This is a genomic window from Nonlabens sp., assembly GCF_965660805.1.
Lineage (GTDB): Bacteria > Bacteroidota > Bacteroidia > Flavobacteriales > Flavobacteriaceae > Nonlabens.
The window spans coordinates 56,463-114,133 of record NZ_CBFIBE010000002.1 but is presented as its reverse complement, the minus strand read 5'-3'; the positions used below and the strand labels follow the sequence as shown (position 1 = coordinate 114,133).

General features: G+C 36.6%; 47 protein-coding genes, 2 tRNA genes and 1 other RNA gene (2 of these 50 cut by a window edge). 21 read left to right on the top strand and 29 right to left on the bottom strand.

All coding sequences use genetic code 11. The annotated features are described in order from the left end of the window. The 5 genes from ACTF48_RS01370 to ACTF48_RS01350 form a co-directional block, all read right to left on the bottom strand. On the bottom strand, window positions 1-626 hold the 5' portion of the coding sequence (locus ACTF48_RS01370; protein WP_438961340.1) for a cbb3-type cytochrome c oxidase N-terminal domain-containing protein. Its footprint begins 328 nt before the window's first position; 626 of the gene's 954 nt are visible here — the first part of the coding sequence; the start codon lies at window positions 624-626; its stop codon lies off the left edge, out of view. Next, window positions 619-810, bottom strand: coding sequence for a CcoQ/FixQ family Cbb3-type cytochrome c oxidase assembly chaperone (locus ACTF48_RS01365; protein WP_438961339.1), 192 nt, complete (start codon window positions 808-810; stop codon window positions 619-621). Before ACTF48_RS01365 ends, ACTF48_RS01370 begins: the two co-directional genes overlap by 8 nt. A gap of 3 nt (window positions 811-813) precedes the next feature. Further along, window positions 814-3,018 carry a cytochrome-c oxidase, cbb3-type subunit I gene (ccoN, locus tag ACTF48_RS01360; protein WP_438961338.1) on the bottom strand — a complete coding sequence of 735 codons (2,205 nt, stop codon included), beginning with the start codon at window positions 3,016-3,018 and terminating at the stop codon, window positions 814-816. Window positions 3,019-3,020: 2 nt separating this feature from the next. After that, on the bottom strand, window positions 3,021-3,209 hold the full coding sequence (gene ccoS / locus ACTF48_RS01355) for a cbb3-type cytochrome oxidase assembly protein CcoS (protein WP_438961337.1): 189 nt from the start codon (window positions 3,207-3,209) through the stop codon (window positions 3,021-3,023). 66 nt (window positions 3,210-3,275) lie between these two features. Beyond that, window positions 3,276-5,672, bottom strand: a complete 2,397-nt coding sequence (locus ACTF48_RS01350; RefSeq protein WP_438961336.1) for a heavy metal translocating P-type ATPase — start codon at window positions 5,670-5,672, stop codon at window positions 3,276-3,278. Window positions 5,673-5,876: 204 nt separating this feature from the next. On the opposite strand from ACTF48_RS01350, the gene ACTF48_RS01345 reads away from it, so the two are divergent. Beyond that, complete coding sequence (locus ACTF48_RS01345) at window positions 5,877-6,569, top strand: Crp/Fnr family transcriptional regulator (protein ID WP_438961335.1); 693 nt, start codon at window positions 5,877-5,879, stop codon at window positions 6,567-6,569. On the opposite strand, the gene ACTF48_RS01340 is transcribed toward ACTF48_RS01345, so the two are convergent. Together ACTF48_RS01340 and ffs are read right to left on the bottom strand one after the other, a co-directional pair. Then, on the bottom strand, window positions 6,566-7,369 hold the full coding sequence (locus ACTF48_RS01340) for an SDR family oxidoreductase (RefSeq protein WP_438961334.1): 804 nt from the start codon (window positions 7,367-7,369) through the stop codon (window positions 6,566-6,568). The two genes, ACTF48_RS01345 and ACTF48_RS01340, sit on opposite strands and share 4 nt — an antisense overlap. Window positions 7,370-7,414: 45 nt before the next feature. Further along, window positions 7,415-7,514, bottom strand: an RNA gene (gene ffs / locus ACTF48_RS01335) — signal recognition particle sRNA small type. An 87-nt stretch (window positions 7,515-7,601) separates the two neighbouring features. Between ffs and ACTF48_RS01330 the strand changes: the two genes are divergently transcribed. The 3 genes from ACTF48_RS01330 to ACTF48_RS01320 are packed head-to-tail and all read left to right on the top strand — an operon-like array spanning window position 7,602 to window position 10,602. After that, window positions 7,602-8,651, top strand: a complete 1,050-nt coding sequence (locus ACTF48_RS01330; protein WP_438961333.1) for a glutaminyl-peptide cyclotransferase — start codon at window positions 7,602-7,604, stop codon at window positions 8,649-8,651. Beyond that, entirely contained in the window at window positions 8,651-9,061 is a 411-nt protein-coding gene (locus ACTF48_RS01325) for an acyl-CoA thioesterase (RefSeq protein ID WP_438961332.1), read from the top strand. The genes ACTF48_RS01330 and ACTF48_RS01325 overlap by 1 nt, the downstream gene beginning before the upstream one ends. Beyond that, on the top strand, window positions 9,058-10,602 hold the full coding sequence (locus ACTF48_RS01320; protein WP_438961331.1) for a hypothetical protein: 1,545 nt from the start codon (window positions 9,058-9,060) through the stop codon (window positions 10,600-10,602). Before ACTF48_RS01325 ends, ACTF48_RS01320 begins: the two co-directional genes overlap by 4 nt. Before the next feature lie 162 nt (window positions 10,603-10,764). Here the strand turns inward: ACTF48_RS01320 and ACTF48_RS01315 are convergent, their stop codons facing one another. The 4 genes from ACTF48_RS01315 to tgt form a co-directional block, all read right to left on the bottom strand. After that, entirely contained in the window at window positions 10,765-11,718 is a 954-nt protein-coding gene (locus ACTF48_RS01315; RefSeq protein WP_438961330.1) for an acetyl-CoA carboxylase carboxyltransferase subunit alpha, read from the bottom strand. Window positions 11,719-11,973: 255 nt separating this feature from the next. Beyond that, window positions 11,974-12,873 carry a DMT family transporter gene (locus tag ACTF48_RS01310; RefSeq protein WP_438961329.1) on the bottom strand — a complete coding sequence of 300 codons (900 nt, stop codon included), beginning with the start codon at window positions 12,871-12,873 and terminating at the stop codon, window positions 11,974-11,976. Next, on the bottom strand, window positions 12,860-13,933 hold the full coding sequence (locus ACTF48_RS01305) for an LptF/LptG family permease (RefSeq protein WP_438961328.1): 1,074 nt from the start codon (window positions 13,931-13,933) through the stop codon (window positions 12,860-12,862). Before ACTF48_RS01305 ends, ACTF48_RS01310 begins: the two co-directional genes overlap by 14 nt. Further along, a complete protein-coding gene (gene tgt, locus ACTF48_RS01300) occupies window positions 13,933-15,063 on the bottom strand; it encodes a tRNA guanosine(34) transglycosylase Tgt (protein ID WP_438961327.1) in 1,131 nt (376 codons plus the stop codon). Before tgt ends, ACTF48_RS01305 begins: the two co-directional genes overlap by 1 nt. A gap of 265 nt (window positions 15,064-15,328) precedes the next feature. Here tgt and ACTF48_RS01295 point away from each other — a divergent pair, with 265 nt between their 5' ends. Together ACTF48_RS01295 and ACTF48_RS01290 are read left to right on the top strand one after the other, a co-directional pair. Continuing rightward, entirely contained in the window at window positions 15,329-16,174 is an 846-nt protein-coding gene (locus ACTF48_RS01295) for a transketolase (RefSeq protein ID WP_438961326.1), read from the top strand. Window positions 16,175-16,205: 31 nt separating this feature from the next. After that, on the top strand, window positions 16,206-17,159 hold the full coding sequence (locus tag ACTF48_RS01290) for a transketolase family protein (protein ID WP_438961325.1): 954 nt from the start codon (window positions 16,206-16,208) through the stop codon (window positions 17,157-17,159). Between the two features lie 112 nt (window positions 17,160-17,271). On the opposite strand, the gene ACTF48_RS01285 is transcribed toward ACTF48_RS01290, so the two are convergent. Together ACTF48_RS01285 and ACTF48_RS01280 are read right to left on the bottom strand one after the other, a co-directional pair. After that, on the bottom strand, window positions 17,272-17,907 hold the full coding sequence (locus tag ACTF48_RS01285) for a hypothetical protein (RefSeq protein ID WP_438961324.1): 636 nt from the start codon (window positions 17,905-17,907) through the stop codon (window positions 17,272-17,274). A 160-nt stretch (window positions 17,908-18,067) separates the two neighbouring features. Next, a complete protein-coding gene (locus ACTF48_RS01280) occupies window positions 18,068-19,033 on the bottom strand; it encodes an FKBP-type peptidyl-prolyl cis-trans isomerase (RefSeq protein ID WP_438961323.1) in 966 nt (321 codons plus the stop codon). 77 nt (window positions 19,034-19,110) lie between these two features. On the opposite strand from ACTF48_RS01280, the gene ACTF48_RS01275 reads away from it, so the two are divergent. From ACTF48_RS01275 to ACTF48_RS01265, 3 genes are read left to right on the top strand one after another with little or no spacing between them, the layout of a single operon-like run. Then, window positions 19,111-19,491 carry an RNA-binding S4 domain-containing protein gene (locus ACTF48_RS01275; protein WP_438961322.1) on the top strand — a complete coding sequence of 127 codons (381 nt, stop codon included), beginning with the start codon at window positions 19,111-19,113 and terminating at the stop codon, window positions 19,489-19,491. Further along, entirely contained in the window at window positions 19,488-20,075 is a 588-nt protein-coding gene (locus tag ACTF48_RS01270) for a methyltransferase domain-containing protein (RefSeq protein ID WP_438961321.1), read from the top strand. The genes ACTF48_RS01275 and ACTF48_RS01270 overlap by 4 nt, the downstream gene beginning before the upstream one ends. Continuing rightward, complete coding sequence (locus ACTF48_RS01265) at window positions 20,075-20,569, top strand: phosphoribosyltransferase family protein (RefSeq protein WP_438961320.1); 495 nt, start codon at window positions 20,075-20,077, stop codon at window positions 20,567-20,569. Before ACTF48_RS01270 ends, ACTF48_RS01265 begins: the two co-directional genes overlap by 1 nt. Here ACTF48_RS01265 and ACTF48_RS01260 read toward each other — a convergent pair. Continuing rightward, window positions 20,561-21,079, bottom strand: a complete 519-nt coding sequence (locus ACTF48_RS01260; protein ID WP_438961319.1) for a shikimate kinase — start codon at window positions 21,077-21,079, stop codon at window positions 20,561-20,563. The genes ACTF48_RS01265 and ACTF48_RS01260 overlap by 9 nt on opposite strands. A gap of 116 nt (window positions 21,080-21,195) precedes the next feature. Here ACTF48_RS01260 and ACTF48_RS01255 point away from each other — a divergent pair. The 9 genes from ACTF48_RS01255 to ACTF48_RS01215 all read left to right on the top strand — a co-directional run bounded on the left by ACTF48_RS01255 (window position 21,196) and on the right by ACTF48_RS01215 (window position 28,439). Further along, window positions 21,196-21,268, top strand: a tRNA-Lys gene (locus tag ACTF48_RS01255). 51 nt (window positions 21,269-21,319) lie between these two features. Then, a tRNA-Leu gene (locus tag ACTF48_RS01250) sits at window positions 21,320-21,402 on the top strand. A gap of 168 nt (window positions 21,403-21,570) precedes the next feature. Next, window positions 21,571-22,482, top strand: coding sequence for a MerR family transcriptional regulator (locus tag ACTF48_RS01245; RefSeq protein ID WP_438961318.1), 912 nt, complete (start codon window positions 21,571-21,573; stop codon window positions 22,480-22,482). Further along, on the top strand, window positions 22,479-23,939 hold the full coding sequence (locus ACTF48_RS01240) for a phytoene desaturase family protein (protein ID WP_438961317.1): 1,461 nt from the start codon (window positions 22,479-22,481) through the stop codon (window positions 23,937-23,939). The genes ACTF48_RS01245 and ACTF48_RS01240 overlap by 4 nt, the downstream gene beginning before the upstream one ends. A gap of 2 nt (window positions 23,940-23,941) precedes the next feature. Next, entirely contained in the window at window positions 23,942-24,781 is an 840-nt protein-coding gene (locus ACTF48_RS01235) for a phytoene/squalene synthase family protein (protein ID WP_438961316.1), read from the top strand. Then, entirely contained in the window at window positions 24,782-25,228 is a 447-nt protein-coding gene (locus tag ACTF48_RS01230) for a beta-carotene hydroxylase (RefSeq protein ID WP_438961315.1), read from the top strand. After that, entirely contained in the window at window positions 25,229-26,689 is a 1,461-nt protein-coding gene (crtD, locus tag ACTF48_RS01225) for a 1-hydroxycarotenoid 3,4-desaturase CrtD (RefSeq protein WP_438961314.1), read from the top strand. After that, on the top strand, window positions 26,686-27,309 hold the full coding sequence (locus ACTF48_RS01220; protein ID WP_438961313.1) for a carotenoid biosynthesis protein: 624 nt from the start codon (window positions 26,686-26,688) through the stop codon (window positions 27,307-27,309). The genes crtD and ACTF48_RS01220 overlap by 4 nt, the downstream gene beginning before the upstream one ends. Then, entirely contained in the window at window positions 27,288-28,439 is a 1,152-nt protein-coding gene (locus ACTF48_RS01215) for a lycopene cyclase family protein (RefSeq protein ID WP_438961312.1), read from the top strand. The genes ACTF48_RS01220 and ACTF48_RS01215 overlap by 22 nt, the downstream gene beginning before the upstream one ends. On the opposite strand, the gene ACTF48_RS01210 is transcribed toward ACTF48_RS01215, so the two are convergent. Beyond that, entirely contained in the window at window positions 28,431-29,138 is a 708-nt protein-coding gene (locus ACTF48_RS01210; protein WP_438961311.1) for a DUF3291 domain-containing protein, read from the bottom strand. The two genes, ACTF48_RS01215 and ACTF48_RS01210, sit on opposite strands and share 9 nt — an antisense overlap. A gap of 218 nt (window positions 29,139-29,356) precedes the next feature. Between ACTF48_RS01210 and ACTF48_RS01205 the strand changes: the two genes are divergently transcribed. Genes ACTF48_RS01205 through miaA form a run of 3 tightly spaced genes read left to right on the top strand, consistent with a single transcriptional unit; the run spans window position 29,357 to window position 33,541 of the window. After that, window positions 29,357-31,771, top strand: a complete 2,415-nt coding sequence (locus ACTF48_RS01205) for an alpha-ketoacid dehydrogenase subunit alpha/beta (protein ID WP_438961310.1) — start codon at window positions 29,357-29,359, stop codon at window positions 31,769-31,771. Beyond that, on the top strand, window positions 31,771-32,631 hold the full coding sequence (locus ACTF48_RS01200; protein ID WP_438961309.1) for an ion transporter: 861 nt from the start codon (window positions 31,771-31,773) through the stop codon (window positions 32,629-32,631). Before ACTF48_RS01205 ends, ACTF48_RS01200 begins: the two co-directional genes overlap by 1 nt. Beyond that, a complete protein-coding gene (gene miaA / locus ACTF48_RS01195) occupies window positions 32,624-33,541 on the top strand; it encodes a tRNA (adenosine(37)-N6)-dimethylallyltransferase MiaA (RefSeq protein ID WP_438961308.1) in 918 nt (305 codons plus the stop codon). The genes ACTF48_RS01200 and miaA overlap by 8 nt, the downstream gene beginning before the upstream one ends. Before the next feature lie 3 nt (window positions 33,542-33,544). On the opposite strand, the gene ACTF48_RS01190 is transcribed toward miaA, so the two are convergent. From ACTF48_RS01190 to dapA, 14 genes are all read right to left on the bottom strand, one after another. After that, on the bottom strand, window positions 33,545-34,261 hold the full coding sequence (locus tag ACTF48_RS01190) for a response regulator transcription factor (protein ID WP_438961307.1): 717 nt from the start codon (window positions 34,259-34,261) through the stop codon (window positions 33,545-33,547). Between the two features lie 4 nt (window positions 34,262-34,265). After that, window positions 34,266-35,810, bottom strand: a complete 1,545-nt coding sequence (locus ACTF48_RS01185; RefSeq protein ID WP_438961306.1) for a sensor histidine kinase — start codon at window positions 35,808-35,810, stop codon at window positions 34,266-34,268. Window positions 35,811-35,923: 113 nt separating this feature from the next. Then, window positions 35,924-36,520, bottom strand: a complete 597-nt coding sequence (gene coaE, locus ACTF48_RS01180) for a dephospho-CoA kinase (RefSeq protein WP_438961305.1) — start codon at window positions 36,518-36,520, stop codon at window positions 35,924-35,926. After that, the gene (locus ACTF48_RS01175; protein WP_438961304.1) at window positions 36,517-37,443 is read right to left on the bottom strand and encodes a hypothetical protein; all 927 of its coding nucleotides are present in this window, start codon (window positions 37,441-37,443) and stop codon (window positions 36,517-36,519) included. The genes coaE and ACTF48_RS01175 overlap by 4 nt, the downstream gene beginning before the upstream one ends. 2 nt (window positions 37,444-37,445) lie before the next feature. Continuing rightward, window positions 37,446-38,438 carry a glycosyltransferase gene (locus tag ACTF48_RS01170; protein ID WP_438961349.1) on the bottom strand — a complete coding sequence of 331 codons (993 nt, stop codon included), beginning with the start codon at window positions 38,436-38,438 and terminating at the stop codon, window positions 37,446-37,448. A gap of 81 nt (window positions 38,439-38,519) precedes the next feature. Further along, on the bottom strand, window positions 38,520-44,552 hold the full coding sequence (locus ACTF48_RS01165; protein ID WP_438961303.1) for a fibronectin type III domain-containing protein: 6,033 nt from the start codon (window positions 44,550-44,552) through the stop codon (window positions 38,520-38,522). A gap of 281 nt (window positions 44,553-44,833) precedes the next feature. Beyond that, on the bottom strand, window positions 44,834-50,512 hold the full coding sequence (locus ACTF48_RS01160; protein WP_438961302.1) for a choice-of-anchor J domain-containing protein: 5,679 nt from the start codon (window positions 50,510-50,512) through the stop codon (window positions 44,834-44,836). Between the two features lie 383 nt (window positions 50,513-50,895). Further along, window positions 50,896-51,702, bottom strand: a complete 807-nt coding sequence (locus ACTF48_RS01155) for an enoyl-ACP reductase FabI (RefSeq protein WP_438961301.1) — start codon at window positions 51,700-51,702, stop codon at window positions 50,896-50,898. Between the two features lie 31 nt (window positions 51,703-51,733). Continuing rightward, window positions 51,734-53,413, bottom strand: coding sequence for a DNA repair protein RecN (recN, locus tag ACTF48_RS01150; RefSeq protein ID WP_438961300.1), 1,680 nt, complete (start codon window positions 53,411-53,413; stop codon window positions 51,734-51,736). An 85-nt stretch (window positions 53,414-53,498) separates the two neighbouring features. Beyond that, entirely contained in the window at window positions 53,499-54,404 is a 906-nt protein-coding gene (locus ACTF48_RS01145) for a DUF4835 family protein (protein ID WP_438961299.1), read from the bottom strand. Next, the gene (coaBC, locus tag ACTF48_RS01140) at window positions 54,379-55,587 is read right to left on the bottom strand and encodes a bifunctional phosphopantothenoylcysteine decarboxylase/phosphopantothenate--cysteine ligase CoaBC (protein ID WP_438961348.1); all 1,209 of its coding nucleotides are present in this window, start codon (window positions 55,585-55,587) and stop codon (window positions 54,379-54,381) included. The genes ACTF48_RS01145 and coaBC overlap by 26 nt, the downstream gene beginning before the upstream one ends. Window positions 55,588-55,594: 7 nt before the next feature. Further along, on the bottom strand, window positions 55,595-55,921 hold the full coding sequence (locus tag ACTF48_RS01135; protein ID WP_438961298.1) for a DNA-directed RNA polymerase subunit omega: 327 nt from the start codon (window positions 55,919-55,921) through the stop codon (window positions 55,595-55,597). Window positions 55,922-55,929: 8 nt separating this feature from the next. Next, window positions 55,930-56,724: an outer membrane protein assembly factor BamD gene (locus ACTF48_RS01130; protein ID WP_438961297.1), complete on the bottom strand. Its 795-nt coding sequence runs from the start codon at window positions 56,722-56,724 to the stop codon at window positions 55,930-55,932. A gap of 115 nt (window positions 56,725-56,839) precedes the next feature. Then, a protein-coding gene (gene dapA / locus ACTF48_RS01125; protein WP_438961296.1) for a 4-hydroxy-tetrahydrodipicolinate synthase crosses the window boundary here: on the bottom strand, window positions 56,840-57,671 show its 3' portion. 50 nt of this gene lie beyond the right edge of the window; the window shows 832 of its 882 coding nt (coding positions 51-882); its start codon lies off the right edge, out of view — the gene reads right to left on this strand; the stop codon is at window positions 56,840-56,842.

Genomic DNA, 57,671 nt, shown 5'->3' with positions numbered 1-57,671 from the left:
GCTATACAGTTTTCTTGAAAAATAGTTTTTCCTGCATTAAGGTCTGAGGCATCAGTAAGCAGCGTTACCGTGTTTACATCGATTAAGTCTTTTGCAGTTCTTTTATATTCTTCTATTTCCTTTTCGGCTATAGCGACCTCTTGAAGGTATTCTTCAGCCTGATCTGGAGCTGCATCAAATACGTGGTATTTTGTTAAATAAACCACACCAAAAAGTATAGTGGCATAAAATAAATAAACCCACCATGGTGGCAAATTGTTATCGAGCTCACGGATACCGTCATAATTATGGTCCATTTCTATCTCGCCTTCTTCCTCCATAGGTTTACCTCCTAAGAGTTTTGCATAAACTTTTTTGATTCCTGCAAATTCCTGTTCTTTACTAGCGAGAGCAGCTGCGTCATAACGCTCCTTTGCCTCTTCAGGCAGTGTGTTGTACAAGACTTTTTCTAAGGTTTTTACACTTGTTTCTAACAAGTATGCACATAAGAATAACACTCCTAGAATTAACCAGATTAATGGATATTCTTGAACAGCCCAAGTTCCCTCTTTACCAGCAACAAGTTCAAAAAGAACTACTGCTATAATCATAAAGGTTATGATTCTAAATAATGATGATTTATTCATTTTCTTGGATTTTAGTTGGTTCGTTAATAGGCATCTCACTTAGAGATTTAATATGATCCTTTTTTGCAGTAAACACATATAGAAATAGTACTAAGAAAAAAGTAAAAAAGATCAGTAATGATATGATGGGATAGATGGATACACCATCAATAGCCTCTAGATTTCCTTTTATAAATTTGAGCATGGCTTAGTCGTTTTGATTAATGGTTAAATCGTCTCCGTTTTTCACCTTAATATCAGTTCCTAATCGTTGCAGGTATGCAATGATAGAAACCACTTCTCTATCTCTCATTTCTACAAATTCTTCCCCATTTTGCTCAGCAAATTTCTTATCAGCAGCATAGGTTTTTGCAAAATCTGGATCATTCATCAAGCTTTTTTCTATTTTAAGTGCTTGAGCCGCCATGTTTTCTTGTGCATTTTCAATATCAGCTGGTGAATATGGAACTCCTAAAGTTGCCATAACTTCTAGCTTATCTCCTGCATTACTGCGATCGTGCTTGTTTGCAATCAACCATTTATAGGATGGCATGATAGAACCAGAACTCGTCGTTTGTGGATCATAAAAGTGATTCAAGTGCCAGTTATCATTGTACTTACCACCTACTCTCATTAAATCTGGACCTGTTCTCTTAGAACCGAATAAGAATGGTCGATCATAAACATACTCTCCAGCTTTAGAGTACTCTCCATAACGCTCTACTTCACTACGGAAAGGTCTTATCATTTGCGAGTGACATCCCACACAACCTTCTCTGATATAAATATCTCTTCCTTCAAGTTCTAATGGAGTATAAGGTTTCACACTTGAAATTACAGGTATATAATCATCTACCATTAATGATGGAACAATCTGAACCAGTCCACCTATTAAGATAGCTACGGTTGAATAAAGCGTCAGTTTTAACGGTTTTCTTTCTAACCAGGTATGCCATCCTTCACTAGCAGTTCTACTTTTAGATACTCGGGTTAATGGAGCTGCTTCTACAAGGTCATCTGTTACCGTGCTACCTTGTCTTATAGTAATGATAACATTATAAACAAGCACCAGCATACCGGTTAAGTAGAATACTCCACCTATAGCACGCATCCAGTACATAGGCATAATTTCATTTACGGTTTCTAAGAAGTTACCATAAGCTAGTGTTCCATCAGGATTAAATTGTTTCCACATAAATGCTTGAACGAATCCTGCAACATACATAGGTAGTGCATATAAAATAATACCTAGCGTTCCTATCCAGAAATGGAAATTTGCCAGTTTAGTAGAGGCTAGTTTAGTCTTAAATAGAATAGGTACTAGATAATAAATAATACCAAAAGTCATAAACCCATTCCAAGCTAGTGCTCCTACGTGAACGTGAGCAATAATCCAGTCAGAGAAGTGAGCTATCGCGTTTACGTTTTTAAGAGACAGCATAGGACCTTCAAACGTAGCCATACCATAACCTGTAATCGCTACCACCATAAACTTTAAAACCGGATCAGTACGCACCTTATCCCAGGCACCACGTAGTGTTAACAATCCATTAATCATTCCACCCCATGATGGAGCGATAAGCATAACAGAGAAGGCAACTCCTAAATTTTGTGCCCAATCTGGTAACGCACTATATAATAAGTGGTGAGGTCCTGCCCAGATATAAATAAATATTAAGGACCAGAAGTGAATGATAGATAGTCTATAAGAATAAACAGGTCTGTTTGCGGCCTTAGGAACGAAATAGTACATTAATCCTAAGAATGGTGTCGTTAAGAAAAATGCTACCGCATTATGACCATACCACCATTGTACTAATGCATCTTGCACACCTGCATAAGCTGAATAACTTTTAAATGCAGTTACTGGTAATGCCATACTATTAAAGATATGCAGTACAGCTACGGTCACAAAGGTTGCGATGTAAAACCATATCGCTACATATAAATGGCGCTGTCTTCTCTTAACCATAGTCCCGATTAAGTTCAAACCAAAAGCCACCCAAATTAAAGCGATTGCAATATCAATAGGCCACTCTAGTTCAGCATATTCTTTAGAAGACGTAAACCCTAGCGGAAGTGTGATGGCCGCCGCGACAATTATTAATTGCCAGCCCCAAAAGTTAATATTAGAAAGTAAATCACTCCACATACGAGCTTTAAGTAAGCGCTGTGTAGAATAATAAACCCCAGCAAAAATAGCATTCCCGACAAAGGCAAAGATCACAGCATTAGTATGTAATGGTCTCAAACGACCAAAACTAAGCCACGAAATCCCATCTGTCAGGTTAGGAAACAAAAACATAAAGGCCAGTAAAAGACCTACTAACATTCCTACAACACCCCACAGGATGGTTGCGTAGAGGAACTTCTTAACGATTTTATTATCGTAATGGAATTGTTCTAATTGCATAATTATTTTGAATTAATTTGGTTGTTTTCTTTAGTCTTAGTGGGGTTCACCACCTCATCATCAAACAGCATGCGCACACTGGGCGTGTATGTGTCATCATATTGTCCATTTTTCACAGAAACTATGAAAAGGACAAAAAATACAAGTGCCACAACGACACTCACCGCTAATAACATATAAATGATACTCATACCTATTTGAATTATCGTCACAAAAGTATTTATCAAGTCTTCTTTAAAACATGACAATTGTCAGTTTTACAAAGTTTTTTTGTTCCATTTTCTACCTAAAAGATTAGTCATAATCGTAGTAAAAAACACTACACTTAAGGAACTTACTGGCATAAGAATAGCCGCCATTACTGGCATTAATTTACCGCTTAGTGCGATGGTAATCCCTATGAAGTTATAAAATAGAGACAGTACAAAACACCAGGTTATGATGTTTACCGCTTTTCGCGAAAGCGTAATCACATCATCCATCTGGTTCAAAATACCAGCATCCATAATACCATCACAGGCTGGCGTGAATACGTTCACATTTTCAGCAATAGAAACACCTACATCTGCTTGAGCCAAAGCTCCTGCATCATTAAGCCCATCTCCTACCATCATGACTTTGCAGCCTTGCGATTGTAGGTTTTTAATATATTCTAGTTTTTGCTCTGGTTGCTGGTTAAAGTTTAAGGATACTTGAGACGGTAATAACTTTTCTAAATGCGCTCGCTCTCCATCATTATCTCCAGAAATGACATGCAGCTGGTAATGATCTTCTAACCTTTTAAAAAGCTCTTCTATGCCTGTACGGTATTTATTTTTAAAGACATATTTCCCTTTATAGTGCTCATTATAATTTACGTGAACTGCTGTTTCTTCCTGTCCATCACACGCAGATTGTGCCGCAGTAAATGATGGCGAGCCCACTTTAATGACCTCTTTATCAAGTCTAGATATCAAGCCTTTTCCTGGGACTTCTTGAAAATCGTCCAGTGCTGGTAAGATATCATTCTTCTTTAATTCTTGATAGAGTGCTCTACTTAAGGGGTGATTTGAACCACGTAGTGTACTAGCAAGATTTACCTCTTGCTGCTGGTTAAGTGGTTCTCCTTGATACTCTATTTGAGCACTAGAACTTGTTGTAATCGTTCCTGTTTTATCAAATACAATCGTGTCTATTTGAGACATGCGTTCTATAATGACAGATTCTTTTAAGTAAAACCCCATATTACCATAAATGCGCAGCATATTTCCCATAGTAAAAGGTGTAGATAAAGCAATAGCACATGGACAGGCCACAATAAGAACTGCTGTAAACACATTTATAGCGGTTAATGGGTTTATAAATAACCAAGCTAGCGCACCTAATACTGCAATACTGATAATAGTGATGGTAAATCTTTTTGAAATACGATCTACAAGAGTTTGAAAACTAGAATGACGCTTTTTCTTAAACACATCATTACTCCATAAACTGGTTAAATAGCTTTGCTCTACATTTTTAATAGCCTCTACCTCTATCGCACCAGATTGCTGTCTTCCTCCAGCAAAAAGAACCTCTCCAAAACCCTTAGTAATATGATCAGACTCTCCTGTGACAAAACTGTAATCCATACTTGCCTTATCACTCCACAATACGGCGTCGACAGGTAAAATTTCGCCTGAACGTATTAATAATCGATCTCCTTTTTCTACCTTATAAATAGGCAGTTGTTCCTCTGTTATTTGAGCTCCATTTTTATTCAACTTAGTAACAGCAATCGGGAAATAGGATTTAAAATCCCTGTCAAACGATAAGTAAGCATAAGTACGTTGTTGAAAAAAACGACCTAGTAAAAGAAAGAATACTAAGCCCGTAAGACTGTCTAAAAATCCAGTTCCTAAGTCAAAAACAATTTCTATGGTACTGCGTACAAATAAGACTATAATCCCTAAAGCGATAGGAATATCTATATTCAAAATACCAGAGGTAATTCCTTTATAAGCAGACTTAATATAATCAAAACCAGCATAAAACACGACTGGCAATGAGAATAAAAACATCATCCAGCGGAATAGCCCTTTAAACTGCTCTAACCAAAATTCTTCTACTTCAAAATACTCTGGAAATGATAAAAACATTACATTTCCAAAGGCAAAACCAGCAACACCTAGCTTGTATATTAAAGAGCGATCTGGTTTTTTCTCCTTATCATCATAATCTTCTAGAGAAATGTATGGCTCGTACCCTATAGTTCCCAGAAGAACTGCCAGATCTTTCAAGTTGAGTTCATTAGAATTAAAAGTAACTCGCACCTGTTTTTTAGGAAAATCTACTTGAGAAGATTTTACACCTTTATGAATGCGTTGTAAATTTTCAAGTACCCATATACAAGAACTACAGTGTATAGAAGGGATCGATAATTGAACTACTTGAACATCGTTTTCATTAAACTCAAGTAGTTTTGCGACAATATCTTCATTTTCTAAGAAATTAAATTTATCGCGTGAGAATTTAGGCGAGATTCCTGGATTACTATCTAGGCTATAATAATTCCCTAAATCATTTTCATTTAAGATTTCATACACCAGTTGACAACCATTACAGCAAAACGATTTATCATCATGCTTAATGGTTTGATCCACACAAGGATCACCACAATGGAAACAATTATCCATAATACTATTATTTGCTCTTTATACCTAAGTACAAAAGTGCATCACGTAAACATTTTAAAATATGATAATTATCAGCTTTACACCTTATTTAGTTCAATAAAATTTAATTTATTTTGAACAAGATTTTGTGAAAATATGACTAAAAAACTAAACATACTTTTAACGCTAATTCTTAAATTTGTTAAGGCAGGTAAAGTTCTAAGAATGAGTAACAAATGTGAAAATTGTATTGTGAGACAGTATAATGCGCTTAAAGCGCTTAATACTGAGGAACTCACTGAAATAAACAGAGCAAAAGAAACCCGAATTATAAAAAAAGGAGCTACCATCTTTAAAGAAGGGCAGCGTCTTAGTGGTATATATTGTGTTAGAGAAGGCGCCTCAAAACTATCTAAAGTGACCTCATCAGGTCGTGATCAAATCGTTAAAATTGCTTCTAAAGGAGAAATCTTAGGACAGCGCTCTGTAGTATGTGATGAAAATGCAAATTTAAGCGCCACAGCACTAGAAGACATGGAAGTATGTTTTATTCCTAAATCCACCATAGAGCAACGTATTGCAGATAATCCAGCCTTTGTTAGAAAATTACTAGTCACCATGGCCACAGAACTGCGTACCGCAGATGATATGATTGTAGATCTTTCCCAAAAAACGGTAAAACAGCGACTAGCACAATCTATACTGTATTTAAAAGACCAGTTTGGTGAAGATGATGAAACTGGAAATCTAACTTTAATTCTTTCACGTGAAGATCTAGCAGCAGCGATAGGCACAGCTACAGAATCTTGTATAAGATTACTTTCTGATTTTAAGAAAAAAGGATATATCTCTACTCAAGGAAAGAATATTAAAATAGAAAATCTTCAAGAACTCGAACGACTAGCTAGTGATTTTTAAAGCTTGTAATGTTTCTTCAACATCTTTTCATATCTTTTTTCAGGTAAGATCTTTTTAAGAACGATAGAGAACTTCTGTAAAAAGCTACCTACTTTATAATGTATTCCTGGATTTTTTTCTTCTAGTATTTGATAAATCTTAATTGCCATCTCTTGTGGATCATTGCCATCATCTACATGCTCGTCAATAAGTTGTAAAGTCTTAGAATAACCAGCCGCATAATCACTTCCTTCTACCACTGGTGCATGAAATCTACCGGCAGCAATATTAGTTGCAAAATCACCTGGTGCTACGTTACTAAAATGAATATTCAAATGAGCACATTCCATGCGATATGCCTCAGTAATAATTTCTAGTGCGCCTTTACTAGCACTGTAAATCCCACGATACGGTAACCCCATGTAACCAGCAATACTGGTGATATTAATTACCCGACCACTTTTGCGTTCACGCATGTGCGGCATTACAGCCTGTAACACACGTAAAGGTCCATAAAAATTAGTATCCATTGCAGCGTGGATCGCATCCATAGGAGTTTCTTCTACAGGACCTGTGATTCCTACACCTGCATTATTTATGAGAATGTCAATTTGGGATTCCTGTTGAATGAGTTGATCAACGGCATTTTGAATAGATACCGCATCTTTAACATCCATAGCTAGTAATTTTACAGGACTATCTGCATAGCGATCTGGGTTACGACTCGTACCATAAACGGTATAATTTTTATCCTGTAAATAGATAGCGATGGACTTACCTATACCACTAGAACCACCTGTAACGAGAACTACTTTTTTCATAACAAACTAGAATTGAGAAACTTGCATTTCGCTTATAGCCATAAAAAAAGGCAAGCTACCTACATCACACTGCTACGACCGCTTACCTTTGCTGCGTTCCCGCCCTGGAGGAGTTCAACAGGAGCTAGTTGTGTAGGACTTGCCAGGTGCAAATATATAACCTTGTTTATAGTCTGCAAAGATTTTAAGCAAGCATTTTTATCATTATATTTCGGGTCATTAAAAACCATCTATGAACTGGAAATATGCCGCAACAAGCTTACTTGCAATCACCTTATTAACAGCATGTAAGAATGATATTGACACCTTTAAAGAAAATTACAGTGTAGAAATTTCTAACCCTAAAAGTTCTTACACTAACGCTGACACCATTAATTTATCAGTAATAGACGCTGCTGGAATGGGTATAGACTCTGTTTTATGGACCATAAATGATCATAAAGTGGAAGGAGAACATGGTATTACGCTTTCGCGAAAGCTAGAAAATCAACCCTTAGGGAAATTAACCTTTCAAGCGCATATTTTTAAAGATGGGAACATGGTTTCTAAGTCTGAGCATATTACAAGATATGCTTCTAAGCCTGCCAAGGTTTACCAAATGGAAGTGATTGCTACTTATCCTCATTTACAAGAGTCTTACACGCAAGGTTTAGAATTTTATGGAGACTCGCTTTATGAAAGCACTGGACAGTTTAGAGAGAGTGACTTGAGAATCACAAACGCAAAGACCGGCGAAACTTTAAAAAAGCTAGAATTACCGGACCATATTTTTGCAGAAGGTATGACTATTCTTAATGATAAAATCTACCAATTATCGTGGAAAGCTGGATATGGGTATGTTTATGATTTAGGACTAAATAGAATAGACGACTTTAGATACGGGAAAAGTAAAGATGGCTGGGGACTTTGTAATGACGGTACTTACCTTTATAAAAGTGATGGAACTGATAAAATATGGAAAATAGATCCTGTCACCTATGAAGAACTAGGTTACATTCAGGTCATTTCTACTAAAAACAGTATTTCCAAAATTAACGAACTGGAATGGATCGATGGTAAAATTTATGCAAATGTGTATCAAACTAATGGTATTACCATCATAAACCCTACAACAGGAGTAGTAGAAGGAGTCATAGATTTAAAAACCATAACCGCTCAAATCCCTAATGCTGATAAGGATGATAACGTTCTTAATGGAATAGCTTATAATTCTAAAACAGGAACCATTTTCATTACCGGAAAGCGATGGGATAAAATGTTTGAAATTAAAATTAAAAAATAGTGATTACCGCAGATTTACCGATATACACCGTTACCAGAAAAGTAACAAACGATGAGATAGATGACTTGAACCATGTGAATAATGTGGTTTATAATAAATGGGCAAATGACATTGCCGTAGAACACTGGCTTAATATAGGAACTGAAGCCCTTAAAAAACAGTTTGACTGGGTAATGATCAAGCATAACCTAGAGTATAAAGCGGCGGCTTTTCTAGGAGATACCATTGAGATTAAAACACAAGTAGGTCAAGCAACAAATGTAAAGTATGAACGTTTTATAGAAATCTATAACGCCACTACTAAACAGCTGCTTGTTAAAACAAAATCTGTGTGGTGCGCCATTAATAAAAAAGGTAAACCGGTAAAAATCTCTCAAGAGTTAAGAGATTTATTTGAAACACTCTCATGAAAAAATACGTCCTATTAATTACAGTACTTATTGTAACCATTATCTTCTCATCTTGTAGAGATGATTTTTCTTTTTCAAATAGTACAGGAGACTTAAGATTTTCACAAGACACGGTTTTCCTAGATACTGTATTTACTAATATAGGTTCTAGTACACGTACCTTTAAAGTTTACAATAACAGTAGTAATGATATAGTCATTCCTCGTGTGGCTCTAGCTCAAGGCGAAAACTCAAACTACAGACTTGCCGTAGATGGAGTTCCTGGACGTGTTTTTGAAAACGTAGAGCTACTGGCCAAAGATTCTCTTTTTGTTTTTGTAGAAACCACAATAGACATAAATGATTTTTCAAATGGAGATGAATTTTTATACACCGATGCTGTAGAGTTTGATAATGGTCCTAATCTTCAAAAAGTGGAACTCGTGACTCTAGTTCAAGATGCGATATTTCTTTTTCCAGCCCGAGACGCACAAGGTGTAGAAGAGACCTTATTACTGGGCACTAATGAAGATGGAGAAGAAATTAGAATAAACGGTTTTATACTCGACGATACAGAACTCACGCTTACTGCAGCAAAACCTTATGTGATCTATGGATTTGCAGCCGTTCCAGCAAATAAAACGTTAACTATAGATGCCGGAGCACGATTACACTTTCATAGTGGCAGTGGTATTATAGTAGGTAATGAAGGAAGTTTACAAGTTAATGGACTTCCATCTACTACCGATGATTTAGAAAATGAAGTCATATTTGAAGGTGATCGACTAGAGCCTATCTATGCTGATGTCGCTGGCCAGTGGGCAGCTATATGGCTCACAGATGGTAGTAAAGATAACATCATTAATCACACGACCATTAAAAATGCTAGTGTAGGTATTATAATGGATAATAGCAATCCTTCCTCAAATGGTGCTACCCTTAAAGTCAACAATACTCAAATATATAATAGTTCTAACTCTGGAATAATCGCTACTACTGGTCATATAGAGGCAGAAAATCTAGTCATTAACAATTCAGGCCAGTCCTCATTAGTTCTTAGATTAGGTGGCGAGTATCGTTTTAATAATTGTACTATAGCAAATTACTGGAACAGTAGTTTTAGACAGGATCCTACCCTATTCATTTCAAACCTTATCCCTAATACTGAATTTACCGCTGATTTAATACAAGCTCAGTTTACAAACTGTATTATCTATGGTGATCGAGATATAGAATTCATTCTAGCAGATGATGGTGTGTCTCAATTCAACTTTAGTTTTGAAAACTCACTTCTTAAATTCAATGATCGTTTTAATGATTTTACAGGGTTACCTCATTATGATTTTACAAATACTTCATTATATAATCTTAACGTGATTAATCAAGATCCTATCTTTAAAGATGAAGATAATAATGAGCTAGAAATAGATGATACAGGTGGCGCAAATGGCATTGCAAACCCTATGACAGGTGCAGCCAATGATATTTTAGGAAACCCTAGACCAGCCACCGCTCCCGATGCTGGTGCTTATGAATCTCAAGACTTAAGCGCTGGATCTTAAAGCACTTCGATAGTAATACCGAAATCATCAAATAAAAAATCCTCAAACTTTTAGTTTGAGGATTTTAATATCAGAAAATCTCTACTACGTATTTATAATGTCTTCATAAAGCGTTTCCTTCTCTCCTATTTTTAGTAAGAATCAAAAAACAAAGTGGTATGATTAATCAGTATAAACACCCATTTGCGCATATTTATCCATGCGCTGTTCTACAAGGTCTTTAGAATCTAAACTTTTCAGCTCATCATAGTGGCGCATGATACACGCGCTAACGGCCTTAAACGTATCTTCTCTATTAGTATGTGCACCACCTACTGGTTCTTTAAGAATTTCATCTACCAGTTTCATCTTTTTCATATCCTTTGCGGTAAGTTTTAACGCATCAGCAGCTTGTTCCTTAAATTCCCAACTGCGCCATAAAATAGACGAACAAGATTCTGGAGAAATCACAGAATACCAGGTATTTTCTAACATCACCACTCGATCTCCTACTCCTATACCTAAGGCTCCACCACTAGCTCCTTCACCTATAATCATTACGATAATAGGCACTTTTAAACGAGTCATTTCCAGAATATTGCGAGCAATAGCTTCACCTTGCCCACGTTCCTCTGCCTCCAGGCCAGGATATGCTCCAGGAGTATCGATCAAGCACACTACGGGAACACCAAATTTCTCTGCGCTTTTCATTAAACGCAGTGCTTTACGGTAGCCTTCAGGATTTGCCATACCAAAATTGCGGTACTGGCGTGTCTTTGTATTAAATCCTTTTTGCTGACCTATGAACATAAAGCTCTGGTCACCTATTTTACCTAATCCGCCTATCATCGCCTTATCATCCTTAACTCCTCGATCACCATGCAGCTCTAACCAGGTTTCCCCACAAATGGCCTTAATGTAATCTAAAGTATAAGGACGCGCAGGATGACGGGACATTTGCACACGCTGCCATGGTGTTAAATTACCATAAATCTCCTTACGAGTTGCCTTTAATTTCTTTTCTATTTGCTTGCAAGTGGCAGTAACATCTACCTCGCTATCGCTTCCTATAGCAAGTGTTTGCTGGTATTTTTCTTCTAGTTCCTTGATAGGTAATTCAAAATCAAGATATTCCATAAACTTCAGGTTATTCTGTTTGGTAAAGCAAATATAATAGAATCTTTTAAGCAGTAAGCCCTATAAAGACATAATACCTAATTGGAATAAAATGTCTTCATAAATCGTTTCATCTTCACTTGAGATTCTAAACACAAATTGGTATAAGATGTTAAGAACATGAACAGAAGTGACTTTTAAGTACCACGCTTACGCGAAAGCATGAATAAAAAACCATTGACACACCTTAACACAGCAATCTTTAAGTAGTACCTACTATTTGCGCTTAAACCTCGTTTTTATAAATCCGTTTAAAATAATGACACATAGAATTACTAAGGCACCTATGTAAAAATGAGGTGTCATTTGCTCTGCATCTCCTAGAATTAAAAAAGCGAGTAGAATACCATAAACAGGCTCTAAATTAGTGGTGAGCATGACCGTGTATGCACTTAAAAACTTCATCACTTTAACACTAGCAATAAAAGCATAAGCTGTACAAATACTAGCCAAAATAACTAGCCAAAGCCAATCATCACTAGACAGTTCTTGTGGAGTCACAAAATGAAACTGCGGCAACAAAAAGAAAAATGATAATAACACCACACCACTTAATAATTCATAAAAAGAAATCATAGATGGTGGATGATCCTTAGCAAATGTTACATTCATTATTGAAAACGTAGCACTAAGAAAAGCACTGATCAGTCCCAGTATCATGCCTAAAACATACTGAGTCTCTACTTGAAAAATATAATAGAGCGCACCTATGATAACCACACCAAAAACCAATTCATACCACACCAGTTTCTTAGGCGTAAAAAGCGGTTCTAACAATGCTGTAAAAAAAGCTCCTGTGCTCATCATCGCTAGAGTGACCGACACGTTTGACACTTTTATGGCACCAAAAAATGTAATCCAGTGTAATGCAATAACTGCACCAGCTAAGCATATAGATAAAAGTCTCTTGCGGGATAATTTGTGAACACCACTGAACTGAAAAGGAACTTTTTTAACCTTCATGTAAACCACTATCATTACTACAGCGATTAACATGCGATACCATACCAATGGCACTGAGTCTATACTGATTAACGCGCCTAGAACAGCCGTAAAACCCCAAATAAAAACTATAAAATGAAGGTGTAGATAATTAAGTAACCTATCGTCGCGCATGACGTATCAATAAAAGAGCAACAATACCGAAGAATATATTAGGAACCCATACGGCAATCCATGGCTCAAAAGAAGTACTTTTCTCTGCAATAGTCCCAAATACTTTATCTAAAAACATATAACTCATCGCTATAGCAAGCCCTATGGCTAGATTCACGCCCATACCACCACGCTTTTTAACTGATGACACAGCTACCGCAATAATGGTAAATATTAATGCACTTACAGGAATAGAGGTTCTTTTATGTTTCTCTACATAATAGACATTCATATTTCCATTTCCACGACTTTCTTCTTTTTCTATAAAATCTAGTAGCTCCTGGTAAGACTGTGTCTCTGCAATATAAGATGATGGTGTTAACTCATCTATATCAAAATTCATGACGGTATCTAATTTAATCTGAGTGGTAATAATTTCACCATTTTCTTTAAGGAGACGTTTTTTATAATTACTTAAGGTATAAAGACTATCCTTAAACGTAATGCGGTCTGCATAAATTTTATAAACTAGCTCATCATCTTCAAAATGTTCTAAGGTAAAGTTATAACCTCTTTTTGTCTTAGACTGGTAATTACTCACATAGACATAATCATTATCAGAAATACGTCTGAACACGTTTGAGGTTTGTTTCTCACGTTCAGACTTAAAGTACTTGTACTGGAATTCATTAAAACCAGCAGCAGCATCAGGCACAAATATGGTACTAAATGCAAGTGCCGTAACACAAACTATAACAGCTCCTATTAAATAAGGCCTTAAAAAGCGATTATAAGAAACTCCAGAACTTAAAAAAGCGACTACCTCAGTATTATTAGCCAGCTTAGAGGTAAAAAACATGGTAGATATAAACAGGAAAATAGGAAACAAGAAGTTAGAGAAGTATATGGTAAAGTCCAGTAAATACATCATCACTTCAGTAAACGGTATGTCCTGAGCTATGATTTTACCTATCTTCTCAGCTATATGAACCGTTATCATAATAGGAATGAAAAGACACAGCAGCAGCAAAAATGCTCCTAAGTACTGTTTAAGTATATATTTATCTAGAATTTTAAGCACTAGAGTCTATTATCCATTTGTTTTACCATCTTATCTTTCCATGTTCTAAAGTCACCGGCAAGAATATGTTTACGTGCCTCTCTCATTAACCATAAATAAAACGATAAATTGTGTATGGTACAAATTTGTCTTCCCAGCATTTCATTTACAGTAAATAGATGCCTTACATAAGCCTTAGAATAAGCAGTATCTACCCATGCATATGCTGCTGGATCAAGTGGAGAGAAGTCTGTTTCCCATTTCTTATTCTTCATGTTCATAGTACCATGAGCGGTAAATATCATACCATTGCGACCATTACGAGTAGGCATTACACAATCAAACATGTCCACACCTAGCGCTACATTTTCCAGTAAATTAATAGGTGTTCCTACACCCATAAGGTACCTAGGTTTATCTTTAGGTAATACCGCTGTAACTACATCAGTCATAGCATACATTTCTTCAGCCGGCTCACCTACTGAGAGACCACCTATAGCATTTGCAGGTAAATCACAATTTGCTATAAACTCTGCACTTTGCTGTCTTAAATCTGTATAAGTACTACCTTGTATAATAGGAAATAAGGTCTGTTTAAAACCATACTTATCAGGCGTATTATTAAAATGCTCTATACATCTCTTTAACCATCTATGGGTCATGTGCATACTGCGTCTTGCATAATTATACTCACATGGATAAGGTGTACACTCATCAAAAGCCATAATAATATCTGCACCTATACTGCGCTGTATATCCATAGCACGTTCTGGTGTAAAAAAGTGATAAGAACCATCTATATGTGATTTAAATTTCACTCCTTCTTCCTTAATCTTGCGGTTTGCACTTAAGGAATACACTTGATAACCACCAGAATCTGTTAAAATAGGACGATCCCAATTCATAAACTTGTGCAATCCACCAGCCTTTTCTAGCACATCTATTCCTGGTCGCAAGTATAAATGATAGGTGTTTGCCAGTATTATATCTGGATTCACCTCATCTTCTAACTCACGTTGATGAACACCTTTTACGGTACCTAGTGTACCTACAGGCATAAAAATAGGAGTCTCAATCGCTCCGTGATCTGTATGGACAACTCCAGCTCTCGCTTGGCTTTGTGAATCGGTTTGTAATAAATCAAATTTCATGAAGTGCAAAGATACTTGAATGAATTTGAACTTGAATTTAAAAGATTAAAAACGATAAGTGAAAAGGTGAGGATTTTGATAATAACGCTTTCGCGAAAGCGTCATAAAAATAACTAGTACTATTAAAAGGCTTAAGCTCCTTTTAAAACTGTTTTTTATTAATTTGTTTACAAAACAATGGTTTTCGTTAATAAGTGATGTACGTTTCATTCCTTATAAAAAGGGGAATGGTTCTAACTTTGAAACATCATCAAAAATACTTAAAATGGCTGATACACAGCACTTAAAAGATTTAGTATCTCAAGTACGTCGCGACATCGTGAGACAAGTACATGCGGTAAGTAGTGGACATCCTGGAGGATCTCTAGGTTGCACAGAATTTCTAGTGACTCTATATAACGAAGTGATGGATCACGATCCTAAGTTCGATATGGACGGAAAAAATGAAGATTTATTTTTCCTTTCTAATGGTCACATATCACCAGTTTTCTACAGCGTGCTCGCTCGTGCTGGATATTTTCCAGTAGCTGAGTTAAGTACTTTTAGAAAATTAAACACTAGGCTACAAGGGCACCCGACTACTCACGAAGGCTTACCTGGAGTACGTATAGCGAGCGGTTCTTTAGGTCAAGGAATGAGCGTAGCCATAGGAACTGCTCAGGTTAAAAAGTTAAACGGCGATTCTAAAATGGTTTACACACTGCATGGTGATGGAGAACTACAAGAAGGACAGATCTGGGAAGCTGCTATGTATGCTGCCGCAAATAAGGTAGATAATTTAATTTCTACTATAGATGTAAACGGCCAGCAAATAGATGGTAGTACTGAGCAAGTTCTAGCGCTAGGTGACTTGCGTAATAAGTTTGAAGCTTTTGGCTGGGATGTCATAACCGTAAATAAAGGAAATGATGTGGACGCTATTTTAAATGGCCTTCATGAAGCAAAAGAACGTTCAGGAAAAGGAAAGCCCGTTTGCATCCTTCTTCACACTGAAATGGGGAATGGTGTAGACTTTATGATGGGCTCTCATGCATGGCATGGTATCGCACCTAATGACGAGCAACTTGCTGAGGCCTTGAGCCAGAACCCAGAAACTTTAGGTGATTATTAATTAAAACACGCTGTGCAAACAGTATGAGTATATGAAAATTTACGAAAACACAGGAAATAAAGATACAAGATCAGGTTTTGGTGACGGACTCACAGAGCTAGGAAAAACTAATGAAAATGTAGTAGCTCTTTGTGCAGACTTAACCGGTTCTCTTAAAATGAATGCCTTTGCAGCAAATCATCCAGAGCGCTTTTTTCAAGTAGGTATAGCTGAGGCTAATATGATGGGAATAGCTGCTGGTATGACCATAGGTGGTAAAATTCCTTTTACGGGAACCTTTGCAAATTTCTCCACAGGTCGTGTTTATGATCAAATTAGACAAAGTATTGCCTATACAGATAAGAATGTAAAAATATGTGCATCGCACTCAGGTTTAACCCTAGGTGAAGATGGTGCTACGCATCAAATTCTAGAAGATATAGGATTGATGAAAATGCTCCCAGGAATGACAGTGATCAACACCTGTGATTACAATCAGACTAAAGCCGCAACACTGGCTATAGCAGCACATCATGGACCGGTTTATTTGAGATTTGGTCGTCCTAAAGTAGCTAACTTCACTCCAGAAAATGGAGTTTTTGAAATAGGAAAAGCCGTTACTCTTCAAGAAGGTACAGACGTAACCATTATTGCAACAGGACATTTAGTATGGGAAGCTCTAGAAGCTGCCAAAGTATTAAATGAAAAAGGAATCAGTGCAGAAATTATTAATATACACACCATTAAACCACTGGACGAGGCTGCTATTATAGCAAGCGCAAAGAAAACGGGTTGTGTGGTGACTGCCGAAGAGCATAACTTTTTAGGTGGATTAGGAGAAAGTGTAGCACGTACACTTGCTATGCACCACCCTACAGCACAAGAGTTTGTAGCAACACAAGACACCTTTGGAGAAAGTGGTACACCTGCTCAGTTATTAGAAAAGTATGGTTTAAATGCTGAGAACATCGCCTTAAAAGCTGAAAAAGTAATGGCTAGAAAATAGCCTGCTACTTCATAAAATTAAAAATCCTTAGAGCTATGAACTCTAAGGATTTTTTTTTGCTTGCTTTACCCATTAGTTGTTGAGATGCATGGTTAATACTTTCATAAAGCTATTAGAAACGATAAGAAAGTTTAGGTAACAGAGAAAAAGTATTCAAATCTTTGGTGGTTCCACGCTCCATTTTAAACGGTGTATAATGAGTATCTAGTGATAGTTGAACAATGGATTTATCTCTAAAGCTAAAAGTATAAGATATTCCAGGTGCAACTAAAAATGAGTTGATATTATCATAATCGAGAACCTCATCTCCAGCACTTGTGACCGGATCTAAAAAAATGGAAGATATTCCTAGTCCAAAATGAAGCTCTAATCGATTACGATCCTTTTCCCAAATGTACTTATTAAGTTTTACAAAAGCATTAAGTACCGTTGTAGCCTCAATCTCAAAATCTGAATTATCTTCTCTTAACAAAAAGTAATTCTCTTGTTGTGGAACCACTAACTGAATTCCTAACTCAAAACTCCTACTGTAGGACTCATCTGGGATTACAATAGATAGATCAAAGAATGGAGAGTTATTTAAAAATTTAGAAAGATTCCCTGTAGGCATCCAGTACCCTGCACCTATTTTAATATAAGGGATATTCTGGTTAAGCGTTACATCACCTGATGTAGTTCTTGATTCAGTCTGTGCTAAGCAACAAAGTGAAAGAAATAATGTAATAATAGAAACAGCAATAGTTTTCATAATCTTAAGTTTTAAATTCAAGACAATGATATTGTGTATTTCACATAAAATATAGCGACAATAATAATTTATGAAAAAATATTTTGTGATATTCACAAAATTAAGGGTATAAAAAAACCTCAATTAAATTGAGGTTTTATGAGTCATCGATATTGAGTCCTTAAGTCGTAGGCACAATCGCTGTGTCAGCATCGAGATAGTCTGGAATAGTGTCACCATCTGTATCTCTAGCGTCACTAGGATCACCATCGCCATTAGGATCAGGATCTTCATCTTTAGTAAGCACACCATCATTATCATCGTCAGCATCTAAATAATCAAAACGACCTACTAAATCTTCGTCAGTATTATCAGCATTATCTAGTGATCTAAGATTACGATCACCATTTAAATCTTCAAACTTTGAAAAAACACCATCACCATCATGGTCAGTAGTCTTAGCAGCACGTAATTGAAAAGTAAATATTAAGGGTGAATATGAAGGAATATTAGATCGAGCACTTGAAAAATACCCTACTCCTGATGGCATGAAAACAGCTCCTACTCCACTGTCATTATAAGACAGAGTTCCATCAGCTTGTGGTGTTATAGATGCGGCTCCATTAAATTGTGAAACACCTTCCATAAATCCACTTACTACACTAGGTAAATCAAACCATACAGCATTTACAGATGCATCAAAAACTACCTGATCATACACATCAGGATCTTCACTAACTAATTCTTTATCTAGCCTATAACCTTTATAACTCACTAGCGCACTGTCTGCAAATGTAGGAGATGTTGCGCCACCACCTTGTCTTACATTTAAGGTATATATGGTATAGTCTATTCCTTCACGAGTAAGAATTGAACTAGTCACTTGCTGGGAAAGTGGAGTCTTATTTGCATTTACACCTACTAGAGAATCTAATTTAATTTCAAAATCTGCTCCAGCTGGATGAGTGGCATACTCCTCATAATTCCAAAAATGAGAGTTTAGGTACTCCTGTAATTTAATTTGATCTTCTGCATCAACTTCAGAACGGTCTCTTTCAGAAATCCTAGTTGTATCATCATCGGGTCCACAAGCTACAACAACAGAAATAATGGCTGTAAGTATTAATAAATAATTTAACTTTTTCATCTACATTTTTTTAATCGTTCAAAGATAGTATTTTCTAGTACTTTTGTTGAGATTAACGCTTAATTAAAGCTTCTGTTATGCGAGTAGATAAATATTTATGGGCAACGCGATACTTTAAAACGAGAAGTAAAGCTACTGACGCTTCAAAAAAAGGCCGCATTAGAGTAAATGACGCTATCGTTAAACCAGCAAGAGATGTTTATCCTGGAGACATTATTAAACTGCGTAAAGACCAGATAGACTACGTTATTGAAGTAATTGATCTACCACCCAGCAGAGTAGGCAATAAATTAGTAGATCTTTATAGAGTAGATAGAACTCCCAAAGAGAATTTTGAAGCCAGAAAAATGATTGAACTCAACCAAGATTATTACAGACGTAAAGGAGAAGGAAGACCTACTAAAAAAGACCGCCGTGATTTAAGTGACCTTTTAAGGCAACAAGATGAAGAAGAATGAAGAGTCTAAATCAAGAATACTGGCAAAACCGATATAAAAACCACCAAACAGGCTGGGATCTAGGTATTATTTCAACTCCTATTAAGGAATATGTAGACCACATCAAGGATAAAAAAATAAAAATCCTTATTCCAGGAGCTGGTAATGCTCATGAGGCCTTATACCTTTATCAACAAGGATTTAAAGATTTGCACATATTAGACATTGCTTCAAACCCATTAAATAACGCAAAAAATAATATTCCAGATCTACCAGAACATTCTTTTATTCAGCAAGACTTTTTTCAGCATTCAGGCAGCTATGACCTTATTATAGAACAAACTTTTTTTTGTGCAGTAGAACCACGCTTTCGCGAAAGCTACGTGAAACAGGCCTACAGTTTATTAAATGAAAATGGTGTAATAGCGGGAGTTATGTTTAATTTTGAACAGCATCAAGAAGGACCTCCGTTTAGCGGAAGTAAAGAAGAATATAAAGAACTCTTTAAACCCTATTTTGAAATCCTTATTATGGAGACCTGTTATAACTCAGTTACTAGTAGGCCAAAAAAAGAACTTTTTATTAAACTCATAAAGAAGAAATAATGGAAACTAAAATCCTTAACCACGATCAAGTAAAAAATAAAATAAAACGCATCTCCTATCAAATCGCTGAGGTTTATTTTAATCATGATCAAATCGTACTGGCAGGAATTAGTGAAGGTGGTTATGTATTTGCAAAAAAGCTTAAAACTTCTTTATCTAAAATAGTGAGTAGTAAAATAATTCTATGCAAAGTAGAGATGGATAAATCAAACCCATTAAAAGGTGTAACCACATCCCTAAAACCAGAGGAATACACAAATAAAGGAGTAGTGTTATGTGATGATGTCTTAAATAGTGGTACTACCTTAATATATGGAGTAAAACATTTTCTAGAAGTACCTCTAGACCGCTTTAAAACTGCTGTACTAGTTAACAGGAATCACAAAAAATATCCCGTTAAGGCTGATTTTAAAGGAATCTCTCTTTCCACCACGATGCAAGAGCATATTGAAGTTAATATAAACGCAGAACCATACAGTGTTGTTTTAAAATAGACCACTAATTGCGTTTTGAGCAATTTGCTCTACCGTCTTATGATTTACATTTATCTTTTTAGTGGCACTCAAATAAAAAGGTCTTCTCTCAAATAAATGTTTTGCGATAAACTCCTCTAAATCTTCCCTTTTCTTAATACCAGAAATAAGTGGGCGATTCATTCTGTTATCCCATAACCTTTCTACTAGTGAATCAATAGAAGCTTCTAAATAATAAGATTGAATAAAAGACTTCGTAGAGAGCAATTCCATATTATTATAATAACAAGGTGTCCCACCGCCTAAACTTAAAACTACTTTTTGGTCTCCTTCTATGATAGATTTCAGACACTCATTTTCCCTTTTTCTGAAATAAATGGGCCCTTTTTTAGAAAAAATTTCTGGAATAGACATTTTTTCTTCCTGCTCTATAAAATGATCCAAATCTATAAACCGATGCCCTAACAACTCACTAACTCTCTGTCCTACAACAGATTTACCACTCCCCATATAACCTATAAAAACTAACATTTAGAACTAAATTTACACTTGTAAAAAGCAATTATTAAATATTTCAAATTTATAACAATAAATAAGGTGAGATTTAAAATTAGGTTATATATTTGCACCCGCAATTAAGCAATACCGATCTGGTAGCTCAGTTGGCAGAGCATCTCCCTTTTAAGGAGAGGGTCCTGGGTTCGAGCCCCAGCCAGATCACAAGATTACAATTCTCAAAAAAGTCCTTAAATTATTAAGGGCTTTTTTAATACCCGAGTGCTGGAATTGGTAGACAGGCACGGTTGAGGGCCGTGTGTGCTAGTCACGTGTGGGTTCAAGTCCCATCTCGGGTACAAAATCAGGCATTAAGCCTGATTTTTTTTATACCTAAAACCATTACTTTTTCTACTGAGCACTATTTCTGTTAAATAAATGGCAAAATGTAGAACTTTAACTCAGAAACATCAAACACTTTCTAATTTTGTTTAACTTTACCACTCTAAAGATAAAACAGAAATATTTTGATAAAAAGTAAGTTTAGCATTAAAGATCTTGAAAATCTTAGCGGTATAAAAGCTCACACCATTAGAATATGGGAAAAGAGATATGGACTACTATCACCAGATCGTACAGACACTAACATAAGGAACTACGACTTAGAATCTCTTCAAAAGATTCTAAATATTTCTTATTTGCGTAATGTAGGTATAAAGATATCAGCAATAGCAGATTTAACAAAAGAGGAAATCGATTCTCAAGTACGCAGCTATGCTCAACGAAACAATAAAAACGATCACGCTATCCAAGAATTAAAATTGGCTATGGTTAATTTTGACCAGCAAATGTTCCAAAGAGTGTATAAAAGCTCTCTTGACGAGTTTGGCTTTTCAGGTGTTTTTTACAATCTTTTTGTACCATTTCTTGAGGAATTAGGGTACCTGTGGCAATCTAAAACTATTAATTTAGCGCACGAGCATTTTATAAGTCACTTGATTAAACAAAAACTACTTATCAATTTAGAACTCTTACAGTATCAACGACCACATGATCAAGAAGAGGTTTATATTTTATTCCTACCAGAAAATGAAATGCATGATTTAGGATTACTTTTCCTGAATTATGAATTATTAAAAAGAGGCTGTAACACCATTTACTTAGGAGCTAGCATGATGCTTGAATCACTTCCTTTCTTCAAAAACAAGGAAGCTAAGCCTACCTACATAACCTACATTACGGTACAACCTACAGAAAAACAATTACCATCATTTTTAAAGCAATTTGACCGTAAAGTAGCAAATGGAGATGATGTAGAGCTATGGGTTTTAGGGCAGCTCGCACAAAAAATAAAAGAAAAAGATTTAAAACATAATCAAAAAGTCTTCAAAGGTATCTCTGAAGTTATTGAAAGAATTCCTGATTTAATAAAAGCATGAGTAAAAAAATAGCAGTAATAGGATCCGGTTTTTCTTCGCTTTCCGCAGCATGTTATCTTGCACAAGCAGGAAATGACGTTACCATTTATGAAAAAAATGATACCGTAGGTGGTAGGGCTAGAAGACTCATAAAAGATGGTTTTACTTTTGACATAGGACCTTCTTGGTACTGGATGCCCGATATTTTTGAGCGATTTTTTGCAGATTTTGGTAAAAAGCCTTCAGACTATTATCAATTAGATAAATTAAGCCCTGCCTACACAGTAGTTTTTAAAGATGAAACTATTGAGATAGGTGATAATTTAGAAACTATAAAAAATACCTTTGAAAGAATTGAACCTGGAAGTTCTAAACCCTTACAGCAATTCATAGATAAAGCTGAAGAAAACTATGAAATCGCTATTAAAAACTTAGTCTACAGACCAGGTGAATCACCTTTAGAATTAGTAACGCCACAAACCGCAAAAAAGGTAGGCGCTTTTCTAAGTAACGTTTCTAGAGATGTGCGTAAAAAATTCACAAACCCTAAACTAGTTTCGATTTTAGAATTCCCTGTATTATTTTTAGGTGCTACTCCACAAAATACACCTAGCTTCTATAATTTTATGAACTATGCAGATTTTGGTCTAGGTACATGGCATCCTAAAGGTGGTATGTATGAAGTAATTGTAGCTATGGAAAAACTCGCAAAAGAATTAGGAGTTACTATAAATACTAACGCAGCAGTTTCTGAAATTCAAGTTGACGATAAAAATCAAACCACAGGTATCGTTGTAAATGGTAAGCAGCTGGATTACAAAACAGTACTCTCAGGTGCAGATTATCATCACTCTGAAACCTTATTACCTCAAAAAAACAGACAATACTCTGAGGAGTACTGGAAAAAGAAAACCTTTGCGCCTAGCTCGTTAATCTTCTATGTAGGCTTTGATAAAAAACTTAAAAACATACAACATCACAACCTGTTTTTTGATACAGATTTTGAAAAACATGCTCATGAAATCTATGAAGATGCTAAGTGGCCAGAAGACCCTTTATTTTATGCAAACTTCACCTCATTAACAGATGATAGCACAGCTCCAGAAGGTTGTGAAAATGGATTTTTCTTAATACCACTAGCACCAGGACTTGAAGATACTCCAGAGCTCAGGGAAAAGTACTTTGACATTATCATGAAAAGATTTGAAAAACGTACCGACCAAAACGTTACAAACCATATTTTATTTAAAGAATCCTTTTGTGTAAACGACTTTAAGTCAGAATACAATAGCTATAAAGGGAATGCATATGGTATGGCAAACACCCTATTACAAACCGCTTTTTTACGACCTAATTTAAAAAGTAAAAAAGTAAAAAATTTATATTTTACTGGTCAGCTTACCGTTCCAGGACCTGGAGTTCCTCCTTCTCTTATTTCTGGAAAACTGGTAGCAGATCTTATTAAAAAATACTCCTAATTATGAAAAGCTTATTCGACAAGGTTTCCAGACAGTGCAGCAAAGCTGTAACAAATAATTACAGTACTTCATTTTCTCTAGCAAGTAAAATGTTAGGACCATCTATAAGACAAGATATTCATAATATTTATGGGTTTGTAAGATTTGCAGACGAGATCGTAGACTCCTTCCATGATTATGATAAGAGAACCTTACTAGAGCGTTTTGAAGCAGACCTTAAAAATGCTATTGAAGATAAAATCAGTTTAAACCCTATTTTAAACTCTTTTCAAGAAACCGTAAACAAGTACGACATCACTCCAGACATGTATGAAGCATTTATTCACAGCATGAGACTGGACCTGGATAAGTCTGTTTATCTTACTGATGAGGAATATAAAAACTACATCTACGGTAGTGCAGATGTTGTAGGACTCATGTCTTTAAAAGTATTTGTAAAAGGTGATCAAGCAAAATATGATGATCTCAAAGAAGACGCTATGAGATTAGGTAGCGCTTTTCAAAAAGTTAACTTTTTACGTGACCTTAAAGCAGATCTGGACGTATTAGAAAGAAGTTACTTCCCTAATACTGATTTACAAGACCTTTCTGAAGAAGATAAAGCAAGACTTATTCAAGAGATAAAAGAAGATTTTGACGCAGGACTAAAAGGAATACAGCGATTACCCGTAGAAGCTAAACTAGGTGTTTACACCGCTTACGTTTATTACCGCAGGTTATTAACCAGACTAGAACGCACACCTTCTAAAGAAATAAGAAATGCCCGTATAAGAGTACCTAATTATGAAAAAATAGGTTTACTTGCAAAAGGATATGTAAGCTATCGTTTAAATTTGATTTAAATGGAAATACTTTATTGGATACTGATCTTTCTCGCTACTTTTTGTATTATGGAGTTTAATGCATGGTGGATGCATAAGTACGTCATGCACGGTTTTTTATGGAATCTTCATGAAGACCATCACCATAAAAAGCACGACAGCTGGTTTGAAAAAAACGATTTCTTTTTTGTCTTTTATGCCGTTATAAGTATAGGGCTTAAGGTGGCTCATAGCGAGTTAGACCTATGGTGGGCACTTCCCATGAGTGCAGGAATATTTGCTTATGGTGTCGCTTATTTTATAGTGCATGATATCTTTATTCATCAGCGATTTAAGTGGTTGCGCAAAGCAGATAATGTTTATGCAAGAGGTGTGCGCAGAGCTCACAAAATGCACCACAAACACATAGGAAAAGAAGACGGCGAGAACTTCGGGATGCTGGTCGTACCTTTCAAATATTTTAAATAAATGCCTACAGCCATAGTTATAGGTTCTGGTTTAGGTGGCCTAGCGACCGCATTAAGACTAGCCCATAAAGGGTATACTGTTACTGTTTTTGAACAAAACGATTATGCAGGCGGTAAGCTGCACGCTATAGAACAAGAAGGCTACCGTTTTGATTTAGGTCCTTCCCTATTTACCTTACCACATCTAGTAGATGAGTTGCACCAGCTTTTCCCACAGCACAAGATTAACTTTGACTATATAAAAAAAGAAATAGGCTGTCATTATTTCTGGGAAGATGGCACCGTTTTTCATGCTTATACTAACCAAGCAGATTTTATAGATCATGCAGGAGATGTATTTGTAGAACCTAGAAGTAAACTCATAAATTACCTCAAAAAAAGTAAGTCTAAATACGATCTGACCAAATCACTTTTTCTAGAAAAATCACTCCACAAATGGAGCACTTATCTATCAAAAGATACTTTTAAAGCAGTCCTTAACGCACCGTTTTTAGGATTAAACAATACCTTACATCAGGAAAACAGCAGTTTTACAAACCCTAAACTCACCCAACTTTTTAACCGCTACGCGACCTACAACGGCTCTTCACCATATAAAACTCCTGGAATTATGTCCATGATACCGCATCTGGAAATGGGAATCGGTACGTTTTATCCACATGGTGGCATGCACCGCATCTCACAATCGCTCTTTGAATTAGCACAAAAAGTAGGTGTGGAATTCCGCTTTCGCGAAAGCGTAACACAAATCAACCATGACCATAAAAAAGCAACTGGTGTAACTACTGAAAATGGAATTTTCCCATCAGATCTTGTAGTTTCTAATATGGATATTTATCCTACTTACAAAAAGTTGATCAAAGGTATCCATGAACCTAAAAAAACACTCGAGCAGGAACGTAGCAGTAGCGCTTTAATTTTCTATTGGGGTATAAATAGAGAGTTTCCAGAACTGGATTTGCACAACATACTGTTTAGCGAGGATTACCCTAGTGAGTTTGAGCATATTTTTGAGAAAAAATCCTTATCAAATGATCCTACAGTTTACATTAACATTACCAGTAAAGAAACCAAAACAGATGCACCTCAAGGCTGTGAGAACTGGTTTGTAATGATTAATGCTCCGGGAAATTATGACCAGAACTGGGAAGAACTGCTTAAAAATGCACGAGAAAATATAATTCTCAAAATTAATAAATGCCTTAAAACAGATATTTCTAAACACATCGCAACAGAGTACGTTCTAGACCCTAGAGGTATTGAAAAAAACACCAGCAGCTATCGTGGAGCGCTTTATGGAGCTGCAAGTAATGATAAATTTGCAGCCTTTTTAAGACATCCTAATTTTAATAAAAGACTTAAGAATTTGTACCACGTAGGTGGATCTGTTCATCCTGGTGGTGGGATTCCCTTATGTTTATTGAGCGCACAAATCACGGCAGATTTAATTCCACAAGCATGAATAAAACAGTAGCGATAATCATGTTATGGGTCATTCACGTGAGCGCCTTAATAGGTATCGCGATAGGAAATGCAGATTTTTTCTTCCCAAAATCTCCTTTCACCCTAATCTATCTCGCAGTACTAACCATTTGGTTTTTTCCTGTAAACAGTGTGAAAAAGATCGGGCTATTTCTCCTTTGTTTTAGCACTGGAATGGCTGTAGAATGGATAGGCGTTCATACGGGAACACTTTTTGGCGATTATCACTACGGCGTGAATATGGGATGGAAATTAGACGGTATTCCATATCTTATAGGTAGCAACTGGGCACTACTTACTTTCATCACGCATGAATTAAGTAGAAAATACATCTCTAACAAATGGTTCATCCCTATCGCTGGCGCATCGCTGATGGTCGCATTAGATTTTTTCCTAGAACAAATTTGTGATATTGCAGGATTTTGGCATTTTACCGGTGGCGCAGGCTGGTTCAATTACCTGTGCTGGTTCCTCATCGCAATGGTGCTGCACGCGATTTTACTGCGATTTAAACTTAAAGGTGATCTAAAAATATCACTTCATTTATATGTTGTTCAACTCATTTTTGCGATTGCCTTATGGATCATCATTACGATATAGCGATTATAGGAATGGGCTGTGCTGGCAGTCACGTTGTGCAAGAACTCATTGCCCAAAAGACAGAACTAAGCATCGTTATTATCGATGATTTTAAGGCTCAATCCCTAGAGAAAACATGGTCCTACTGGGAAAAAGGACCTGGCAAATGGGATCACCTCATCGCCCAAAGTTGGAATAAAGGTCTTTTTAAAATGCCCCATGAAACGATTGAACTGGATCTAGACTCTTATCTATATAAGACCCTAGAGAGTCGTGATTTTATCGCTTTCGCGAAAGCGGAATTAAAAAAAGCTTCTAATTTCACATTGATTGAAGAGCAAGTCCACCATGTTGAAAGTGATAAAGAAAAAGGCGCTTCAAAATGTGTTCATGTAGATTATACTACAGGAACATTAACCGCAAATCTAGTCCTAGATAGCCGTATAGACCCATCGTTTTTTAAAGATAGTGCTGCCGTTACTTTGCAACAGCATTTTAAAGGTTGGGTGATTAAAACAGAAAGTAAGGTTTTTAATCCAGAAGTTTTCACCATGATGGATTATAACCTTCAAGATACTGGAACCACTAGCTTTACTTATGTGTTACCTTATTCTACTAATGAGGCACTTGTTGAGTTTACTTATTTTTCCAAAGATATCGTAGCAAATGAAGTTTATGATGAGTTTTTAAAAACATACATTAAAGAAAAACTTCAAGTAGAACATTACGAGATTACTAAAACAGAGCAAGGCATTATTCCCATGTCCTCTTACAGATTTGAACAACATAACAAGGCTCGTGTTTATAAAATAGGAACTGCTGGTGGCTGGGTAAAACCTTCTACAGGCTATAGTTTTAAAATGAGTGAAAAAAAAGCCGCACAACTGGTCCACAATATCTTACATAAGAAGCCATTACATCATAAAATGAACTCAAAGAGATTTAGATTTTATGATGACATCATGCTGGATGTACTGCATAGTGATAATGCTCGTGGTGCTAACGTTTTTCATATTCTTTACAAGAAAAACAGTATTAAAAATATATTCAGCTTTCTAGACGAAGAAACCGTATTCAAACAAGAGTTAGGAATTATGTTCCCTATGACCTCTTATGCTTTTATAAAATCATTTTTTAAAAAGCTATTTTAAGTCTTCAGGTATTTTAAAATTCTCCCAGGAGCCAGTTATCTTATAAGGTTGAAACCTAGTAAATAATTCTTCTTTATACCATTGTAGCGCTTGGGTTTGCTGCACCGCATGCCTATGGTGCTCACTACGATAAGCAAACTTTTTAAGCGCTCTAGCGTCGTCCCAAAGGCTAAATGTAGCCATTTGTGTGAATGGCCGCTCTCCTACTCCAGCGGTAAATAACAAGTTAGGGTTATCAACTAAATCTAATTGGGAAGTAGGTACATAATCCCAAAATTTCTTGAGCATGTGCAGTTTAATAGTCGCTCTAGTAATTACAGATACATAAGCATTATTAGAATCTAGTGTATCGCTAGTTTCAAATGGATTCTTTTTAGACCACTGTCCATGAGCTTTAATACTTTTCATGTAAAAGGTAAGCTGCTGCTCACTATGGTTCTCATAACGTTTATAGATTTTTGAGTTTGTAAAAAAGTCTTTTGCTAGCTCTTCATGATCCCAGACTTGGAGCAATCCATAAACACTCCAGTCGGGTTTAGGATTGAAATTTTCCTTACCTGAACCTAGCAATTTATAAAACTGTAACCCTTTTACTTTTTTTAATGGGCCATGAGCAAATTGCATCATCCCAAAAGCCCATAGCTTATTTTTAAAGCTAGGATACTTAAAAAAGGTAAGTGTTGTAATTTGTTGAGACATATCATACAAAGATAGATGGCTACATTATTAAAATGGTTAATTTACTGTTGTAAATACGAGTTGAACTCCACGATTTTTTTAAGATATGATAAATCCAAAGTAATATTATACCTCTATACGTTTTATGAATCAGGTTAAAGCCCTAGTCTACTACAAGGATTTCGCCTATTGCAATTAGAAGGCTTAATCCCTACCTTTGCAATTATAGAAAAAGTGCTATGCAAACAGAAGGAATTCAAGATCAACAACTCGCTCAACCAGACTTTAAAGCAGAGGTTTTAAAGGATTATCGCATCGCTGTAACCAGCCGTGAATGTAGCCTTTTAGGACGTCGAGAAGTACTTACTGGAAAGGCTAAGTTTGGAATTTTTGGTGATGGTAAAGAAGTGCCACAGCTGGCATGGGCTAGAGCATTTGAAAACGGAGATTTCCGTAGTGGATATTATCGCGATCAAACTTTTATGATGGCGATAGGTGAATTATCTGTAGAACAGTTTTTTGCAGGATTATATGCAAATACAGATATTAAACAAGAACCTATGAGTGCTGGCCGCCAGATGGGTGGACACTTTGCCACGCACAGTTTAAATGAAGATGGTAGCTGGAAAAGACTCATAGACCAGAAAAATTCAAGCGCAGACATCTCTCCTACAGCTGGTCAAATGCCTCGTTTATTAGGACTAGCACAGGCTTCTAAAATCTATAGACACAATGACCTTATTCCAGTTGATAATGGATTCTCTAATAAAGGAAATGAAGTTGCATGGGGAACCATAGGAAATGCTAGTACCAGTGAAGGACATTTCTGGGAAACTTTTAATGCCGCTGGAGTTCTTCAAGTACCCATGGTCATAAGTGTATGGGATGATGATTATGGTATTTCAGTTCACGCTAGACATCAAACTACCAAAGAAAATATATCAAAAATACAAGCTGGTTTCCAGCGAGATGATCAAGATGCTGGTTATGAAATCATGACTGTAAAGGGATGGGATTATGTAACACTTGTAGAGACTTATGAAAAAGCAAGCCAACTAGCTCGTGAAGAACATGTCCCAGTAATGATTCATGTTCAAGAACTCACGCAGCCACAAGGGCATAGTACAAGTGGTTCTCATGAACGTTATAAAAGTGAAGATCGCCTAGAATGGGAACGCAATTATGATTGTAATGTACAGTTCCGCAAGTGGTTGATAGATAATAATTTTGCAACTGATGAAGAGTTATCTGAGCTTGAAAAAGAAATTAAAAAAGAGGTACGTGATGGTAAAAAAGCAGCGTGGTCTGCTTTTATAAATCCTATAGTTCAAGAACGTGATGCCGTTTTACCACTGCTCGATGCTGTTGCCGCACAATCTAATGATGGTGTGTTTATTAAACCGCTTATCGATAACTTAAGATCTACTAAGGAACCTATTAGAAAAGAAATTTTAGAAACGGTACGCAAAACATTAAGGTACACTTTAAAAGAAAGTAATAGCGCGATCACATCATTAAACGAGTGGCTCGATGGCTATCGCAAAGAAGTGCAAGATAAATACAGCAGCCACCTTCACAGCAGCTCAGATAAAGCTGCCGTGAACATTAAAGCTATTGCTCCTGTATATAACGACAGCTCAGAAGAAGTAGATGCTCGACTGGTTATGAGAGATAACTTTGACGCCATATTTGCTGCACGACCAGAGACCATGGTTTTTGGTGAAGATGCAGGAGAAATAGGTGATGTGAATCAAGGCCTAGAAGGAATGCAAGAGAAGTATGGTGAACTGCGCGTGTCTGACACAGGAATACGTGAAGCTACCATTTTAGGACAAGGAATAGGACTAGCCCTGCGTGGACTCAGACCTATTGCTGAGATTCAGTACCTGGATTACCTTCTCTACTGTTTACAAATAATGAGTGATGACCTTGCTACGGTTCAATATAGAACTGCTGGTAAACAAAAAGCTCCTGTGATTATAAGAACACGAGGTCACAGACTAGAAGGAATATGGCATAGTGGTTCTCCTATGGGTGGTATTATAAACATGGTCCGTGGAGTTCACGTACTCGTACCACGTAATATGACACAAGCTGCCGGTTTCTATAATACCATGTTAGAAAGTGATGAGCCAGCACTCATAGTAGAATGTTTAAATGGCTACAGACTAAAAGAAAAACTTCCGGAAAATCTAGGTGAGTTCAAAACTCCGGTAGGTAAAGTAGATGTCCTTAAAGAAGGTAAAGACATTACGGTTGTATCTTATGGCTCTACCTTAAGACTTATAGAAGAAGCAGCTGTAGAACTAGAACGCGCTGGAATAGATATAGAGATTATAGATATTCAATCTTTATTACCATTTGACTTAACTCAAGAGATTAAGGATAGTGTAGCAAAAACAAATCGTTTACTCGTGGTAGATGAAGATGTACCTGGTGGAGCTAGCGCATTTATTTTACAACAAATCGTAGATGAACAAGACGCCTGGAGATTTCTAGACAGTAAACCGCAAGCACTAGCTGCAAAAGCACACAGGCCAGCATATAGTACAGATGGAGATTACTTCTCTAAACCTAGTATAGATGATATCTTTGATAAAGTTTATGAGATTATGAATGAGGCTGATCCTACTAAATATCCTAAGAACTTTTAATGGAACCCATTAAAACAGCACCTGCATGGAAACGTAAAATTCATGAAGTTATTTATGAAGCAGACACACCTGCTGGGAAATTATTTGATTTAGTTTTACTAGTTATCATCATAGTAAGTTTGATTCTGGTAATGCTAGAGAGTGTACCTAGCCTAGGAAAAGAATATGCTGCTGAATTTATAATTGCAGAATGGGTCATCACTATCTTCTTTACTATAGAGTATTTCCTTAGGATTATTTCTATTAATAAACCTACTAAGTATATTTTCAGTTTTTATGGAATTATAGATTTACTTTCTACTATACCGTTATATCTAACATTTTTCTTTGGTGGTGTTAATGCCTTACTAGCAGTGCGCTCACTCAGACTTTTAAGAATTTTTAGAATTTTTAAAGTAACTAGATACATCGGTGCGGCAGATAAATTAAGTAAAGCTATTAAAGCCAGCGGACCTAAAATTGCTGTTTTTCTATTTGCCGTAATTGTCCTTTCTATCATCTTTGGCACCTTAATGTACCTTATAGAAGGTGAAGAACATGGATTTGACAGCATTCCTAAATCTATTTACTGGTGCATTGTAACTTTAACTACGGTAGGTTTTGGTGACATTGCTCCTGAAACACCATTAGGTCAGTTCATAGCGACCATAATTATGATTATGGGATATGGAATAATAGCAGTTCCTACTGGAATAGTAAGTGCAGAGTATGCCCAAGACCTCAAGGAGAAAGATACCACTCCAGCAGGAGACCTTAATTATAGACATGTAAACACGCAAGTTTGCCAGAACTGTTTATCAGACAAGCATCAGGACGCTGCTCAATTTTGTCACAATTGTGGCTATTCTTTAGATGACTAGCAAAACACTCATAGTAATCGTAGGGCCTACTGCTATAGGAAAAACTGCGTTGAGTATCGCTTTCGCGAAAGCGTATCAAACAGAAATATTATCATGTGACTCGAGACAGTTTTTTAAAGAAATGACTATAGGCACGGCAGTTCCTGAAACAGAAGAACTAGATGCAGCTCCACACCATTTTATTCAAAATTTAAGTATTCACGATTCTTATTCAGTAGGAGAATTTGAAAGAGACGCCATGTCTTTATTAGATCAATTATTTAATAAACAGGATATAGTAGTCATGGTAGGTGGCAGTGCTTTATATGAAAAAGCAGTGACTCATGGGTTAGATGACTTACCAGAAGTTCCAAAAGAAATTAACGAAAATGTCGAGCAGTTATTTGAAGAAAAAGGCATCAAAGCACTTCAAGAAGAATTAGAAAAATTAGATCCTCTGTATTACAAAAAGGTAGATTTACATAATCCACGCAGGCTCATGAGAGCTATCGCTATATGTAGAGCTACAGGTAAAACCTTTACTGAACTGCGGTCAGGCTCTAAGAAAAAGCGAAATTTCAAATTAATAAAAATAGGTTTAGAAGCTCCTAGAGAAGAACTCTATGAACGCATCAATAAAAGGGTGGATCTTATGATAAAAAGAGGCCTGATAGAAGAGGCGCAAGCCTTATTACCATTTCATGATTTAGTGAGTCTTAAAACGGTAGGCTATCAAGAGTTAATGCCTTACTTTAGAAAGGAATACGACCTTAATGAAGCGATTAGATTAATCAAAAGAAATTCTCGCCGCTTTGCCAAAAGACAGATGACATGGTACCGAAAAGATGATACGGTATTATGGTTTCCTTATAAAACTCGCCACACTGATATCGTGCAGCGAGTTCAGGAAAAACTTATGGATGGTAATTAAGATTTAGTAATCTACCTCATCCTTTACTAATAAACGGAAACCTTCTCCGTGTATGTTAACGATTTCTACATTCTCATCAGCCTTTAAGTATTTACGCAACTTTGCTATGTAAACATCCATACTACGTGATGTGAAGTAATTATCATCTCTCCATATCTTAGTTAATGCTAGTTCACGCGGCATTAAATCATTCAAGTGTAAGGCTAGTAAACGCAACAGTTCATTTTCTTTAGGTGATAATTTAATAGGTTCTGTATCTCCTAAGCTTAAGAATCTTAATTTAGAATTCAGGTGGAAGTTCCCTATCTTAAATTCAAATTCTTTAGAATCTGCAAGACTATCTGCTCCTTTACGCTGTATAATTGCCTTAATTTTCATGAGCAATACCTCGCTATCAAAAGGTTTGTTCAAATAGTCATCTGCTCCTACTTTATAACCTCTAAGAACATCTTCTTTCATAGCTTTGGCCGTTAAGAAAATGATAGGCACTTCTTCATTTTTTTCTCTAATTTCTTTGGCTAGGGTAAATCCGTCTTTATAAGGCATCATCACATCTAGGATACAAAGATCATAGTTGTCTTTTTTAAATTTTTCAAAACCTTCCATTCCGTTCTTTGCGTGCACTACGTCAAAGTCGTTCATCATTAGATAATCTTTTAATACAGTCCCAAAATTAGGGTCATCTTCTACGAGAAGAATTTTTTTGTTTACGGTTTCCATAAGTTTAAGTTATTAAGGGTAAATTAATTATAAATGTGCTTCCTAGGTCTTTTTCACTTTCTACATAAATTTCTCCATGATGGTCTTCAATAATTCGGTGCGCATAAGCGAGACCTAATCCATGTCCTTTTACATTGTGAATATTACCAGTGTGCTCTCTAAAAAATTTCTGGAATACTTTACGTTGAGCGGCTTTACTCATACCTATTCCTTGATCTTTTATTTTAATGACTATTTTATCTCTCACATTTTCAGTGTAGATATCTATAACCGGCGCTTGAGTTTCATCTGTGTATTTTATTGCGTTTTCTAGAACGTTTACAAAAACATTACTTAAATGGCTCTCATTTGCCAGGACTGTGGTACGCAAAGCACCAAAATGTCTGTGTAAAGAACCACCTCGCTGCTCTAAAATAAGAGCTATGTGAGAAATACTATCCTCTAAAACATCGTTAAGATCTAAATGTTCCTTCTCTATATCTAAGTCGTCCTTCTCGAGTTTAGAAATACGTAATACATTCTCCACTTGTGAGTGCATGCGTTTATTCTCCTCTCTAATCATTCTTAAATAGTTTGCAACCTTTTCTGGATCTGTACTTATTTTAGGGTGCTTTAATGAATCCAGTGCCAGATTAATGGTTGCAATAGGAGTTTTAAACTCATGCGTCATGTTATTAATGAAATCTGTTTTTATTTGAGAGATCTGTCGCTGCTTGAATAATTGAGATATTGCGCTAGAATAAGCGATAACTATAATTAAAGTAAATACTAAGGAAAGTCCTGCCATTCCCAGTATGGAAGATATTATAAACTTCTTGCGTCCCGGTAAATTAATATATAGATCATAGGACTGATCTAATTCATTATCAGTCTTAAAAACCGGATAGGTCCAGTTTGCATAAGCACTTAAATCAAAATTATCTGATTGAATCCTAGTAGGAAAACCATCTTGATAAATAGCATATTCAAAGGAAGAATTAATCTGTCGGTCTTTAAGTTCTTTTCTCAGTAATTCAGAAACTTGTTCTTTTGTAACTCTCTGTGTAATAGGCAAGCTGGCAGAGTAACCAGAGATGCGCTCCATAAACATTTTCCTTTCTAATTCATCCAGCTGACTGATACGCTCATAAGATTGTTCTAAACTTATAGAACTCCTATCTGGTGATTTACTGAGAGTGGTAGATTTAATACGTCTATTAATGAGTTTAGTAAAGGTGACACTATCCAGCTCCATATCTAGTAGCTGAGTATTGAGTTTATAATTCTCAATAACAGTACTACTGGAGTAAGAAGTATATTCATCTACATTTGCATCTCTTATTCTTAAAAGCAGTGATGTCATGTTCCTAGAGTCTGGTTTAAGTCCTAGACTATCCAGCGCTCTATCTACTTCTCGATAATAAAACTCTACCTCTTGATTTTCTATTTCTTTAGCGACGCTAGAAAGTGTTTGCTTTACTGCAAAAGAGAATTGTTCTTCTTTACTATTAATACTATCCACAATCCAGTAAATCTGAACCGCGATAATACCAGCTAAAGAAAGGCTCATTAAGCCTATTAGAATGTAAAGTAATCTTTGTTGCACATACAAATTTAACACTATCAAAAAGTGTTAAAAAGCGTTTAACCAAATGTTAACAACAATTATATTTTTACAAATAATTAATTTTTTAACATAAAACGATGTAAATTATTTACAATTAAAGGTAAAAAATCTATATTATCATTTAATATAACAAAATCTGCAAGTGCTAATTTGCGTTTATCAGACCATTGATGATCCATGCGACTTTTAACATCTTCTCGAGACACTTCATCTCTATGCATAACACGTTTTATCCTTTCTTCTAGAGCCGCCGTAACTAAGATCGTTGCATCACACTTATTATGACCGCCTGTTTCAAATAAAATAGCCGCCTCATAAAGCACATAAGCACACTCTAGGTTCTGTGAACAAAATTGCTCAAAATCTTTATGAACAGCAGGATGTAGAATAGCATTTAATTTACTCAACAACTCCTTATCCTCAAATACTTTACTAGCTATAAAAGTTCTATTTGCCTCTTCTCTATCGCCATTAACTTGATAAGCCTTATCTCCTAGCAACTCTTTCACCTTGCATTTCACAGAATCATCATGAGAAAGTAAAAACTTTGAGCGATCATCAGCAATAAAAACAGGTACATTTAATTTCATAAACTCCTTTGCGACTGTGGTCTTACCACTTCCTATACCACCTGTAATCCCTATAATTTTCATTGCATTAAAAGAATTTGAACTTGTTGAGGATTATGGCGTTTAGAAACCACCTTATCATTTAATACTTCTACATTAACATTTACAGCACTATAATCATTCTTTAAAGAGTTGTAATCTACATTAATCATAAAATCTGAAGCCTGAATAGCATCGTGGTCTTTTAATCGGTATGTAAACACTACTTCAACCTCTGAAGGAATAATTTTAATAGAGCTATTTCCCTTATTATTAATGATGTTTATCGGTACCATAAAAGAACCTTCAGTCATCACACCACTAGTTACTATAAATTCTACTATTGAAGGCTCTGTTTTAATCTCACTAAATAAACTTTTTAAATCAATCTCTTTTTTATACAAGGTATCTACTACCATTATATCCTCTAATTCTATTTGAAGTTTATCCATTTCATCTATGAGCGCATCATTACCCGTAATATTTACAGAATCTGGCTCAAAATATGGTTCATAAAGAGGCTGTAAATGATCACCATAGGAGACCTCAAAATCCTTAACTAGTGGAACTTTTTTAGAAACAAACCGCATCACATCTAGTGCGAAAGAGTCAGCATCTATATACTCTACCTTAAAATTTGAACTTAATTGCTCCTTTATCGCACCAGTTGCTCTTTGCGGACTGAATATATACAAAGAATCTACAGCAACATATTTATTAAAATCTAAAGCCACTTTAGGCGCAAAATACTTAGATTTCAAAAGACTAAAACCACTTCCTGTAAGCTCTACATCTATATAATAAGTGCTCTGATCTTTTATTTTAAGATCTTCTGGTACATTAATCCATTCTATCGCTACAGAGATATGCTGTGTGTAAATTTCTTTATACTTAAAAGCAAACCATAACAATCCAGTTACTATTACAAATGAAAAAAAAGTACCGTATTTTTTATACTCTAAACTCATACTTATAAAAAGAATAAATTAGGAAACTGCTTTTGCTCTTGTTTTTTAAGAATGTTTATGAAATAAAAGGCTCTTAAAAAGCCATAACCATAACCAGTAAACTGAATAAACACAGCAAGAACAGACATGACACCTATTTGAACACCATTTTTAATGGAACTATCGATAAAGATCCCTAATGAATAAGCGCTTATGAGTATTAAAAAAATACTCCAGCCTAATATAGCAAAAAGAACCGCCATAAAAACAGAACCTATGAATACCGTTGGGAACCAATAAACTAACCTCCTAGTTTGTGGATGCCATTTATTTAAAATAACTCGTACCATTCCAAATTTATGAACTTGATTATAAAAAAGGCGCCAGGAAATACGTCGCTCATGATAAACATAAGCCTCTTTAATCAGTCGGGTTTTAAATCCTGCATTCCACAACCTGATGCTCAAATCTGGATCTTCTCCAGGGTGAATTTTACCAAATCCATTAGTATGCTCAAAAGCAACTTTACTCAGTCCCATATTAAAACTACGAGGCTGGAATTTATCTAAGTGCTCTCCACCACCACGTATTCCTCCGGTCGTAAAAAAAGATGTCATAGAATAATTAATAGCCTTTTGTAATGAGGTAAAACTATTGTGAGCCGCATCTGGACCACCATAACAATCTACATAATCCTCTTGTAGTGCAGCACGAGCAGCTTTTAAATATTCTTGAGGCAGTATACAATCACTGTCTAAAATGATAAAGTAATTCCCCACAGCCTTACGCATACCATAATTACGAGAATCTCCTGGACCAGAATTAGGTTTAAAATGGTATGAAATATTTACGCTTTCGCGAAAGCGTAAACAAACATCTTTACAAGTAACTGAAGACCCATCTTCTATAATAACGACCTCAAAATTTGAATCATAATCTAAATTAGAAATACTCCATAACAACTTCTCCACTTCTTGTGGCCGATTATAAACGGGAATAATAAAGGAAAAATACAGTTCTTTCACGAGGTAAAAATAGACAATAAAAAAAGGCTGTTCAATGAAGAACAGCCTTTTTAAACAAGTTATATATGATACTTACTCCTTAACTACTCTAATCGTAGAAGAACGACCATTTGTAGAGACAGTAACTAGATAAACTCCTGAACTAAGAGAAGACATATCTACTTGTGCATCTACAACACCAGGCTCAACAGTCATTACTTGCTGACCTAACATATTCATTACCGCAGCACTATCTATATTTTGAAGACCTTTAATGCTCAACACATCTTTTACTGGGTTAGGATAGAATGTAAATCCTAGCTCCTCAACAGAATCTATACTAGCAGTAGCATCACAAGTTTCGATTCTCATTTGATCAAGAGCCACATCTCCCACATAACCAGTTTCGTTACCTACTTCTTCAGTTGCCGTAATTTGTATATATACGGTTTGACCTAAGAGCGAATTAGGTAAAGCCACACCAACTAGCTGGAATGGATCTGCCATGGCTGTTTGCAATTGACCTGTAAAGCTAAACACATTAGTAAATGGTCCTGTAGCTGATGTCCCGTAACCTATTTCTAATAGAGTTTGGTCACCTCCAAATGAATGAAGGAAGAAAGATAATTCTAACTCACTATTTGCATTTGTTAAATCTATAGCTGGTGAAACTACAGATCTAGGACCTATGTTAGTTCCAGAAGTCTCAAAGAACATATATCCTGTTCCTTCCTGTGGCCCAGTAGGACCTGTACCTATAGAACCTGTTGTTCCAGTTACACCAAATTCAAACTGTCCACTACCAGTTCCTACATCTCCTGTCCATGATGTTGCAGTAGAACTCGCATCAAAGGACTCCTCATATATAAAGAACGGATTACCTGGCGAGGAACAACTCACCCCTTGTGGTCCTACCGGTGGTGTTGTAAATAATGTAGAGAAGGACGGCGGGCTAAGCGTAGTAGCATTACAAACCGCAATTACTCTTACCTCATAAAGAGTATTAGCCACTAAACCAGTTAAGAGATAATTTGTATTACTAGTCACACCAGTAACCTGCTGTACGGTACCCGTAGCAAAGTCTGGAGTAGCATATTCTACGATCCATTCTGTCTCAGAATTACCGGCAACCCAACTTAGGTCTGCAGTTGTATCAGTAATCGCATTAGTGGTAAGAGACGATGGCTCAGCACAACTAGGTATAAACTCATAAATAAAATCATCAATATACATCGCATCAAATGCCGTTGCTGCATTATACTTAATAGCCACATGTCCTCCTGTAGTAGTTATACTAGTAAAGTTAACGGTTACTAACTGGTATTGATCATCTGCTAGATCTGCGTCTGTAAATGTCTGTACACTTGTAAATGTAGCAGCATCTGTAGGGTCTGTCATGACACCTACTTCAATCCCTCCATTATCTCTATCATAAGCAAAGAATCTAACTCGCTTATCATTACTCAAATCTGAAAATTCAGGAGAGATGTAGAATAAATCTGTAGCGTTTGGAGAACCACTATACATATAAATATGACGTGATCCAGAATTTGCAATTAAATCCTCAACCTCTACTGTTGTTGTTGTACCACCACCAGTAATTAAATTAGAATCACAGATGAATAAAGCATCTAGTGGATCTGAGTCAAAATTATTACTGTAAGGCGCTGTATATGGCACACAAGGTGTTGTAAATGTTACTGGACCTACCCAGTCACTAAAACCTAATGTTCCACAATTTGCACGTACATAAACTTCATAATCAGTGGCTGGTGTTAAACCACTTTCAGTAAACATAGTAGAAGTTATCGCTGTTCCTGCGGCTGTAGGAATACCAGTTCCTGGTGTTTGTACCACATACTCATAGTTCCCAGAAGGAGTCCCATTAGTATCATTAAATGAGATATCCACACTGGTAGCACTTAAGCTATCTACTGCTAGTGTATCTGGGTTAGAACAAATATCAGCACAAGATTCTATTCTCATAAGATCTAGAGCTACATCACCCACAAAACCAGTTTCATTACCTACCTCTTCTGTAGCTGTTAACTGAATATAAACTGTAGAGCTCCCTAATACTGAAGCTGGCAAACTTGCTCCTACTAAAGCAAAATCATCAGTTTGATTCGTCTGTAAAGGCCCTGAATAAGTAAATATGTTAGTAAAAGGCCCAGTAGCTGAAGTACCTACACCAACTTCAAAAGTTGTAAGATCACCTCCAAATGAATGGAAGAAGAATGATAATTCTGCATCAGCCACTGCTAGACTCAAGTCAATAGGTGGTGACACTGCAGAGTTAGGACCTACGTTAGTTCCAGAAGTATCAAAGAACACATATCCTGTTCCTTCCTGCGGACCCAATGGACCAGTACCTGTAGAACCTGTTCCAGCTGACTGACCAAATTCCCACTGACCAGTACTAGTTCCAACAGTACCTGTCCAACCGTTATTAGCATCAAATGAATCTTGCCATATGAATGCTGCATTGTTATTAGGACATACTACACCAGAAGGTCCTTCAGGATTTGTTCTAGCGGTTATAGGAAATGATCCAGGACTTAAATCAGTAGGAGAACATACAGCAACTACTCTTACCTCATAAGAAGTATTTGAAGTTAAACCAGGTAAGATATAATTAGTATTACTAGTTACACCTGTAACCTGTTGCAAGGTACCCGTAGCAAAGTCTGGAGTAGCATATTCTACAATCCATTCTGTCTCAGCATTACCGGCAACCCAAGATAAATCCATAGTTGAATCAGATACTGCATTAAGAGTTAAAGCAGATGGCTCTGGACAGTTAGGAATCATTTCATAAACAAAATCATCAATATACATCGCATCAAAAGTTCCTGGTGCATTATACTTAATAGCCACATGACCTCCAGTAGTAGTTATACTAGTAAAGTTAACGGTTACTAACTGGTATTGATCATCTGCTAGATCTGCGTCTGTAAATGTCTGTACACTTGTAAATGTAGCAGCATCTGTAGGATCTGTCATGACACCTACTTCAATTCCTCCATTATCTCTATCATAAGCAAAGAATCTAACTCGCTTATCATTACTCAAATCTGAAAATTCAGGAGAGATGTAGAAGAAATCTGTAGGAGCTGGAGAACCACTATACATATAAATATGACGTGATCCAGAATTTGCAATTAAATCCTCAACTTCTACTACGGTTGATGTACCACCACCAGTAATTAAATTAGAATCACAAACAAAAAGTGCATCAAGAGGATCACTATCAAAATTATTTGTGTATGGAGCAGTAAAAGGCACACAAGGCGTTGTAAACGTTACTGGACCTATCCAGTCACTAAAACCAAACGCACCACAATTTGTACGTACATAAACTTCATAATCAGTCGCTGGAGTTAAACCACTTTCAGTAAACAAAGTAGATGTTATCGCAGTTCCTGCGGCTGTAGGAATTCCAGTTCCTGGTGTTTGTATCACATACTCATAGTTCCCGGAAGGAGATCCATTAGTATCATTAAATGAGATATCTACACTGGTAGCATTTAAGTTATCTACTGCTAGTGTATCTGGGTTAGAACAAATATCAGCACAAGTCTCTATTCTCATAAGATCTAGAGCTACATCACCCACATAACCAGATTCATTTCCTGCCTCTTCTGTAGCTGTTAACTGAATATAAACTGTAGGGTTCCCTAATACTGAAGCTGGCAAAGCTGCTCCTAGAATAGCAAAATCGTCTGTTTGATTAGACTGTAAAGGACCTACATAAGTGAATACATTTGTAAAAGGTCCGGTAGCAGAGGTACCTACACCTATTTCAAAAGTTGTGAGATCACCTCCAAATGAATGGAAGAAGAAAGATATCTCTGCATCTGATGTGGCTAAAGTTAAATCAATAGCAGGAGACACTATCGAAACAGGGCCTATATTAGTTCCTGAAGTATCGAAGAACACATATCCTGATCCTTCCTGTGGACCCAATGGACCTGTACCTGTAGAACCTGTTCCAGCTGACTGACCAAATTCCCATTGGCCAGTACTAGTTCCAACAGTACCTGTCCAACCAGAAGCATTAGAATCAAATGTTTCCTCCCATATAAAAGCTGCATTATTATTAGGACAGGTTACACCTGTAGGACCATCAGGGTTAGTCCTTGTTATTACTGCAAATGTAGGAGGACTTAAATCTGAAGGCGCACAAACAGCAACCACTCTTACCTCATAAGGCGTATTTGATGTTAAACCAGATAGAATGTAATTTGTATTACTAGTCACATTTGTTACTTGTTGCACTGTTCCCACGGCAAAACTAGGAGTCGCATATTCTACGATCCATTCTGTTTCTGAACCGCCTTGAGTCCAACTTAAATCCATGCTCGTATCAGCAACACTGTTAACTTCTAGATCTAATGGCTCAGGGCAAGTAGGAATCGTTTCATAAATAAAGTCATCCAAATAAAATGCATCAAAGGTTCCTGGGGCATTATATTTAATTGCAATATGACCTCCAGTAGTAGTTATACTGGTAAAATCAACCCTTACCAGTTGATACTGGTCATCTGCAAGATCAGCATCGGTAAAGGTTTGAACACTTGTAAATGTAGTGGCGTCTGTAGGGTCTGTCATAACACCTACTTCAATCTCACCATTATCTCTATCATAAGCAAAGAATCTAACACGCTTATTAGAATCTAAATCTGAAAATTCTGGTGAAATATAATAGTAATCACCTGTGGCTCCAGTAGAACCACTGTATATATAGATATGCTGAGTTCCAGAATTAGAAGTAAGATCATCTACACGCACCCATGGTGCTGTACCCGTTCCAGAACCTACAACAATCGACTCATCACAAATACCTAATTCGTTCAAAGGATCAGATTCGAAATTTGTAAAATAAGGAGCTGTAAATGCTGTACAAGTAGTATTCTCTACATAAAGTGTAGGTGAACTAAAGTCAGGTAAAGCAGGATCACAAACAGATCTTATATATATTTCATAAGTTGTTGAGTCTGTAAGTCCAGATAATGTAAGCTCTGGAAGCCCAGATGCGGTATCAAGTAATCCTTGAGTGGTCGTAGCAAATGGAGTAGTAATCACTCCAGCAGGAGCATAATTAATCTCCCATTCTGTTTCAACACCACCAGCTACCCAGTCTAGCTCAATAGAATTTGCAGTCGTATTGACGGTTTGAACATTACCCATTGCAGGACAAGAAATAAGTGTATTATTTGTGTATGGACCAGACCATGAACTAAAATCTCCCATTCCACAATCCATACGCACATAAAAATCATACGTAGTATCTGACATAAGCCCAGTAACAATTGCAAAATTCCCTGTAAACTGTTGCACAGTTGTTCCTCCACTACCTTGTGTATAAGGAGACACCCCATACTCAATCTCAGAGTTTGGGCTTGGATTACCATTAGCATCCCATGCAAACTGTATGGAACTCGCACTATTCCCTGCAGGTGTGAACGCTCCAGGCGCAGGACAAGACACTGTTGTTGAAATAGAAACAGGACCTTGACAAGCACTTTGATCAGAAGGTCCACAAACGGCAATTACATAAATATCATAATCCGTTTCAGAATTTAAGCCTGTAATCGTTGCTGGGTTAGTAGTCACCGTAGTTTGAACACCACCGGAGCCACAAGTATAAGGAGCAACCCCATACTCGATAATCCACTCAGATTCAGAACCACCTGGAGTCCAAGCAATATCAGCACCATCAGAGACAACATTAGTAGCTGAAATATTAGATACAGCAGGACAAGTAGGACATGAGGCTGTTCCATTAAAATAATTTCCAGATGCTGGAGTAAATCCTGAATCTACTACAGTAATTCCTTCAGAATCAAAGAGAGTAAACTCATTATCTCCAGGGAACGTGGGATCAGCAATGTAATCCACTAATAAGGTATCACCATCATTAACGGTTATTGTATAAACTGTCTGGTTTCCAGGTGGATCTGGTAGCGTATAGCTCGTAGGAGTACCGTTAAGAGTAACAGTTACCTGAGAACCGCCTCCCCAACCATTGTTAAAATTATCTCGTAGTTCTAAGGTATAATTACACTGGGCAACCATAACAAAAACCGAGAATAACGCTAAAAGAGTAGCATAAAAATGTTTCATAGTTATTTGATTTTAATGATTTGATGAATTTAAGCATTAAGACTCTATTAACAATATCATACCTCCCCAAAATCGATAAAATTCTAAGAACATGGATAAAGAAACAACAACAGTAAATTAACTTTAGCTCAATAAAGATGGCTCTAAGTCTCTACACTAATAGGTGAACAGCTATATTAAAACCTCCTAACACACCCAACTATACACAAAAAAAAGAGCCGTTTTAAAAAACGGCTCTTTTAAAAATAAGATCTAAGTCTTAAACTAAATCTCCTAAAAAGTTAATCTTTAATAACTCTTAAGGCACTCTTAGAATCCCCAGATATAACTTGGAAAATATAAACTCCACTTGCGTAACTGGAAATATCTATTTGAGAAAAAGTATCATTTACTGAAACTGTTTTCAGGGTTTGCCCCATCAAGTTTAGTATTTCTACTTTATCGATAAGGATACCACCTTGAATATTCACAACTCCATTAGATGGGTTAGGATATAATCTTAAGTCCGCTTCCGCGAAAGCGTCACCATTACTAGCAGTTACATCTATAGTGAAATTATCTACAAAGAAATCTGTATCAGTTCCAGATGCTGTACCATTAGTTCCCCAGAAGGCAAATTGTACAATTCCCGTGTAAGTAGATAAATCAACCACCACATTTTCTCCTGTATTAGATACTGCAGTACTAGAATCCCAAGTTTGAAGAGCAGTCCAAGTAAGACCTCCATCAACAGTAATTAAGAATTGTACCTCATCATCAGCACCAAAGGTTGCTACATTAGAGTTTGCAAATTGCGTATGAGCAATATCAAAAATCGCACTAAAGTTCCCTGATGCGCCCAAGTCAAATTCAGGTGTTACTAGCCAGTCGTTAGTAGGTGTTGTTCCAAAAATATTAATTCTGGCAGCAGCTCCATTTGTACTTGCAGCATCGTTACCAAAATCATCTGTTAACCAAGCGCCGTTCACTCCATTAGGTCCCGATGCAACAGGTGTATTGTCACCTTCTTCCCAACAAGTTCCAGGGAATGCAGCAAAATCGTTTCCTGGTGCACCCGTAACTGCTCCATAAGGAGCTACAATAGGTGCGCATAAAGTTGCAAAATTAACAGGACCTACCCAAGCACTAAAATTCCCCATTCCACAGTCTGCTCTCACATATACTTCAAAGTTTGAAGAAGAAGCTAAACTTGAAAGACTCTCACTAGTATTCATAGTAGAAGTTCCTGCTCCGGTAGGAGTTCCAGAACCAGCAGGCAATACTGCATATTCCCATACAGTTTCTGATCCTCCTGCTCCCCAAGATATATCGGCTCCAGTAGCTGTAATATTTGTTACGGAGAGATTAACTGGTGTGAAACAACCCGCAAAGTCATCTACAATCACGTCATCTATTGAAATATCACCACCGTAAGAAGATCCTCTTGTACCTCTAAAACGTACTTGAATAGTAGCATTACTAAATGCAGCTAAATCGACCGTTGTTGTAAGCCAAGCATCGCCCTGAGCAGTTTGTTGCTGACCTACTAAAGTAGAAACATCCTGCGTCCATCCAGAACCATCATTTACATCTATATGTAACGTATCAAAGTCTGGACCCCACATGTGATAAGAAAAAGTAAGTGCAGGAGCGGTTAAAGCTGACAGATCAATTAATGGAGACACTAACTCAGCCTCATCACCAGTAGATCCACTAGAAGCCTCTGTAAAGAAGTAATTAGCTCCGGTTGCAGCACCTAATGGACCTGTATTTGTTGAACCTGTACCTCCAGTACTAACATCCCATGTATAACCCGTAGTTTGCGGTGTACTCCAGCAATTCTCCTCTACAAATGATGTTGAAACGGTAAACATTTCAAAACCTTCTTGATATGGTGCTACAAATGGATTACATAACGTAGTAAATGCTTGAACTGGAGAAGCAACACTAGAAGTTCCAGAACAATCAAATGTCACGTAAACATCATAACATGTATTATCAGTAAGTCCCGTTATAGTAAAAGGATTAGAACTTCCTACCACGCTAGTACCTGCTCCAGGAGTAAATCCACATGGACCATATTCAATATTTACAGTGGTAGCTAACGGTTCATCTGTCCAAGACACCGTTGCTTCGGCACTAGTAAAAGAATCTATGTTTACCATTAAAGGATCAGGGCAAGCTGGTTGATCTTCAATTACTACATCATCAATATACATTCTCCAACCATCTGTAGAAGAAGGCGGAATTCTAAAGGCAATATACACCGGCCCAGTATAAGCCGATAAATCTATAATCTGTTCCACATAGGTTACGTTACTAAGAAGAGTTACAGGCAATAAAGTATTAGTAAAGTCTGCAGCATTTGCTCCTGTTGTAGAAAGAAGCACTTCCATATTATTAGGTTCATTAGCACTTTGGACACGATATTGATATTTCAAACGCTGTCCACCTGTTAAATTAATTTGAGGAGAAATTAAATAATCATCATCTGCACCACCATTGAAATCTGTAGAAATAGCAGCAACTTGATCTCCTTCAAAAGGATTAAATGCATAGTCAGTGTTCCATTGATCACCATCTCCATTTGCATCTAACACAGTCCAGCATTGCTCTGAACTACTAGTAGCATTAAAACCTTCTTGAAAAGGAACATTAAAAGCCACACAAGCCGTACAGAAAGTACCAGCTGCTGACCAAGGACTAAATCCGCCAGTACCACAATCAGATCTTACATAATAGTCATAACATTCATTAGGAACTAATCCGGCTAAGGTATAAGGATTAGTTGCGACCGTAGATACTACAGTTCCTGCCCCAGTTCCAGGTAAGAAACCTACTGGTCCATATTCAATTTCCCAAGCTGTAGACGTACCTTGCTCTGTCCAAGAAATATCTGCCGTAGTAGTAGTTATACTTGTTGCATCTAGTGTTAATGGCTCATCACAATCTGGTATGGTTTCAAAACGAACGTTATCTATATACATAACCCAACCATCAGTACCTGTAGGAGGAATTCTCCAAGCTACATAAACGTCTCCAGTATATGCTGATAAATCTATGGTTTCTTCCATGTAGGTTACATTTGAATAACTCGCCACAGGAAGTAAGGTTGTTGTAAAATCAGCAATAGCATTTGTTGTAGTAGAAATAAGAACCTCCATATCATTAGGCTCTGAAGCACTATTTGCTCTATATTCATATCTAACTCGCTCGTTTCCTGTAAGAGTAATAGCAGGAGATATTAAATAATCGTCATCCACACCACCATTAAAGTCAGTATTAATACTTGCTGACTCGTTTCCTTCACTAGGATTAGCTCCATCCAGATTCCAAGCATCACCATCACCATTTGCATCTACTACCGTCCAACAATCTTGTGTAGAACTTGTAGAATTAAAACCTTCAAAGAATGGAATTGCAAAGGATAGGCATGTGGTTCTACCCACAATAGGACCTACTTGAGAGCTTACTTGTGTAGCAGTGCAATTTGCTGTAATATAAATATCATATTCTGTATTATCTGTTAATCCAGTTAAGGCATAAGGATTTGTTGTTACCGTAACAACTGTCCCTGAACCAGGTGTAAACCCTACAGGACCATATTCAATATCCCACTCCGTCTCTGTTGAACCAGCAGTCCATGACAAGTTCACTGTATCACTGGTAACAGAATCTACCATAAACGCACTAGGCACAGGACAAGCTGGTGGAACACCACAGGTTACCGCAGCTTCCCATCCATCTTCCTGTACAGAAGAGTCAGAGGTAAATACAAAAGTTATACAACCTGATGGTAAAGTCCCTATTAACATCACTTGAGTTAAATCACCTGTCCCTTGAAAGGCTGCAGTGCTATTAGGGTCCCAACACCATACATCACCTACTCCGTCTGGTGGGCTTAAAACAGGGAATGTATCATTAGGTCCAGCGTGGATCGTTAAACCATCATAACAATTGGTAGAAAAACTATTTTCTTCTGTATCAAACGCGGTAAAATCCACATAGACTACATCACCAGCATTATCTGGACATATAGTATAAGTAATATTTTCATTAGAATTATAAGTACCTGTGGCACCTCCTGCGTCTGTAAATGGATCACCTGCACAATAATCTGGAGTTGTAGCAGTAATTACTCCTTCAGGAAGAGACTCGTCACCAGGACCGCAAACTGCTGTGATCAGGAATTCATATTCTGTATCACTAGTTAAACCAGTAATAGACGCATTTGCTACGGTAGGGTTAGGCGTAAAAGCAGTCCCTGTTCCAGGTGTAAATCCTGGAGCACCATACTCAATACTCCACTCCGTTTCACTACCTCCCGGTGTCCAGGATAGATTCACTGAAGAGGAATTAACACTATCAACTGTTTCATCAAAAATTCTAGGACAAGTAGGTGGCGCAGCACAAGTTACCGACGCTTCAAATCCAGCTAAGTTTGTAAATCCATTAGACTGGAACACAAAAGTGATACAACCCGATGGTAATTTCCCTATTAATAACTCCTGAGTTAAATCTCCAGTTCCTGCACCATTTTCCCAACACCAAGCTGTTCCACCAGAAGTAGGGTTAATAGTTGGTGAATTTGTATCCGGACCATCATAAATAGTCAAACTATCTGAACAGGTTAAGTTGTTAAACGCTGGATCTACTTGAAATTGAGTAAAATCTACATAAACTACATCTCCAGGATTATCTGGACAGACCGTATAAGTAAAACTCTCACTAGCCCCATAATCTCCAGTTACTCCACCAGAGTCCACAAGTAAATCTCCTGCACAATAATCTGCTGGTGTTAAAACACTCGCACAAACTGGGGTAGATAAATCCATAGGACCGCAAACAGCTGTAACACATACATCATAATTTACTCCAGAGGAAAGACCTGTTAAAGTAAAAGGATTAGTTAGGGCTGAAACCGACGTACCTGTTCCTGGGGTAAAACCAGCAGGACCATACTCTAGACTCCATTCTGTCTCAGTTCCTCCGGCTGTCCAAGCTACATCAACAGATGTTTGTGTTACATTTGAAAATGAAACTCCAGAAATATCTGGACAAGACTGGCTTGTCACTGCTGTATAAGGACCTGCCCAATCACTCAAATCTCCCATACCACAATCAATCCTAACATAAAAATCATAGGACGTATTTGCAGCAAGACCTGAAACAATATGAAAAGGAGCTGTAAAAAAGGGCTCAACAGTACCTGCTCCTTGAACAAATCCAGAAGGACCATATTCCACCTCTCCTGCAGTACTAGGATTACCATTAGGATCCCATGCAAATGAAACAGATGTAGCAGTTACTCCTGCAGGTGTAAAGCTTGTAGGCGCAGGACAAGATTCAGTGGTCGTAAAAGTAGCTGGACCTTGTGAATTACTAATATCTGTACTAGAACATCTAGCACGTACATAAACATCATAATCAGTTTCAGCATTTAGTCCTGTTACTGGAGCTGGATTAGTAGTAACTATAGAAGTAACACCAGAACCTACTGTAAAACCAGAAGCACCTACTTCTATTTCCCATTCTGATTCTGTACCTACTTGAGTCCACCCTATTTCTGCTCCATCTGCAACAACATTACTAGTAGTAATATTAGTAACAGCAGGACATGTAGGACATGAGGCCGTACCATTAAAATAATTACCACTTGCCGGTGTAAAACCTGAGTCTACCACTAAAATCCCTTCTGAATCCACAAGAGTAAACTCATTATCTCCAGGAAACACAGGATCAGCGGTGTAATCTATTAATAAGGTATCACCATCATTAACAGCGATTGTATACACTACTATGTCTCCTGGTGGATCTGGTAGAGTATAGTTGGTAGCAGTACCATTAAGAGTCACAGTGACCTGCGAACCGCCTCCCCAACCATTGCTAAAATTATCTCGAAGCTCGAGAGTGTAATTACATTGAGCTGCAGCAACAACGGCAAACAGAAACAATGTGATTGAAAGTAATTTTTTCAACATGTTTATATTTTTTAGTTCATTTAATAGCACAAGATAGTATTTAACGCTGAATTAACAATAGGAATATGTAAAGCTGTTAATAACTTTTGTTAATTGTACTTATATGCGCTTATAAAGTCTTAATACCAATTCACATTCCTAATGTCGCATATTACTCGTTTCTTTTTCGCCTATATTTCAAAATAAAATGAAACCGTAGCTTAGGCTATGCTTTAATTTTCTTTATCATCGAGTCAAAAAATAATTCAAATTAAGAATACGGCATTAGAAACATAAATTAGTATAACTAATTCAATTCGGTATTAGATTCTTGCTTTCGCGAAAGCGTGCATAAAAAAAGCCCCTGTAAAAACAGAGGCTTTAAACTTATCAATAGATTATGATTAAAACTTTTCTATTACTTCTTGACTAACCCCAGTGTTTGAAAACCCACCATCATGGAAAAGGTTTTGCATGGTTACCTTCTTAGTATAATCTGAGAAGAGTGTAATAGAATACTCTGCACATTCTTGAGCCGTTGCATTTCCTAGTGGACTCATCTTTTCTGCATAGCTTATGAATCCATCAAAACCTTTAACTCCTTGACCAGCAGTGGTAGGTGTAGGCGATTGAGAAATGGTATTCACACGTACTTTTTTATCTTTCCCAAAGAAGTAACCAAAACTTCTGGCAATAGACTCAAGGTAGGCCTTATTATCTGCCATGTCATTATAATCCGGAAAGGTTCTTTGTGCAGCCATATATGTTAAGGCAAGTATGCTTCCCCATTCACTCATAGCGTCTTGCTTATAAAGTGTTTGCATCACTTTATGAAAAGATACCGCACTGACATCCCATCCTTTTTGTGTCCAGTCGTAATTCTGATCTGTATATGCTTTCCCTTTACGCACGTTTACAGACATCCCTATAGAGTGCAACACAAAGTCTAATTTCCCACCTAAAATCTCAACAGATTTAGACACTAAATTCTCTAAGTCTTCCAGACTTGTAGCATCTGCAGGGATGATTTGACTACCTGTTTTATCTGCAAGCTCATTAATCGTCCCCATGCGCATGGCTATAGGAGCGTTAGTAAGCACAAATGTTGCGCCTTCTGCGTGAGCAAGCTCTGCTGTTTTCCAGGCTATAGAATTCTCATCTAGTGCGCCAAATATGATTCCTCGTTTTCCTTTTAATAAATTGTATGACATATCTTAATTATAAGTGACAAATATAAAATTCTTATTGAAGTAATACACGTGCATTTTCTCTTGCTGCGTCAGATATTTTTCCACCACTCAACATTTGAGCTATTTCTTCTACCCTATCGCGCTCATTTAACCTGTATATATTAGAAATGGTAACCTCATTTTCTACAGCTTTTTTAACTACTAAATGATCATTTCCAACACTTGCTATTTGTGGTAAATGCGTTATGGTAATAACCTGTAAGGTAGCACTCATTCTTTTCATAATAAGCGCCATCTTCTCTGCTATAGCACCACTCACACCTGTATCTATTTCATCAAAGATAATTGTGGGCAGCTTTTTATAGTTAGAAAGCAAGGCTTTAATTGCAAGCATTAATCGAGATAACTCTCCACCTGATGCAGCTTTATTTAAGGATAATAATTCTGAGCCTTTATTTGCGGTAAATTTAAAATCTACCTCATCCATTCCGTAATTATTAAAATCTTGAGTTTTTTTAATCAACACCTTAAAAGAAGCCGCAGGCATGCCTAATTCTTTAATGGTAGTTAAAATCTCTTTCTCGAGTAGAGAAACATGACTTACTCGCTGTTGATGGATCTTATCACCTAACTGCTTTAAATTATTTTCAAACTGCTCTAATTGAACTTGAGCTTGTTTTATTTTTTTTGAAATAGTTTGAGTGGCAAAAACCTTATCTGCAAGCTCATCTCTCAAGGTTTTTAATTCTTCTACCTCTTCTTTGTGATGTTTTTTAAATAATTGCTCAACGAGGTTCAATCGTTGACTCACCATTTCTAATCGTTCTGGATCTGCTTCTATAGCGTCACCCTTACGACTTATATCTACAGATAAATCCTCGAGCTCTAGCAACATTGTTGTAATTCGTTCTTTAGCACTCTCAAACGTAGTATCGTAACGCGCTATTTGAGCAAACTTACTTTTAAGCAATCTCATCTGATCTAGCACACCATTCTCATCTTGTTGAGTTATAGACTCAAACTCTTGTAGCACGAGCTGAATTTCTTCTACATTACTAAGTTGCTCATTTTCTTGTTCTAAGGATGATATATCAAGGGTATCAAGCTCAGCTGCCTCTAACTCTTCAAGTAAAAAATTATTATAATCTGCCTCTTTTGCAAGTGCTACTTCTTCTTCCTGCCATTTTTTGAGTTGCAGCTGTAGTTTTTTAAAAGCAGCTCTTTCAGTTCTAAATAATTTTAATAAGTCTGCCGCTGGTTCTTTCTCTTTTACAGTAACCTTATCTATAAAGGCTTGAAACGTATCAATTTGAAACTCATCTGATGCGAGCTGTAAGGTCTGGTGTTGGGAATGAATATCTATAAGGTAATCACCTATCTGACTCATAATAGCCAGTGTCACAGGCGTGTCATTTATAAAGGCACGACTTTTACCAGATGGTAATATCTCACGTCTTAAATAGCAAATGGGCGCTGTATCTAGATCATGCTGCTCCAATAATCCATAAATAGATAACTCAGTGACATCTACCTGAGCCTCTACCACACATTTACGTGTTGTATCCCTAACTACGGTTAGATCTGCTCTTTTTCCTTGAACCAAAGCTAGCGCACCTAATAAAATAGACTTTCCTGCACCAGTCTCACCAGTAATCATGGTCAGTCCATTGTTTAAGTCTAAATCGAGACTATCGATTAAGGCAAAATTTGAAATATGAATATGTTTAAGCAATTGATTTTAAGATATTAACAAACACTCATAAAGTGTTTTTATTCCAAATTTAAATCTATATAAATTCCAACAGCTTACCAAAGCTCTAGACTTTAATATTACGCCATTTTGAAGATTGGTTAGGCGCTAGTTGCTGTAAGGCGTTTTTAAGCTCTCTGATATCAACAGGTGGACCACCAGAAAAGATACTCATGATCTCATCTGCCTTTGCGTCAAAAAACAAACGCTGTATCAAACTATTAGGTCTACGGCTATGTAAGGCTTTAAGTTTTAAAATCTCTTCACTTAAAATCTTTTTTGCTTTTTTTTGATCTTCGGCAAAGGTGTCCATACCTTTTTTATGATAATTATACATTACCTCTCTGTACTCTTTAAAAGTTTGAGAAAGCATATCATCATTTAATTGAAAACGAGTTCCCTGACCATCAGTTGCTTTCCAGCCTATGGAATTACTTTGTTGAGCAAGACTAACCACTCGTTGCGCCTCTACATGGAACTGATCACCACCATTGAGCTCAAAAGTATCACCATCTATACCTAGCATAGTATAGATATAAAATGATATGAGCGAAATAAGATTGTTCTCATATTGATTATCATTATAAAAAAATGGTGCATACTCGAGATATGTGAATTCCACATTTTGATCCTTAAAATTAAAAATAGGAGAATCATAAGTAGAATTAAAAACAGGTCTAGAGAGTGACACTTGAATATTTCCCTGAAAACGATCATTCTTATAATCCATGACTACCAGTACTAAAGAGAAATTCAACTTTTCCTCTTCCCTAAATTCCTGATCTGTCCATTTTGTATTATTGATAAACTCTTGCATGGAAGTTTCTAGAGTCTTAAATATAGGTTGATCTGGCTGAGCCACGTTTTGTGCATTAACCTGAACAACTGCATTAAACTCCTGTGCATTTACCACGCCTGCTATGAATACAAACAGTAATGGTAAAAATCTACAAAGTTCTTTTAATAATCTCATTTACAATATCTTTAGCTACTTCACTTTTAGGTTTTGTTTCAAATTCGGTTATGGAACGTTCCCTATCTATGATGGTTATTTTATTTGTGTCCTTGCCAAAACCTGCTCCTTTGTCTCGCATAGAGTTCAATATAAGCAAATCTGTGTTTTTTTTGTCCGCTTTCGCGAAAGCGTATTCCAGCTCATTCTCTGTCTCTAATGCAAATCCTACTAAAAAAGGTCTTTGTTCCATAGCTCCTACACTTGCAAGAATATCAGGATTTTTAGTCAACTCAATAGTTAACGTCTCAGACTTCTTTTTTATTTTCTGATCTGCGGTATGAACAGGCTTATAGTCTGCAACAGCAGCACTAAATATAGCATAATTTACTTTGTGAATATGAGTATGGACCGTGTCATACATCTCTTGAGCTGTTTGTACATCTATTCTATCTATGAGTGCATGGTCTGTAACTACATGAGATGGACCCATAATCAAGATCACTTGCGCTCCTAAATTTGCCATTTCAAGTGCTAGCGCCGCACCCATTTTACCACTACTATGATTCCCTATAAAACGTACTGGATCTATAGCTTCATAAGTAGGTCCAGCGGTAATAAGACATGTTTTCCCCATTAATGGTAGTTGCGATTGTATATCTTTTTCTATAAAAGAAAGGATATCTTCAGGCTCTGCCATGCGACCTTCACCGCTTAATCCACTTGCTAGTTCACCTGTTCCCGCAGGAATCATTTTATTACCGTAACTAGCAAGTTGAGCAAAATTATGTGCTGTAGATGGATGTTTAAACATATCTAAATCCATGGCTGGCGCATAATAAACAGGACACTTTGCACTACAGTAGACAGCCAGTAAAAAATTATCAATATTTCCTGCCACCATTTTACTCATAGTATTTGCAGTAGCAGGTGCTATGATCATATAATCTGCCCAGAGGCCAAGATCTACATGATTATTCCAGGTATCATTTTCATCTTCTTCATTAGTAAAAGATGAAAGGACGGGATTTTTAGAAAGTGTGGAAAGTGTAAGAGGTGTAACAAAGTCTCTAGAAGCTGGAGTCATTACCACCTTAACAGCTGCGCCCGCTTTTACAAGCAGGCGCACAAGGTAAGTTGTTTTATAAGCAGCAATACCACCAGTAACACCTAGTAATACATTTTTACCACTTAAAACCGACATCATAAAATTATTCTGCTGGTTTAGAAGTATCTCTAAAGTAAATTTTACCGTCTAACCATTCTTGAACCGCGATCTGGTGTGGTTTAGGTAAACGCTCATAAAACTTAGAAACTTCTATTTGCTCTTTATTTTCAAAGATTTCTTCAAGAGAGTCGTTATAGGTCGCAAATTCTTCTAACTTCTCAATCAGCTCTCCTTTAACGTCTGTATTAATTTGTTCAGCACGCTTAGCAATAATTGAAATCGCCTCGTACATATTACCCGTTGGGTTTGTTAAGTTATCTCTATTATAAGTAATAGTAGAAGATGGTGCCTGTATATTTTTAGTATCCATAACTTGAATTAGATGTTATTCTCTGATTTGTATTTGTTAATTTTTTCCATGATTTCCTCTGCATCATCACGATATTCACTCGTAGGAAAACGAGATACAAAGGTATTATAATATTTAATAGCAATATCCATACGACCTGCCACTAGTTCATCCCTACTTTTAATAGCATATAAATATTCAGATTCTAATAGGTAATACTGCGCGTCATCCATATATTCAGAACCTGGATGTTGAATAATAAAGTTTTCAAAACTCTTAATAGCTGCTATAAACCTACTTCTATGGTGATAGTTCTTTGCAATTTCATAAGCTTTTCGATCTAACTTAGACCTTAGTTCACTGACTAGAATATTTGCCTCATCAGTATAAACACCGTCGGGATAGGAGTTGATATAATCCTGCAATTTTGCAAGTGCACGGTCTGTATTTAATTGACTTTTTGAATACAAGGTAGACATTTCATAATGACTCTTAGCTGCCATGTAAGCTGCAAACTCTTTATCTTCACTCAGTGGATGAGACTGAACAAATCTTTCAAACTGATAAGAGCTGTTAGGAAAATCACCAGTTTCATAAAGTGCCTTAGCATATTTAATGGAAAGCGACTCTGCCTTTTCAGTACCTCGATAAGCTGGAATAATCTGATCAAATAAATTTACAGCTTTACTATACTTCTCTTTTTCAAGAAGCTGATCGATAACCGTTAATTTTAACTCATTATCAGTAGATTTTAAAGCCTTTTGATAAGGTCCACAGCTTATTAAGGTAACGGTTAGAAGTAGTAAAACAATATAGTTTTTCATGCTCATTTTTAAATGGTTTGCAAAAATACAATTTTTATACATATTTCTTAGACTCTATATGCAACTAACGTATGTAATGCTATTGTGGTATGCAGGGACAGCAACTTTATGGAGTTTATGCCTGGTATTGCTGCATAAAAACTTTAATTCTAGACCTTAAATCCTCATTTACAGCAACTAGTGGCAGCCTTAGATTTTCTTTTATAAGCCCTAAATGAGCAAGCATTGCTTTTATCCCACCTGGATTACCTTGCTCAAATATCATGTCTATACTAGCCGCAATCTCATAGTGTAATTCAAAAGCCTCTTCTACATCTCCATTTAATCCATAGCGTACCATATCGCTAAAACCTTGAGGTAAACCTTGCCCTATGACAGATATAACTCCAGCTCCACCTGCCAGCACCATAGGCAAAGTAATCATATCATCTCCAGATATTACTAGAAAATCCTTAGGAGTGTACTGTATCAACTTCATAGCTTGAACGATATCTCCGGCAGCTTCTTTAATCCCTATAATATTATCACAATCATGTGCTAATCGCACCACTGTTTCTACAGCCATATTTGACGCTGTTCTTCCAGGTACATTATATAAAATAATAGGTTTTTCTGTGGCACCAGCTACCGCTTTAAAATGTTGATATATCCCTTCTTGAGTAGGCTTGTTATATGCAGGAGACACAGATAAAACAGCAGTATAATTAGATAGGTCAGTTAATGTAATTTCATCTACAACCGCAGCAGTATTACTACCACCTATACCTAAAACCATAGGTAACCTTCCTGCATTTACATTGGTAATGGTAGCTTTTATCGCTTCCTTTTCTTCTTTAGTGAGTGTTGCGCTTTCTCCTGTAGTTCCTAAAACTACTAAATAGTCGACTCCATTACTAATTTGATATTCTACTACTTCTTTAAGCGCTGCATGATCCACACTTCCATCG

Bases quoted from the DNA above. Each gene is read 5' to 3' on its own strand.
- ACTF48_RS01365 (WP_438961339.1), bottom strand. From the start codon at position 810: ATGCTCAAATTTATAAAAGGAAATCTAGAGGCTATTGATGGTGTATCC.
- ccoN (WP_438961338.1), bottom strand. From the start codon at position 3,018: ATGCAATTAGAACAATTCCATTACGATAATAAAATCGTTAAGAAGTTC.
- ccoS (WP_438961337.1), bottom strand. From the start codon at position 3,209: ATGAGTATCATTTATATGTTATTAGCGGTGAGTGTCGTTGTGGCACTT.
- ACTF48_RS01350 (WP_438961336.1), bottom strand. From the start codon at position 5,672: ATGGATAATTGTTTCCATTGTGGTGATCCTTGTGTGGATCAAACCATT.
- ACTF48_RS01345 (WP_438961335.1), top strand. From the start codon at position 5,877: ATGAGTAACAAATGTGAAAATTGTATTGTGAGACAGTATAATGCGCTT.
- ACTF48_RS01340 (WP_438961334.1), bottom strand. From the start codon at position 7,369: ATGAAAAAAGTAGTTCTCGTTACAGGTGGTTCTAGTGGTATAGGTAAG.
- ACTF48_RS01330 (WP_438961333.1), top strand. From the start codon at position 7,602: ATGAACTGGAAATATGCCGCAACAAGCTTACTTGCAATCACCTTATTA.
- ACTF48_RS01320 (WP_438961331.1), top strand. From the start codon at position 9,058: ATGAAAAAATACGTCCTATTAATTACAGTACTTATTGTAACCATTATC.
- ACTF48_RS01315 (WP_438961330.1), bottom strand. From the start codon at position 11,718: ATGGAATATCTTGATTTTGAATTACCTATCAAGGAACTAGAAGAAAAA.
- ACTF48_RS01310 (WP_438961329.1), bottom strand. From the start codon at position 12,873: ATGCGCGACGATAGGTTACTTAATTATCTACACCTTCATTTTATAGTT.
- tgt (WP_438961327.1), bottom strand. From the start codon at position 15,063: ATGAAATTTGATTTATTACAAACCGATTCACAAAGCCAAGCGAGAGCT.
- ACTF48_RS01295 (WP_438961326.1), top strand. From the start codon at position 15,329: ATGGCTGATACACAGCACTTAAAAGATTTAGTATCTCAAGTACGTCGC.
- ACTF48_RS01290 (WP_438961325.1), top strand. From the start codon at position 16,206: ATGAAAATTTACGAAAACACAGGAAATAAAGATACAAGATCAGGTTTT.
- ACTF48_RS01285 (WP_438961324.1), bottom strand. From the start codon at position 17,907: ATGAAAACTATTGCTGTTTCTATTATTACATTATTTCTTTCACTTTGT.
- ACTF48_RS01280 (WP_438961323.1), bottom strand. From the start codon at position 19,033: ATGAAAAAGTTAAATTATTTATTAATACTTACAGCCATTATTTCTGTT.
- ACTF48_RS01275 (WP_438961322.1), top strand. From the start codon at position 19,111: ATGCGAGTAGATAAATATTTATGGGCAACGCGATACTTTAAAACGAGA.
- ACTF48_RS01270 (WP_438961321.1), top strand. From the start codon at position 19,488: ATGAAGAGTCTAAATCAAGAATACTGGCAAAACCGATATAAAAACCAC.
- ACTF48_RS01265 (WP_438961320.1), top strand. From the start codon at position 20,075: ATGGAAACTAAAATCCTTAACCACGATCAAGTAAAAAATAAAATAAAA.
- ACTF48_RS01260 (WP_438961319.1), bottom strand. From the start codon at position 21,079: ATGTTAGTTTTTATAGGTTATATGGGGAGTGGTAAATCTGTTGTAGGA.
- ACTF48_RS01240 (WP_438961317.1), top strand. From the start codon at position 22,479: ATGAGTAAAAAAATAGCAGTAATAGGATCCGGTTTTTCTTCGCTTTCC.
- ACTF48_RS01235 (WP_438961316.1), top strand. From the start codon at position 23,942: ATGAAAAGCTTATTCGACAAGGTTTCCAGACAGTGCAGCAAAGCTGTA.
- ACTF48_RS01230 (WP_438961315.1), top strand. From the start codon at position 24,782: ATGGAAATACTTTATTGGATACTGATCTTTCTCGCTACTTTTTGTATT.
- crtD (WP_438961314.1), top strand. From the start codon at position 25,229: ATGCCTACAGCCATAGTTATAGGTTCTGGTTTAGGTGGCCTAGCGACC.
- ACTF48_RS01220 (WP_438961313.1), top strand. From the start codon at position 26,686: ATGAATAAAACAGTAGCGATAATCATGTTATGGGTCATTCACGTGAGC.
- ACTF48_RS01215 (WP_438961312.1), top strand. From the start codon at position 27,288: ATGGATCATCATTACGATATAGCGATTATAGGAATGGGCTGTGCTGGC.
- ACTF48_RS01210 (WP_438961311.1), bottom strand. From the start codon at position 29,138: ATGTCTCAACAAATTACAACACTTACCTTTTTTAAGTATCCTAGCTTT.
- ACTF48_RS01205 (WP_438961310.1), top strand. From the start codon at position 29,357: ATGCAAACAGAAGGAATTCAAGATCAACAACTCGCTCAACCAGACTTT.
- ACTF48_RS01200 (WP_438961309.1), top strand. From the start codon at position 31,771: ATGGAACCCATTAAAACAGCACCTGCATGGAAACGTAAAATTCATGAA.
- miaA (WP_438961308.1), top strand. From the start codon at position 32,624: ATGACTAGCAAAACACTCATAGTAATCGTAGGGCCTACTGCTATAGGA.
- ACTF48_RS01190 (WP_438961307.1), bottom strand. From the start codon at position 34,261: ATGGAAACCGTAAACAAAAAAATTCTTCTCGTAGAAGATGACCCTAAT.
- ACTF48_RS01185 (WP_438961306.1), bottom strand. From the start codon at position 35,810: ATGAGCCTTTCTTTAGCTGGTATTATCGCGGTTCAGATTTACTGGATT.
- coaE (WP_438961305.1), bottom strand. From the start codon at position 36,520: ATGAAAATTATAGGGATTACAGGTGGTATAGGAAGTGGTAAGACCACA.
- ACTF48_RS01175 (WP_438961304.1), bottom strand. From the start codon at position 37,443: ATGAGTTTAGAGTATAAAAAATACGGTACTTTTTTTTCATTTGTAATA.
- ACTF48_RS01165 (WP_438961303.1), bottom strand. From the start codon at position 44,552: ATGAAACATTTTTATGCTACTCTTTTAGCGTTATTCTCGGTTTTTGTT.
- ACTF48_RS01160 (WP_438961302.1), bottom strand. From the start codon at position 50,512: ATGTTGAAAAAATTACTTTCAATCACATTGTTTCTGTTTGCCGTTGTT.
- ACTF48_RS01155 (WP_438961301.1), bottom strand. From the start codon at position 51,702: ATGTCATACAATTTATTAAAAGGAAAACGAGGAATCATATTTGGCGCA.
- ACTF48_RS01145 (WP_438961299.1), bottom strand. From the start codon at position 54,404: ATGAGATTATTAAAAGAACTTTGTAGATTTTTACCATTACTGTTTGTA.
- coaBC (WP_438961348.1), bottom strand. From the start codon at position 55,587: ATGTCGGTTTTAAGTGGTAAAAATGTATTACTAGGTGTTACTGGTGGT.
- ACTF48_RS01135 (WP_438961298.1), bottom strand. From the start codon at position 55,921: ATGGATACTAAAAATATACAGGCACCATCTTCTACTATTACTTATAAT.
- ACTF48_RS01130 (WP_438961297.1), bottom strand. From the start codon at position 56,724: ATGAAAAACTATATTGTTTTACTACTTCTAACCGTTACCTTAATAAGC.